Here is a 54808-nt window from a genome sequence, read left to right on the forward strand (position 1 = left end):
GTAATCACCCCGCTGGAACAGGATGTCGGCGATCTTGCCCCAGGCGGTCGCCGCTGACCGGGTGTCGCCGAGCCGTTCGTAAACCGGCAGCTGAACCTCACGTCGGATGCGCAGGGCCTCATCGTAAACACCCCGCAGGAACAGGATGTCGGCGATGTTACCCCAGGTGACCGCCGCTGACCGGGTGTCGCCGAGCCGTTCGTAAACCGGCAGCTGAACCTCACGTCGGATGCGCAGGGCCTCATCGTAAACACCACGCTGGAACAGGATGTCGGCGATGTCGCCCCAGGTGACCGCCGCTGACCGGGTGTCGCCGAGCCGTTCGTAAACCGGCAGCTCAACCTCACGTCGGATGCGCAGGGCCTCATCGTAATCACCGCGCTGGAACAGGATGTCGGCGAGGGTGCCTTGGCAGGAGGCGGCTTCGCCGTCGGAGCCGGCCGCGGTGAACGTTTGGTGGGTTTGGTGCAGCAACCGTTCGGCATGGTCAAGGTCGCCACGCTGTATGAGGTAGGTGGCGTATTCGGCCATTACCCGGGCGTGTTCGAGCGGGTCGGTCTGTCGGTCATCAGTGTGAATCAGGCGACTGGCGCGGTCGAACAGGCTCACGGCGCTGTCGCCGTCTCCGCTGACCTGTGCGGCATCAGCAGCATGGCGCAGAAGTTTGATTGGGACGGGGTGACGGTGTCGGTCGAGGAGCGCGATCGCGGTCTGGCCGAGTTGGAAGGCCGTGTCGGCCGGCCCTCCCGCCAGCGCTAGCACGGCGCCGGCGGCGCAGGCAGCGGTGACCTGGGGGTTGTCGGCGCGTAAGGCGAGCCGGGTCAACTCCGCATTCACCACCGGACTTCGGGCGTTCCCGCCCCAGGCGAGGAACAGCGGGGTAACTGCAAGCTTGGCCAGGGCGGTGATCTCGTCGTCGTGCAGCGGGTCGACGCGTCCCGCCGCCAGCATATTGACCGCGGTAGCCGTCTGCTGCGGCTGGTGCGGGTCGGGGAAGGTGTCGAGCAGGCCGAGGCCACGCAACCGATCAGCCGACCCTGCGCTGCGCTGGGCCACCGCGGCGACGACCTGGCCGGGGACCGGCAGGTCGAACACCGTGAGGTCGCGTAGCAGATCGCGGTGCGCCGGGCCGGCCAGTTCGAGCAGGGTGTCCAGGGCCAGATTTTCGAGGAACGCGCGAATCGCCGTCTCTGCGGGCAGATCGCCCTTGCGGAGGTAGGCCTCCATGTCGGCGATGGCTGCCGTGGCCCGATCGGTGGTGACCTGATCGCTGAGGACCAGCCGCAATCCGATGAGGTCCTGCAGTCCGGGGTTGCCGCGGCTGACCTCGGCCGCACGCTCGGCGAGCGCCGACCTCTCGATCCGCAGATCGGGGCTGGCCTGGGCCTGCTGCCGGCTGAGTAGCTTGAGCCGGGCGACCAGCGACAGCGGCCGCAACGGGATCTGCTCCAACCGGTTCGGCAGCCCGTCGAGGGTGAACTGGTAGCGGCTGGTCAACAGCAGGCGGCTGTCGGTCACGGCCGGGTCGAAAGCCCGCAGCAGCGCCGCCAGAACGGGCGCGATCTCGGGCTCGACCCGGTGCAAGCCCTCCCGATCCGCGACGAGGACCTGCTCCAAGTCGTCGATGATCAGCAGGAGGGCCCGTTGTCCCTTATCGGCTCGGGCCAGCGGTCCGGCGAGGAGGTCGGTCACCAGCGGCTCGAAGGCCGCCGGCCGATCACGGACCTCACCGCGGCGCTGCGCGATCAGGTCGCGGGCCGCTGGGATTGTTCGTACCGCCTGCTCGATCACGTCCAGGATCGCGGTCGCCGTGTAGTCGCCGAAGACAACCGCGGGGATCAACTGCGGGGTGCGGTCGGCGAGCCGGGCCGCGAGGCTCGACTTGCCGAGCCGGCCCTGCCCGTACAGCAGCACGCCGGCCCGGTCCGGTGACCGTAAAGCTCGTAGCGCTTGTTGCAGTTCCGGCCGACGGCCGACGAACATGGACGGTGCCGCGACCGGCACGTGCTCCTTGAGGTCCAGGAACACCTTGGTGCCGTGCACCGCCGACACCAGTGAGCGTCGCTGCGCTCCGCCGACGAGCGGCCCACCGCCGGACGGACCGACCCACAACCGGGCGAGATGCCAATCCGCCCGGATCCGCTGATCGTCGGCGCCGAGCACGTGGCGGCGGGCCTCGCCGACGGCCACCGCGAGATCGGCGTGGAGGCTCAGCTGCTGGTACAGCTGCTCGGCGAACAGCGTCGCCGCCCGGTCGCCGACCGATCCGTCCCAGCCCAGCACCGCCGGGATCCCGGCCGAGATCAACGCCGTCGCCATCGAATGGGCCACCGACCCGACGGCGTCGGCGACCGCCGTTGGCCCCGAGCGATGGTCCGGTCCGGGCGGCAGGTGATCGTTCGCGTCCGCGGCCGTCGCGGTCAGGCAGGCCGATACGAACACGAGGCGCGGCGGCTTCGTCATCACCCTGATCAGGTCGGCCGCCGTGGTCGGCAGGCCGTCACCGACCTCGTCCTCCATCATCAGCGCCGGTTCACTCGGCCCGCCGGGCTGCGCCGGCCACCGGTTCACCCCGTGACAGGACAGGTGCACCACCGGCATCCCGCCCAAATCGGCCAGGCGGCGACCCAGTTGGACGGGATTTCCGGTGTCCTCGACGACCAAGTCAACCCGGGTCTCGTCGACCGCCGCCAGGATCGCTGCCTCTTCGGCCTCGAAGTCCAGTTCACGCTGCCCCCGCGGCGCCGACGCCATGAAGGCCAGCCCCAGCCGATGCTGGTCCGGGTCGGGCACCGCAGCGGGCGCACCCAACCGGCGTACGACACAGAATCGCTTGTACGCATCCAGGGCCAGGAACTCTTCACCGGGGCGGGCCAGCAACTCCCACGGTGCCCGCAACACCGCCCAGGCCACACCGGAGGGTGACTTCGGCCCGCGCACTTCGAAGACCGTCGGCGTCGAGGCGGCCTCGAGCAACCCCGTCAACTGGCCGTGGTCGCCCTCCAGCCAGGACCACAGCTGCCGGCCCAGCTCGACGAAGACGTCGTCGGCCGCGTGCGCCTGGATTCCCCGTACGTATTTGGAATTGATCTCCGTCAGCAGCGCCTGGTCCTGCGCGCTCACCAGGCGCCGGGGGCCGATCCGGTCCGCGCCGGCCACGACCTCGAAGCCCGTGCCGTCGAGCACCAGACCAGTGAACACTCCCGCCCCCTTGCCTCGGTGAGAACGGGACGGTAGCCGCCGTTTCTTGATCGATACAAGCTCACCCGCCCGCTGTCGACCCTGTGTCCGCAAGGTACAACCGAAAAGTGCACCCGTTCCGGTGTGCCGGTGATGATAGTGGAGACCACGCCGCATCGGGTGGTCCGGCGGGCAGGGAGGTCGGGATGGAGCCGTTCGACGAGGTCGACTCGCTCGTCGATGCCGTGGCACGGGTGTGGTCGCATCTGCGCCACCCGGAGGAGTCGCTCGAACGTACCGTCCTGCTCCATCTGCGCCGAGTGGAGGCGGCCCGAGCCGAAGGCGCCACCGGCGACGCCGAGGCCGTCGACCTGCTGTCGGCCCTCCAAGCCCACCCGGCCATCGCGGCGACAGTCATGGGGGAGCTCGAGGGCACGGTCACCCGCGAATTCTCGCTGCCGCCAATCCCAGGCGCCGAGAAGCACGAGCGGTACCTCGAGATTCCGATCCTGTACGCGACCGACCGCGCTCCCGCCGAACCCGGCGCGCGCGACCCGTTCACCGGTGCTCGCGGAACCCCCAGCTACGGCGTGGCCCGCGTCAGCGTCCCCGACGACCATCGCATGGGCGCCCTGGAAAAGCCCCGGCTGTGGAAACTCCAGTTCCGACCTGACCCGGCCAAACACGTCGCGCTTCTCGGCACCGACCAGCTCACCCAGGACGCCTTCACGCAGCGGGGGTCCGAGGCGGTGAGGGTCTCCGCCGCCCCGGAGGCACTGCTGTTTGTGCACGGCTACAACGTCACCTTCGCCGACGCCGCCCGGCGAGCCGCGCAGATCGCCTACGACCTGCAGTTCGACGGCCTGCCGATGCTCTACAGCTGGCCGTCGGAGGGCACCACCCTGCGCTACCCGACCGACGAGGAAAACAGCCTCTGGACCCGCCCGCACTTCGCCGACTTCCTGCGGTTGGCGCTCGGCCGGCTCGGAACCCGGCGGCTGCACCTGCTCGCGCACAGCATGGGCAACCGCGTCGTCACTCAAGGCCTCGCCGACCTCACCCCGGCCGAGTCAGCCGGCCTCGGCCACGTCGTCTTCGCCGCCCCCGACGTCGACGCCGCGATCTTCACCCAACTGGCCGCCCAGTTTCTCAAGCGCGCCAACCGCTACACCCTCTACGCCTCGTCGAATGACCTCGCCCTCAAGGCGTCCCAGAGGCTCGCACGCTACCCACGAGCCGGCCAATCGGGACCAGCCATCGTCGTCATCGACGGCCTCGACACCATCGACGCCAGCAGACTCGACACCGGCCTGATGAGCCATTCCTACTTCGGCGACCGCACCTCGATCCTGTCCGACCTGTTCTCCCTGATCCGCAACGACCTCGAACCCGCCAAACGCTTCGGCCTCACCGCCCACGAGAACGGCTACTGGGCATTCCTCCCCACCGCCAGCTAACCACTCCCGCCAACGGCCGCCCCGCCGCTCTTCACGAACTGGCCAAAGTCAGCACAGCCCTCAAGCTTTCCGCGGCCCCCGGATAGCCGAGCAATTTCCCCTTTCCTCGCGGCCGGAATGGGAATCAGGTAATCCCGTCGCCTTCTTGAAGCGCATCGTCGAATTCACCGCGCAAGTCCACGGGGACGACTTCAGCGATTGCCTGCTGAAACTCACTGTCTGACAAGTGCGACCGTTCCTGCCGGAGCAGGTCGAGGGTGTTGGTGGGCCAGGCGCCGGTGCTCGCATGCCAGGCCGCTGCCGCGTGTAGCAAGGCGGTGCAGGCAGGGTGGTGTTGATTAAGTTCGGCTAGCAATGCACCGAGCTGGTTGTAGGTGTTAGCCGCGCCGTGCCGGTCGCCGAACTCCAGCTTGATGTCAAGGGCTTGCCGGTAGTGCTGTTCAGCCTGCTCGAAGCGTCGCTGCTCGTGCGCGACCATGCCGAGCTGGTGATACGTGCGGGCCGCGCCGTGCCGGTCGCCGAACTCCAACAGGATGTCGAGGGCCTGCCGGTAATGCTGTTCAGCCTGCTCGAAGCGTCGCTGCTCGTGCGCGACCGCGCCGAGCTGGTGATACGTGCGGGCCGCGCCGTGCCGGTCGCCGAACTCCAACGAGATGTCGAGGGCCTGCCGGCAATGCTGTTCAGCCTGCTCGAAGCGTCGCCGCTCGTGCGCGACCGCGCCGAGCTGGTGATACGTGCGGGCCGCGCCGTGCCGGTCGCCGAACTCCAACAGGATGTCGAGGGCCTGCCGGTAATGCTGTTCAGCCTGCTCGAAGCGTCGCCGCTCGTGCGCGACCGCGCCGAGCTGGTGATAGGTACTGGCCGCGCCGTGCCGGTCGCCGAACTCCAACAGGATGTCGAGGGCCTGCCGGCAATGCTGTTCAGCCTGCTCAAAGAGTCGCCGCTCGTATGCGACCGCGCCGAGTTGGTGGTAGGTGTTGGCGGCGCTGTGCCGGTCGCCGAACTCCAACAGGATGTCGAGGGCCTGCCGGCAATGCTGTTCAGCCTGCTCAAAGAGTCGCCGCTCATGCGCGACGAGGCCGAGCTGGTGGTAGGTCCTGGCCGCGCCATGCCGGTCCCCGAACTCCAACAGGATGTCGAGGGCCTGCCGGTAGTGCTCTTCAGCCTGCTCAAAGAGTCGCCGCTCCTCCGCGACTCTGCCGAGTTGGTGGTAAGTGACGGCTTCCGAGCTGCGCTTGCCGAGGGCCTGTTTCATGGCGAGTTCGCTGGTGTAATGACGCGCTGCGTCGTCGAGTCGGTGTTGAATGATGGCGGTGTGGCCGGCCATGTTGTGCAGGTCCAGCAGTTCCCACTTCTCGTCAGGAGTCTCCGCAGCGGGATGGCGGGCGATGGCAATTTCGAGCAGACTCCGGCGGGTGTCATGCTGTTGAGTTTGATCCAGATACTTGTTCACGGCTCGTATGAGACGCAGGACAGGTTGTCGGGTGTGCTGGGCGTATTCGATGGCGGCGGTGAGGTTGGCGTACTCCGCCTTGACAGCGGCCTGGCCGGTCGCCCGTTGGCGCGGATCATTGTCGGTGAGCATCGCCTCGAAGGCGCCAGCAAGGCTGGTGTACAGCGCGTAGTGCCCACGATCACAGGTTTGCTCGACTGCCGGGTTGTCCCTCAGTCGAGCTCGCAGGAAGTACGGCAGGATCGGCACGATCTGCACGAAGCCGGCCATTGTCGAGTGCTCGGCGGCCAAGCCGACACGGCGCAGCTCGGCGACCGCAGCCGGCAGATCCACCCCGTCAAGATCGACTCCAGCCGGGTCAGTGCGTAGCGCCTCGACGTAGGTCTCGAGCACCGGGACCGGGATGCTGGTGGTGAACGGGGCCAGCAGCAGAATCGACGATTGCAGGGCGGGGTCGAGCTTGCCGTGGCTGTATTCGATCGCTCGTCGCGCGACCATTGTCGGGTCGGCGCTGTCGCGCCCCACCCGAAGGTCGGCCAGCACTTGCGCTGGTGGAGTGGTGGCCAGTTGTGGCATGACCACGGTCATCGGCAGCGGGTAGCCGTCCAGCAACCGGATCAGCTCGGTCAGCGCCTCCCGCTGCGCCTGGTCGGTGGCCTCGCTCAGCCATTGTGTGCCACCGTGCCGATCAAGGATGCGCTCGAGCAGGTCGGCGGCGGCCTGGGGGTCCAGGCCCGGCAGGTCATATACCCGGCCGGCGAACGTGGAGCGGGCCAGCCAGGTTTCGGCCTCCCGCGATCCGACCAGCACCAACGTGCGTCCACCCTGCAGCCCGGCCAGCAGCCGCGCCAGCCGGTCACGTTCGGCATCGGGGAGTGCATGCGGGATCGCCGCGGGGCTGGCCGTGATCGACTCGGCGTTGTCGATGATGATCAGGTGTCGTCCGGCGCGCAGCCGCTCGGTGATTAATCCCGTCTTTGCCGCCGGGGTCAGCGCCTCCCACTCGGCGAACTCGACCGCCGTCAACAGGTGCCGGGCGATCTGCCGGACGATCTGCTCCGCGGTCCACGCCCGTTCCTCGTAGGAGAACAGGAAAACCTCGTTCACCAGCCCGGTCCGCTGCCACCACCAGCCGGCGTGCGCCAGCAGCGTGGACTTGCCTGCGCCGGCCATGCCCCGCACCAGCGCCTGGCCGGCGTGCGGGTCGATCAGCAGGAGTCGCTCCAGGGCGTGCAGGTCCAAGTCACGGCCGACGAACCCGTACTCCACCGCCGGCGCCACACTCACCTGTTCGCGCCGCTGGTAGAACGCGTTCGACTCGGGCGAGGTCATCGGTCGCAGACTCAGCCGGGACTCGCGCTGGGCGAACACCACCGGGAGGATCCAGTCCTCCAGATCGAAATCCTGCTCGAAGTGCCCCCGCCGGGCCTTCGTGTCGTGCAGGGCCCGACGCGCCTCGAACGCGGCCGCTACCGGATCGTCCCCGGCCGCAAGCCTGCCGTAGAACACCGGCATCGCCTGCTTCGCGGCGCTGACCGTGACCGAATACGCCATGCCGATCGCGACCGGTGCGCCCGCCGCGACCAGATCCTGGGCCAGGCTGGCCTCGTTGCCGTGCTGCATCGCCGATTGGCAGGCGTTCAACACCGCCACCGCCACGCGATGCTCGGCCAGCAACCGCGCGACCTCCGCCGACGGCACCGGCCGGGCCACACCCGCCTCGCCGGTCTCGAAGAACAAGAAGCCCTGGCGGCCCTGTCCAGGGGCGCTCGCCGGATCGAACAGATACCGGCCGGACACCGCCCCGGCGGCGAACTCGTCCGGCGCACCGAAGCCACCATGCAGGTCGAAGTGGATCACCTGATACCAGCCCTGGCCGCGGTCCCGGGCCGCCGCGCGCAGTGTGTCGCGGAGCGCCTCCCAGGTGCCCGGCCGGACCAGATCCACCGTCACCGGCATGGTCGTCCGCCCGATCGCCTCCAGCAGCGGCTGCGAGATCAGCCGATACCCCACATCCCGGGAACCGAAGGGTCGCGCCGTCACCACCAGAATGTTCAACGTAGCGGCCGGATCCGGCAGCCGGTAATGCAACGGAACCCGTGAGTCCTGGCGGACGATGGGCATCCGCAGCGCCAGCCGCTCACCCCGGTCGTGATCACACAGCGTCTCCCAGTGCAGCCGCTGGAAACCGGCCGAGCCCCGCACCACCAGCCGATAGCCCTCGAACCCCACGTCGAACGCCCGCCGATAGCCGAACGCCGCCTCGCCCGTGAACACCTGCCGGAAGAGCGTCCGGCCGTATTCGGCAACCGCAGCGGCGGCCTGCCGTTCGAGATCCTTGTCGAGGAACGGATATCGCAGGTGCTCCTCGAAATACCAGGTCAGCAGCTTCTCGGTCGCGTCGTCGGCCACCGCCGACACGGTCACGTCGGCACCGCCCCCGTCACCGAAGTCGACCCGGACCCCGAACGACCCGTCCTCGGCCGCCGACACCTCCCGGACCTCGATGTCGATCACGACACCTCCCGCCGGGCCCGCGCCACCATGCGATCCATCGCTCCACTGTGACAGCGGGAATCCACCGCACAAAGCCACGATTCCCGGGACCCGGAAAAGCACGATTATCGGCCGCCACAAACACCCGAACGAGCGCTTGACATAGCCACAAAGCATTCTCGAATTGTGCCGATCATCGCGCCCCAAGGGGATCAGATCATCTCGAGTTACGGCGGGACATCGCGGCGTCGAGGACCACAACCTCGACTCAAGCCCCCGCGCGCGGACTCCGCTTTCGCCAGAGGGGCTCGGTGAGATCCTTGCCGCGCAGGAAGGTCACGACCGCGGGCGACGGCTTCTTGATGGTGTCGGGTGGTGGCGCGGTGAGCGGCTGCACTTTTCCGTACTCGGAGAGGTTGATCACCCAGGTGTCGGGCGAACCGGGGGTGGTGAGGGAGAATGTGGCTACCCGGTCCTGGATGTCTAGCAGGACCCGGAACGGCATCGCAGTGCCGGTGCGCGGCGGGTATTGGCGAGCCAGCATGCCGATCATGGTCTGGTCCTTGGCGATTCGGGACGTGTCCAATGTGCCGGTGATGGCGCGGTTGTCGCCCTCGACGGTCTTGATCCGGCCCAGTAGGCGCTTCACGCCGACGACGTCGGGGGCGTTCAGGTCGAGTTGAGGGGTCATCGAAGCCGGCAGCGATCCGGGTGGCATCCAGGACGTGCCGTCGAGGAACTCGCGGAGGTCACGGTAGGTCGCGGCGTCCTTGCGGATGTTGGCGTCGGGTGAGCGCGCCATCATGTCCACCACGCGGTCGAGGTCGTCCCATTGCCCGCCGGACACCGACCACTGCGAATAGGTGCCGCCCGCGGTGACTCGGGCCCGGGTCATCACGCTGACGTTTTTCTGTTTGGTCATCGACAGAGTTTCCGCGCTGCCCGTTGGGGTGTGCACGGCACCGCTCATCTCGAAGGCCGGCCCCACCACGCTGAAGGTGTAGCCGCCGGTGTCGATGCCGGTGGTCGACGCGGCCAACGCCGCCCTGGGGTCGAACGGCGTGACGCTGGCCGATGCCGAGGCCGTGGTCGTAGGTGTTGCGGCCGGCGCGGTGCAGGCGCCGGCCGGCAGACAGACGGCAACGGCAGAAGCGGCCAGGGCCAGGCGGCGTCGAATCACCGGGAGATCGTAGTGGCGTCGAGCACCGCAACCTCGATTGAGGTCGATCTTTACCATCTACGCGTGCGATTCCTTGTTGTGGTGGCGCCGCTGCTCAGTGCGGTGCAGTCGGTGGCGCCGCTCGGGCGGGCCCTGGTGGACGCGGGTCACGACGTGCTGGTAGCGACGGCCGGGGAGGCAGCGTCGGTGGAGATCGGGCTGCCGGTGACCGACGTCGCGCCGCGGTTCAGCTATCTGTCGACCGGGGTGCGGATCGCGGTGCGGCACCCGCTGATCACGCGAGCCGAGCGGAACGGAACCGCGGGCACAAGGGCCGCGGCGATCACCTTCGGCTCGGTGAACGATCAGCTCGCCGACAGCGTGGTGGCCCTCGCTGAAAGCCATCGGCCGGACGTGGTCGTGCACGATCCGCTGGCTGTCGCCGGCGCTCTGGCCGCCGCTGCGATCGCTGTGCCCGCCGTGCTGCACAACGGCTTGCTGGGCGACGGGCCGGAGTTGGTCGCGGCCACGGCCGCGCGGCTGAGCCGGGCTTTGCGCCGTCACGGGGTGGCGGCCCTGCCGCCCGCCGCGGCGACGATCGGCGTCGCGCCGCCGAGCCTGGTGGGTCCGCGGGACGCACTGCCCATGCGGTTCGTTCCGCACCACGAGGATGCCGATTTGCCCGAGTGGCTGACCCGGCCGCCGAGCCGGGCCCGCATCGCGGTGTGTCTCGGCCGCGCCGGCGGGCCCGCGATGAACCAGGTGATCGCCGCCTGCGCGACCGTCGAGGCCGACCTCGTCATGATCGAGCCCGCGGCACCGATGAGCAAGCCGGGGCCGGCCGCCGCGGTGCTGCGCCACTGCGCCGCTGTCGTCCACCCGGCCGACGCGAGCGCCGTGCTCACCGCCCTGCACGCCGGTGTGCCCCAACTGGCGTTGAACGGCAATTCCCCCCAGCGGCACAATGCCGCCCTCGTCGCCGAGCGTGGTGTCGGCCTCGCCGCCGACGACTACGCCGTTACCGCCGACCTGATCATTCGCCTGATCACCGATGCGGCCCTGTCGTCGAACGCGGCCGCCGTACGGGCCGAGATGGCCGGCATGCCCAGTCCGACGCAGCTGGTAGGACACCTTGCGAGCCTTGCCCGGAGCAAGGCTTGAGGCATGCTTGTCAACGCGGCCCGCACCGCCGAGCGGGTGCCGGCCGGTAGGCGCCTCTTCGACGCCGACGTCCGGGCGGCGGCCAAGGACGCCAACCTGAGCCACCGCACGGCGGCCGAGCTCCCGCTGACGCAGACCCGCGAGACGCTTACTGCGCCACTTTGAACAGGTCGTTCAGCTGGTCGTTGACGGTGGTCAGGGAGGACACCGGCGACTCTCCGATGTAGACGGCGTCCATGCGGGGCTGGAGCAGTGCGGTGATGTCGGCGGCGTTGGTGGTGACCGGGAACAGGAATGTGGTCTTGTCTTTGACCTGGTCGGTGAACGGGGTGACGTCGAGCTGGCGTTTGTCCTTGTTGAACGCGATCGCCTTCTCGGTGCCGGAGGGGCGGGCCGGGAAGACGATGCCGGATTCGCCGATGATGTTTTGGCATTCCTCGCCGCTCATGAACTTGACCCACTTGGCGGCGTTGTCGGGTTGCTTGGACAGCGAGGTGACCGAGTCGGCCAGGCCGTTGAACATGGACGCCCGCTTGCCGGACGGGCCGATCGGCGTGGGGGCGATGCCGACCTTGAGCTTCTGGCCCGAGGTGTCGGTCAGGTTTTGGAACGTCGAGATCTTCCAGGAGCCGTCGAGGGCGATCGCGGCCAGGCCGGATTGGATCTGCTTGTCGGGGCCGACCGGGTTGTTGCCGCCGATCTCGGCGAAGCTCGGCATGTAACCCTTGCGGGCCAGGCCGAAATACCACGTGAGCGTGTCTTGGAAGGCGGGCTGGTCGAGGTTGAAGCGGGTGCCCCACGGGTTGCGGTCGGTGACCTGCCAGCCCGCGCTGCCGGCGAACGCCGACCACTGCGTCTGGCCCCACCCGCCCCCGCCGGCGCCGTCGGAGCCCAGGCCGTACTGGGAGACGTTGTTCTTGTCGAAGCCGGGCTCGTCGCCGCGGACGCCGTTCTTGTCGACGGTCAGGTGGGCGATCATCTTCTCGAACGTGCCGCCGTCGCGCGGGTTCCATGATAGATCGGATAAATCATCAGGAGAGAACCCCGCGGCGCGCAACGCCCCGGGGTTGTAGAACATCGCGATCGTGTCCCAGTCCTTCGGCGACCCGTACCGCTTGCCGTCCTGGCCCTTCCACAGCTCGGCCAGCCCCTCCTGATAGTCCCCGTCGTTGATGTCGGCGGTCGGGGCCAGCTCGTCGAGCGGGCGCAGCACCCCCAAATCGACGAACTGGGCGAACTTGGCCAGGTGGTCGGTGAACACGTCGGGGGCGGTGTCGGCAATGAACCCGGCGGTCAGCTTCGACCAGTAGACGTCCCAGCCGTACTGGGAGATGTGGACGTTCAGCCCCGGGTTTTGCTTTGCGAACGAGTCGGCGCACTTCTGATATCCGGGTTGCTGACCCGAGTCCCACAGCCAGTATTCGATGGTGCCGCCGCCCGATTCGGTGGTGGCGTCGGCGCCGCTCCAGCCGCAGCCCGCGGCGAGCACGGCCGACATGAGGAATGCCAGTTTGAGTCTCATTTGATCCCACTGAAGCCGATGGAGTTGACGATCCGCTTGGCGAAGAAGAAGAACAGGACGAGCATCGGCAGCGCGGCCACGAGGGTCGCCGCCATCAGGCCCGACCAGTCCGGGCCGGTCTGCGGGGTCTGCGACTTGAAGACGCCGAGGGCCACGGTCAGCACCCGCGAGCGGTCGGTGTAGCTGACCATCAGCGGCCAGAAGTAGTCGTTCCACGAGGTGATGTAGGTCAGGATGGCCAGGGTGGCCAGCGGCGCCGACGACATCGGCAGGATCAGCCGGAAGAACACCCGCACCTTGGAAGCCCCTTCGACCAAAGCCGCCTCCTCGACCTCGCGCGAGATGCCGAGGAAGAACTGGCGCAGGAAGAACACCGCGAACGGCGTCATCAGCATCGTCGGCAGCGAGATGCCGAGCAGCGTGTCGACCAGCCCGAGCTGCTTGATCAGCACGAAGTTGGGCAGCAGCGTGAAGATCGCCGGGATCATCAGGCCGGCCAGGAAGAACGCGAAGACCTTCTCGCGGTGCCGCCACTGCAGGCGGGCGAAGGCGTACGCGGCCATCGCGCTGAAGAAGACCTGCCCGGCGGTGACCAGGCACGAGACGATCACCGAGTTGGCGAGGTAGTGCCAGAAGTTGATCGGCTGGCCCGCGCCGCCGGCGTCGATCGCCTCCTGACCGGTCTGCAGGCCGAAGACGCGCTCGAAGCCGCCCCACGAGGTGTCCACCGGCAGCAGGCTGTCGGAGCCCGCGTACAGGGCGTTGTTGCTACTCAAAGCCGTGCGCAGCATCCAGTAGAACGGGAACAGCGAGGCCAGGATGACCAGGATCATGAAGATCCAGGCCAGCGCGCGGCCGAAGTTGAATGAAGTGCGGGGTGATTTGTCCGATATATCAGCGGCGACAGGGACGGCAACGGGTTCGGTAGCAGTGGCCATGACATGCTCCTAGGCCAGGTCGGATTGCTCGGCACGAGTCAGGCGGTACTGCAGGAATGTGATCACGACGAGGACCACCAGGAGCGCGACCGACATGGCCGAGGCGTAGCCGAACTGGAAGCGGCCGAACGCCATGTCGTAGATGTAGTACTGCAGGACGCGGGACGAGTCGATCGGCCCGCCGCGGGTGGTGACGGCGACCGTGTCGAAGACTTGGAACGACCCGACCACGGTGATGATCAGCACGAGGGCCAGGATCGGGCGCAGCAGCGGGAGCGTGATCCGCCGGAACATGGTCAGCTCGGACGCGCCGTCGGTGCGCCCCGCCTCGTACAGGGTCTCGGGAATGGTCTGCAGACCCGCGAAGATCAGCAGGGCCGTGTAGCCGACGTGCCGCCAGACGTTGATCAGCGCGACGGTCGGAATGACCCAGTTGCTGTCGGCCAGGAACGCTATCCGGTCCATGCCGATCAGCTCGAGCACGCGGTTGCCGATGCCCAGCTGGTAGTCGAGGATCCACAGGAAGATCAGCGCGGCGACTACATTGGACACCAAGTACGGCGTCAGCACGATGCCGCGCAGCCAGGTGCGTTTGGTCAGCCGCTGCATCATCACCGCGATGGCCAGCGCGAGCGCCGTCTGGATGACGATGTTGACGATCACGTAGTAGACGGTGACGCGCAGCGAGTTCCAGAAGACCGGGTCCTGCACCATGCGGACGTAGTTGTCCAGGCCGTTGAACTCGGGCGGGGTGAGCAGGTTGAACTTGGTGAAGCTGAGGTAGATGCCGCGCAGCGTCGGCCACAGCAGAAAGACCAGGAAGCCGATCAGCGCGGGCAGGATGAACAGAATCGCTAGCTGGGTGTCGTCCTTACGTTTCCTCCGAGGTGCGTCAGCAATGGTGGCCATCGTGTCCCCTTCAAAGGGCGTCGGCGCGATAGAGCACGACTTGGTCGGGAACGACCCGGGGTGCGGCGACGCCCGCGTGCTCGAGCGCGGCGCCACTGAGAACGGCCTCGCTGCCCCACCACGGGGGCGGATGCGACACCGGGCGCAACGGCCGCAGGCGGTACGGCCGTCGCGGATCGAGGCCGCGGAAACGCAGCCGGGCCGGCGGGTCCGGATAGGGGCTCGCCATCGTCACCATCGCGATCAGCGCGACCGACCGGTCGGGCGCGACCACGCCGTGCACCAGCACGTCGTCGCCGTATCCGTCCATCCGCACCAGATCGCCCGCGAGCAGCAGCCCGCGGTTCTGTTTGAAGAACGCGATCCACTCCCCCAGCTCGGCGAGCTGCTCGTCGGTGGCCTCGGTCAGGTTCCACTCGATGCCGAGGTGCCCGAAGATCGCGGTGCCGGCCCGGAACGCCAGGTCGTGCCGGCGCCCGGTGACGTGGCTGTCGTCCGAGGCGATGTGCGAGCCCAGGAACTCGGGCGGCACGAGTTGGCCCGTCCAGCGCAGCATGTGCTGCCGGTCGTGGGGGTCGATGTTGTCGCTGACCCAGACGCGGTCGGTGCGCTCGAGGACCTCGAGGTCGACCCGGCCGCCGCCGGACGAGCACGACTCGATCTCGAGCGCCGGGTGGGCGGCGCGCAGCTCCTCGAGCAGCCGATAGAACGCGCGGGTCTGGTCGTGCACGCCCGGTACGCCGGTGGGCTGGGTGCCCGCGTCGATCAGGTCGCGGTTGTGGTCCCACTTGATGTAGTCGATGTCGTATTCGTCGAGGATCGCCAGCATCTGCGTCTTGACGTGGTCGTAGGCGCCCGGGATGCCCAGGTTGAGCACCTGCTGCCGGCGCGACTCGACCGGCCAGTCGGCCCGCGCCGCCATGATCCACTCGGGGTGCTCGCGGGCCAGGTCGGAGTCGGGGTTGACCATCTCGGGCTCGAACCACAGCCCGAACTGCAGGCCCAGCTCCTTGACCCGGTTGATCAGCGGGTGCAGCCCGCCGGGCCAGACGTCGGGCGACACCACCCAGTCGCCCAGCCCCGAGGTGTCGTCGCGGCGCGAGCCGAACCAGCCGTCGTCCAGCACGTAACGCTCGGCGCCGGCTTGCGCGGCCCGTTCGGCCAGGTCGAGCAGCTTGCCGAGCCGGTGGTCGAAATAGACGGCCTCCCACACGTTGAGCGACACCGGCCGCTCGCTGCCCACGGGCCGCTCGCGGGCGCGCAGGTGACGGTGGAAGCGCCGGGCCACCTCGTCCAGCCCGTCGCCGTGCGAGCCATAGACCCAGGGGCTCCCGTACGATTCCCCGCGCGCGAGCCGCACCTCACCCGCCAGCAGCAACTCGCCGCCGCCGAGGCGCTGCTCCCCCGACCAGACCCGCTCGGCGTAGTGGGTGTGGTTGCCGCTCCACGCGGTGTGCACCGCCCACAGCCGGCCCCGCTCGAAGCCGAAGCCGGGCTCGCCGACGTGCAGCACGTAGGCGCTGTCGGCCCCCGTCCGCCCGCGCCTGTTCTCGCGCAGGTGCAGGCCGACACCCAGCGGCGAGCGCTGCGGCACCCGCTCGAGGTTGTGCCGGCCGGCGAAGTCGAGCACCTCGGTCGCCGCCGCGGGCAGCGGGAAGGACAAGACCAGATCCTCCAGCCCGTACGGCTCCTCGCGCTGGTTGGTGACCGTCGCGCGCGCCCGCAGCAGGCCGCTGGGCAGCAGCTCGATCTCGATGAGCAGCGCGAGCCGGCCGTCCACGTCGGCCGCGTCGACCTCGAGCCGGCCGGGGCCACCACCCCCGTACGGGCGGAAGGTCTGGATCTGGAACGACGGTGACCACCCCACGCCGCCGGCCGAACCGCGCAGGCCGGGGCGGCCGGTCCAGCCGCCGCTGTGCTCGGGGATGATCGCGACCGGGGGTGGCAGATCCTGGGCGTTGCTGCCGGTGACGCCCTCGCCGACCTGCAGCAGCGTGGCGGCCTGGGTGGCGTCGAGGCCGGGCAGCTCGGGACCCCAGTATTCGATCACCGGGAGGCCGGGCCCACCGGCGTCGATCACCACCGTGACCCCGGCGGCCGACATCGTGACTACAGCGTCTCGCACGCGAGTCCCCCCAACGCCGGGGCTAAATCGATAAATCGAGATTGCTGCTGCGTTACCGGCATGTCAACCCCATCCGTTCATCGGCCTACACCCATACAGACGCCTTGAGCGAGGCGATCCGCTTACCGGATTTCGGGTGGATCATGGGGAGATGAGCGAACCGCAGCTTCTCTCGGCGTGGGCCGGCCACTGGACCGGCGACGGCACCGGGGTGACGGTGATCCTGCCGCCACCCGGCACGGTCGGTTCGGGCGAGGTGCGCGGCGGTGCGCCGGCCTTGCGCGAGTTCGAGTTGCTTGATCCCGTACGCCTCGTGGACCGGGTCGATGCCGTCGTGCTGTCCGGCGGTTCCGCGTACGGGCTGGCCGCGGGCGACGGCGTGATGCGGCTCCTGCGCGAGCGCGGGCTCGGCCTGCCCACCCCGGCCGGCGTGGTGCCGATCGTCGTGGGCCTGTCCCTGTTCGACGCCGCGGTTGTCAATCCGCCCCCGTACGCCGAAGCTGGTCGCTCGGCGGCCGAGGCGGCGCTCTCGGGCGAGCCGTTCACCGCGGGCCGGGTCGGCGCCGGCACGGGCGCGACCACCGGCAAATGGCGTGGCGAGCTCGTGCCGAGCGGTCTCGGGGTGGCCCGCGGGCAGGCCGGCGCGGCGTCGGTCGTGGCCGTGATCGCGGTCAACGCCTGGGGCGACGTCATCGGCCCCGGCGCCGAACCGGTCACCGGCGTGACCCCCGCGCCGCCGCCGTTCCCCTCGGCCAACACCACGATCGGGGTGGTGCTGACCGACGCCAAGCTCGGCAAGAAGGACTGCAACCTGCTGGCCCAGAGCGCCCACACCGGCTACGCGCGCGCCCTCGACCCGGCCCACACCAGCTACGACGGGGACGCGGTGGTCGCCCTGGCCACCGGCGAGGTGGAGGCCGACCTCGAACACCTGCGCATGGTCACGGCCCACGTCGTGGCCGAGGCGATCCGGTCGGCTAGCGCTCCGGCGTGAGACCGGTGGCCAGCAGCACCATCGCGAGGGGCAGGCGGCCGCAAAGCTCGATGATCTCGTCGACGAGCCGGCTGCCCTGAGGCTCGTCGGGCAGGGCGGCGAGGCGACGGGCGAGCAGGGCGCGGGCGGCCGCCAGATCGGGCACGTCGACCCGCATCAGGTGCGCGCCGTCGCGTACGGCCAGCTCGGACAGGCGGGAACGGCCGGTCAGCAGCACCAGGCTGCGCGCCGAGCTCGGCAGCAGCGGCCGGACCTGGGCGGCGTCGGTCACGTTGTCGAGCACGAGCAGGAGGCGCCGGCCGGCGGTCAAGCTGCGGTACAAACCGGCCTGCGCGGGCTCGGCCTCAATCGAGCGCGCGCCGAGACCGTACAGGAGGGTCTGGACGGCCTCGGCGGGTTGCTTGCCGTGCAGGTCGAGGTAGAGCTGGCCGTCGGGGAAGTCGCGGGCGACGGCGTGGGCGAAGTGCAGGGCCAACGTCGACTTGCCGACGCCGCCGGGGCCGTCGAGGGCGATCACCAGGGGGCCGGTTCGCGGGGTGGCCGCGAGACGATGCAGGGCGGCCAATTCGCCCGTACGACCGGCGAACAGCGCCAAGTCAGGCGGGAGCTGGGCCGGGACGACCCTGGTGAGGGCGCCCTCCAACGCGTTGCGCATGTCCTGCCCGGGCTCGACGCCCAGCTCGTCGGCGAGCCGGCCGCGCAGGGACCGGTAGGTGGCCATCGCCTCGGCCTGGTGCCCGGCGGCGGCCAGCGTCGTGACCAGGCTGGCGTGGACGTGCTCGTTGAGCGGGTCGAGCTGGGCCGCCCGGCGCAGCGGGGTCAGCAGCCGGGACGGGCGGTTCAGCCGGACCCCGAGGTCGGCCGCGGCCAGCACCGCGTCGACGACCTCGCCGTCGACCTCGGCGAAGATGCTGCGGGCGGTCAGGGTGTCGGCCAGTTCCGCGCCGGCTGGGCCGTGGACCAGCCGCAACGCCTCGGCGTACAGGTCGAACGCCACACCCGGCTCGTCGCGGCCGGCCTGCGATTTGGCCTCGGCGACCAGCCGGCGGAAACGGGTCAGGTCGACGGTCTCCTCGTCGGCGGTGAGGTAGTAGCCGTGGCCGTGCCTGCGCAGGTAGGACCCGGTCGCCCGCGGGGGCAGGCCGGGTTCGAGCAGCCGGCGGAGCAGCCCGACGTACTTGTGCACGATGTTGACCGCGCTCGGCGGCGGCTCGCTGTCCCAGAGCGCCTCGATCAGCTCGGTCATCCCGACCGGACGCCCCTCGCGGGCCAGCAGCAGCGCCAGCAGGCAGCGCTGCTGGTTCGGCCCGGCGTCGACCTCGACGTCGCCCCGCCACACCCGCAACGGTCCGAGGATCCGCAGGTGGATCGGCGTCGCTCCCATGCCGCCGACGGTAGACGGCGGCCGGGCCGCTCAGACTACGTCGGATGACGTAATACGACCGGTTGCTCTTCCTCCGCCACCACGGCTATCGGGTGATCGCCCACGACCGGCGCGGGCACGGCCGCTCGGCCCAGGTCAGCGAGGGCCACGACATGGACCGTTACGCGGACGACCTGGCCGCGCTGACGGCACACCTCGATCTGCGCGACGCCGTCCACGTCGGGCACTCCGCGGGCGGCGGGGAGGTGGCCCGCTATCTCGGCCGGCACGGGGAGGACCGGGTGGCCAAGGCGGTGCTGATCAGCTCGGTCACCCCGTCGCTGCGGGAGGTCCCGCGCAGTGTTCGACGGGATGCAGGCCGGGTTGGCCGCGAACCGGTCGGAGTTCTTCCGCGAGGTGGCGGCGGGGCCGTTCTACGGTTTCAACCGGCTGGGGGCCACGCCGTCCGAGGCGGTCATTCAGAACTGGTGGCGGCAGGGTATGAGTGGGGGCGCCAAGGCCCAGTACGACTGTGTCGACGCGTTCGCTCAGGAGGACTACAGCGCCGACCTGGCCAAGGTAAGCGTGCCGGTGCTGGTCATGCACGGGGACGACGACCAGATCGTGCCCTACGAGCTGAGCGCGCCGCGGGCCGTTTCCCTGCTGAAGAACGGGACCCTCAAGACGTACGCGGGGTTGCCGCACGGCATGCCCACCACCGACGCGGAGACGATCAACGCCGATCTGCTCGCCTTCATCCAGTCATGAGTACGCCGATCGTCTTTTTCGCGTGAGGGCGTGGACGGTCAGCGGATTCGGCGCAGGGTGCGGCGGCCTGCCAGTACGGCCACGCCGGCCAGCAATAGCAGGGCGGCTGCGGCCGTCAGGGCGATCGTCAGCGCCCGGGGCCAGCCTGCTAGCGGGATCGTGGGTGGAGTCAGGCCGGCCAGCGGTAGTGCCCAGCCGGTCAGCCACCAGCCCAGCATCGAGACGCCTATGCCGGCCAGCAGGGCGACCACGATCAGCACGGGATAGGTCAACAGCGTTGCCTGGCGCAGGGCCGAGCGGGTCAAGCCTTGGGCGCGCAGGGCCGACAGGTCTTCGACCCGGCGGTTGCGGTCTACGGCGGCGGCCAGAATCAGGGCGCCCGCGGCCAGGGCCGTGGCCAGGGCCGCGACGATGACGTAGAACCACAGGGCCACGGCGGGGCCCTGGGTGTCCAGTCGGGCGCGGACCTGGGCGGCCTTCTCGTCGGTGGTGATGGTCAGGCCGTGGGTGGCCAGTTGGGCTGCTACGTCGGCGGGGGCCTTGTCGGTCAGCCAGACCATGCCGCCGCTGGTGGCTGCGCCGTCGGTGGAGACGTGGTCGGCGTTGGTGAGGTCGGTCAGGACTGCTGGGGAGCCCGCGCCGGGGATGGCGGGGAGCGTCGTGGTCACGGTGACGGGGACGGGGCGGGCGTCCAGGCCCTTGACGGTGGGGAGCGCGCCCAGGCCGGAGGTGGCTACCGGCAGGGGGTAGGCGGCTGCGGTGGGCAGCAGGAACAGGCCCGCGGGCAGGCCGTTGAGCGACGTCACCTCGATGTTCAAGCCGTCGGCGGAGGCCGGGCCGATTCGGCCGCCCTCGGTGGCGCGCCAGAGCGAGGAGTCGGAGGCGGCCAGTTTGTGGATGGTGAGGTGGCCGGCCACGTCGAGGGTGTTCTGGCCGCCGTAGACGCGTAGTGAGTTCAGTGTGCAGCCCTTGGCGCAGGCGGGGACGGTTTGCCCGTACGTGTGGCGGCCGGGGCGGAGGACGCCGAGTTCCATGATTTCGTCGTTGCCGCCGTTGCGGGGGGGACAGCACCGCGCTCACGCCGACCGCTTTGCCGGGCTTGAAGTCGTGGGAGGTGATGTCGAACTCAACTTCGGCGCCGGCGATCTCGACAGGTGCGCCGGCTTTGCCACGCAGGGAGTCTGCCACCGAGGTGGGCGTGGGGGCGTTGGCGGGCCAGGCGGCCACCGTGGCCAGGCGCGAGGTGTCCACGGCGACGACGGAGGGCTGGCCGGGGTCGCGGGGCAGGCGCATCGCGGCCATGGCGAACGTGCCGGACGGGTCGACGGCGCGGACGGCGGCCAGCAGGTTTTGGCGGCCGGTGGGGCCGACCTCGAGGACCCGGGCGGCGCCGGTGCCGATCGTCGACTCGGCGACCCGGCCGCGGGCCGCCACGTCGACCGCGGAGGCCGCGTAGCCGACCACGGCGACCGCGGCCGTGATCAGGGCGAACAGGCGGACGGCGCCGGGGCGGCGGGAGATCTGCAGGGCGGCCAGGGCCAGGCCGACCCGGCCGCGGCGCAGCGAGCGGCGGCCCAGCACCGTGGCCAGCGGCACCAGCAGTCTCGCGGCGACCAGCGAACCGGCCACCAGCACGAGGGCGGCCGCCGCGGTGCCGACACCGCGCAACTCCGTGCTCAGTTGCAGCACCGCGACCACGGCCAGGATCACCACGACGACCTCGACGGCGATCGCGCGGGCGCTGTTCGGCACCGACGGGGCGCGGCGCAACAGCTCGGCGACGGGGGTGGCGATCTGGCGGCGCTCGGCCAGCAGGGCCGTGAGCACGGCCGCGGCCGCGGCGACGGGGGCCCAGCGCAGCGAGCCCAGGCCGGGGTCGGCCCCGACGCCGGGGAAGCGGTAGGCGCTGAACGCGTTGACCAGCAGCTGGCCGGCCAGGCAGCCGAGGATGGCGCCGAGCAGGATGGAGACGATGTTCTCGCCGGAGGCCAGCCACCAGCGCTGACCCCAGCGGGCACCCCTGAGGGCGACGACGGCGAGCTCGGGGCGACGCCCCTCGGTGCCGTAGCCGACGGCCAGGAAGATCGTCAGGCAGGCGAGCAGCACGAGGGCGACGGCGAGCACGGGCACGATGCGGTGGCCGGCCTCGCGCCCCTCCTCGATGCGGGTGAGCAGGGCGGGCAGCTCGCTGCGGAACTCGACGCCGCCGCCCAGCGAGGTCGCGCCGGCCTGCATCGCGGCCAAGCCCTCCCGTACGGCGGGAAGGTTGTCGACCTCGAGGGCGCCAGGACGGGGGAACGCGTCGAGACCGGCCTCGACGGCGCCCCGGTCCATCGCGTGCACCGTGGCCGACGTGACGAAGGCGGGCTGGTTGGCCCCGGCGGGCAGGCCGGACGTGGGGGCGAAGTAGTTGTGCTCGCCCCAGAAGATGTCTTGCTGGTCGGGCACCGTGTAGAGACCGGCGACCAGGAAGCGTTTCGGCGTGCCGTTGGGCGCGTAGTACGACGGCTGCCCGCGCGGCGTGACCCGGATCGCGGCCATCAGCTCGATCGAGTCGCCGGGGGCCAGCTTCAGCCGTTCGCCGGTCGCCTCGGGCAGGATCACGTCGGCCTCACCGATCAGGCACCGGCCGGCCGTGACGACCAGGTGGTCGCACACGTCCTGGCGGTAGGCGAACCTGGTCGCGTACGCGACGGACGGCTCGATGCCGATGGACGGATAGTCCACCGAATACACGTAGTCGTAGCCCGGCATGCCCAGCAGCACCGAGCCGTTCTGCTCCAGATCCGGGCCGACCCGGTCGGTGTTCGGCTTGGCCTGGCGCTGGTCGGTCTGGAAGGCGCGCACGGCGACGGTCAGCTCGTCGGGAGCCGCCGTCTCGACCTGGCCCGCGGCCACCGCCCGGTCGGCCGCGCGCAGATAGGCCGGGGCGGCCACCGCGGCCGCGACCCCGAACATGGCCAGCAGCGCCACCACGGCGGCCTGCCCGCGGCGGGCCCACACCATGGCCAGCACCAGGGCGATCATGAGAGCTCCCCGCGCAGGCGGCGGACCGACAGCCAGGCCGTCGCGCCGAACACGACCAGGCCGGCCAGCGCGGCCGCGGTCAGCGCCCACGGGCCGAGCGCGCCCGGCGGCGGAACGACCCGCCAGCCGTCCGGGAAGACCGGGGCGGTGACCGCGGCCAGCGGACGGGCGGCCAGGGCGGCGGCGAGCCCGCCGAGGAGCCCGGCCAGCGCCACCGAACCCGCTCCCGCGTACGCCGTGCCGAGTGCGACGCGGCGGGTCAGGCCCTGGGTGCGCAGCGCGCGCAGGTGCTCGAGCTGCGGTTCGCGGTCGACGGCGGCGGCCAGGCCGAGCAGGGCGGCGGCGATCAGCGCGACCACGGCCGCCGTGAACAGGCCGAACGGGGTGGTGACGACCGAGGCGTCCGCGGCCAGGTCGGCGGCGCGGGCCACGGCCGTGCGGTCGGCCAGCACGGGCAGCCCGATGGCGTCGACCACGGAGTCGGGGGCGTCGGCGGTCAGCCACACCTGCAGGATGCCGCCCTGGTCGCTGTCGCCGGCCACGCGCCGGGCCGCGTCGAGGTCGGTCAGCACCCCGTCGCGGCCGAGCACCGGCAGCACTGTCGCGGCGGCGGCGACCCGGACCGGGGTGGCCGGATCGCCGAACCGGCCCACCGCGGAGTCGTCGAAGACCCAGGTGCTCGGGGGCCGCCCGGCCAGCACGACCGGCTGCGGCAGCGGCGAGTCGGCCGCCGCGACCTTGATCGAGCCGGCCGGCACGGTCTGCAGGGTCAGGCCGCCGTCGCCCGCGGCGATGTGCACGGCCGGGGTGCTGAAGTCGCCCCGCCAGTTCCGCACGTCGGCCAGCTGGGCGGCGGTGAGCACGGTGGCCGCCGGGCCCTGCTGGGTCAGCGAGCGCACGGTGACCGAGCCGTCGTCGGAGCCCTGGGGCGTGAACAGCTCCCAGCCGACCAGCCGGCACCCGGGCGCGGTGGCACAGCGCGGCACCAAGGCCGAGGCCGTGCCCGCGCCGAGCCGGATGCCCTTGAACTCGACCCGGACCGGCTCGCCGGTGCCCTCGTGCTGCAGGATCGCGCCGAGCAGGGTCGTGGTGCTGCGGCGGCTGGTCACGGCCACGGTGAGCCGGTCACCGGTGATCAGGGGCAGCGCGGCCGGGGCGGGCGTGGCGGTCAGCGCGGTCACCGGGCCGTACTCGGGGCGCCAGGTGGCTACGGCGGCCAGCCGGTTGCTGTCCACGGCCAGCACGGGTGGGGTGCCGCCGGTGTCGACCACGGCGGCCATGGCGTAGCGGCCCTCGGGATCGGCGCGGCGCACCGCGTACAGGAGCTCTGTTCTGCTGGTGGCGGAGACCGTGAGCACCCGGGGCGCGCCCAGCTCGACGCCGGCGCGATCGGCCCGCTCGGCCCGGCCCGCCGCGAACGTGCCCAGCGTCAGCGCCATCAGCGCGACCGAGACGACCACCAGGGCGAACACGCGGTCGGTGCCGGGCTGGCGGGACACCCGTACGGCGGTCAGCCCGAGCCGGATCCGGCCCGCCCGCAGCGCCACCGCGCCCACCCGGTCGGCCGCCCGCCGCAGCAGCCGGGCCAGCAGCAGGCCCACGGCCAGCGCGACCAGGGCGGGCGCCACGATGCCGAGCCCGCTCCCACTCGTACGGGCTTGATAGACCGCGCCCGCGGCCAGCGCGATCAAGGCCAGATCGATCACCCCGGACCGCCAGTCGCGCCGGGCCGACGGCACCCGCCGCAGCAGCGCCGCGACCGGAGCCCGCTGCTGCAGGGCGTCGACCGCGAGCAGCACAAGCAGGGCAATGCCGAGCACGACGACGACCAGGCCCAGCGAGAGCAGCAGGGCCGCCCACAGCTCGACGGTCACCGGCAACGCCCCGGCCAGCGGCCAGGCGACCAGGAAGCCGGCCACCCAGCCGGCCAGGCCGCCGGCGGTCAGCGGCAGCAGATGCTGGCTGAGGGCGAGGCGCAGGATGCCGCGGGACGTGCTGCCCCGCAGCTTGAGCAGCCCGGCGTCGGCGCGGCGCTCGCGGCCGGTGTAGCGACCGGCCAGCCCGATCGCGAACCAGGCGAGCACGGCCAGCTGGCCCAGCCCGATCGCCACGCCCCGGGCCACGGCCAGGCGCTCCTCGCGAACCCGGTCGACCAGCTTGCCGGTCGGCGTGGCCAGTTGCAGCCGGGCGCCGGCAAAGCTCGGGGCCGACTCGTTGACGAGCCCGTTCAGGTCGTACGCGCCGTCGCCGCGGAGCAGGGGCAGCGGCACGTCGAGATCCCACGCGTACGTCTGGCGGATCAGCAACGGATCCCGGAACGTGTCGAGCGACGTGAACAGCGGGTCGAGCGAGCCCTGGGCGCGGAACAGCTTGTCGCTCCAATACGCGCTGCCCGGCTCGACGTGCTCGTAGACGCCGGTGACGCGGAATTCGATCGGGACGGAGCGCGAGGTGGCCGCGCGCACCCGGAACGTGTCGCCCGTCTTCAGCCCGAGCCGGCGAGCGGTGTCGGCGCTGATCACGGCGTCGTCGGCGGCGGCCGGGCACGCACCGGTCAGCCGTACGTGGTCGCAGAACCCGTCCCGGTACGCGATCGGCAGCCCGGTGGACGCCCCGGACCGGCCCGGATAGATGTACGTCGCCTCGGCCACCACGCCCAGCACCGGCGTTCCCGACGGCACAGGCAACATTCCCCGTACGGTCGTGGCGAACTTGTCGAGGGCGGCGCGCGGATCGCTGGTGCTCTCCCCCGCCTGCCGGACGAGGATCACGCGCTCCTCGACGGGCGACCGCACGACCTCGGCCCCCGCCGACTGCGAGGCCACGCTCAGCCCGTACCACGCGGCGCAGCTCGCCCCGGTCGCCAGCAGGGCGGCGAGCAGGGCCAACAGCAGCGCCGGCCCGGAACGCCGGCGGACGGCGCCCAGAGCTATGTAGTACATCCGTTCCCGCTTCCCCCGTGATGCGCGATCACTCGACACTCTGGTCCTGCGGGCGGATTTTGCCAAGCGTCGATTAGGTTGAGGCGATGAGCGTACGTTTCGGGGTGTTCGTGCCGCAGGGCTGGAAGATGGACCTGGTCGAGATCGCCGACCCGGTCGAGCAGTACGAGGCGATGACCGAGGTCGCGCGGGTCGCCGACGCCGGCCCGTGGGACGCGATCTGGCTTTACGACCACTTCCACACCGTGCCCGAGCCCACGTTGAACAGCGTCTTCGAGTGCTGGACGGCGACCTCCACGCTGGCCCGCGACACCAGCCGGGTGCGCATCGGCCAGATGGTCGGCTGCAACGGCTACCGCCAACCTTCCCTGTACGCCAAGATCGCGTCCACGGTCGACGTCGCGTCGCACGGCCGGCTGATCGCGGGGCTGGGCGCCGGCTGGTACGAGCACGAGTGGAAGGCGTACGGCTACGAGTGGAAGGACGTGCCGCAGCGGATGGGCGAGTTCCGCGAGGCCGTCGAGATCATTCACAAGATGTGGACCGAGGACCGGCCGGTCTTCCAGGGCAAGCACTACTCGATCGACGAGCCGATCAACCAGCCGCGCCGCAAGCCCGACTTCTGGCTCGGCGGTGGCGGCGAGAAGGTGACGTTGAAGCTGGTCGCACAGTACGCCGACGGCTGCAACGTGGGCGGTGGCGACCCCGAGGTCGTACGGCACAAGCTGGGCGTGCTGCGCGAGCACTGCGACCGGCTGGGCCGCGACTACGACACGATCACCAAGTCGACGACGATCGAGTTGGACCTCGAGGAGTCCACGGCCGACACCATCGCCCGGGTCGAGCGCGCGGCCGAGGCGGGCGCGGACTACGTGCTCTTCTACATCCCGCGCGTCGCCTACGACCACGCCCCGCTGCTGCGCCTGGCCGAGGAGCTGGTCCCGCAGTTCCGCTGAGTCTTCTGGAGGAAAACGATGAACTCCGAAGTGCGCCGCATTCTTGACGGTACGTCCATCGCCCACCTCGCCACCGTGCTGCCGGACGGGTCGCCGCACTGCGTGCCCGTCTGGGTCGGCACCCGCGGCGACCACGTCGCGTTCCTCACCGGCCCCGGCTCGCGCAAGGCCCGCAATCTGCACCGCGACCCCCGGGTGGCGCTGTCGATCGCGCCCGACAGCAACCCGTTCGAGCCGGTGGTCATCCGCGGCCGGGTGGTCGAATGGCTCGACGGCGACGCCGGCTGGGCCGCGGCCGACGAGATCTCGACCAAATACACCGGCGGCCCGTATCCGCGCGAGCAGGAGCGCGTGGTGGCCCTGATCGCGCCCGACGTCGAGAAGATCGGCATCGGTTGAGCGAACCTGTATAGACAAGTTAGGGTCGGCGTATGGAATCGCTGGCCCACTACGCCCGCTGGGACGGGGCCGGTCGCCCGTTCACCGTCGCGACCACGCCCCTGCCCTGGGAGCTGAACCCCGGCGAACTGCTCGTCGCGATCGACTTGGCCACAGTGTGCGGCAGCGACGTGCACACGATGAGCGGTCGGCGGCCCGGTCCGGCCCCGAGCGTGCTCGGGCACGAGCAGGTGGGCACGGTCGTCGCCGCCGGCTCCGGGGCACGGGTCGAACCCGGGCGGCGAATCATCTGGTCGGTCACCGAGTCGTGCGGGCAGTGCGACCGCTGCCGCCGCGACCTGCCGCAGAAGTGCCGGCACCTGCGCAAATTCGGGCACGAGCCGCTCGATGAGCTGCGGCCGTTGTTCGGCGGCTTCGCGACGCACGCGCTGATCGGGCCGGGCTCCGCGATCGCGGTGGTGCCGGACTCTGTGCCGGACGAAGTTGCCGCCCCGGCCGCCTGCGCCACGGCGACGGTCATGGCCACGGTCGCCGCCTCGGGCTCCGCGGGGCGGGCCCTGATCACCGGGGCCGGGATGCTCGGGTTGACCGCGACGGCCGTGCTGGCCTCGCGCGGCGCCACGGTCACCGTTGTCGACCCTGATCCCGTACGGGCGGAACAGGCTCGCCGGTTCGGAGCCGCGGAGGTATTGACAAGTGCGGCGGGCGTACGCGACATCGACGTGGCGATCGAGTTGTCGGGGGCGGCGGTGGCTGTGGAGGGGGCGCTGGCTTCGCTGGGCGTAGGCGGGACGTTGGTGCTGGCCGGGTCGGTCACGCCGGGGCCGGCCGTGGGGATCGATCCTGAACGGGTGGTCCGTAAACTGCTTACGGTCACGGGGGTGCACAATTACCGGCCGGCTGACCTGCAGGCGGGGGTGGACTTTCTGGCCGGGGCGCACGAGCGGTTTCCGTTCGCGGAGCTGGTCGAGGGGCGGCATCCGTTGGGACGGCTCGAGGAGGCCTTCCGGCCCGGCAAGGCACCCCGGCAGGCCGTCAAGCCATGATCCTCGCCCCACCCAAGATCAACCCCACTCGGGGGCCCACCCGACCGGGGGTTCCCCCACCCAGCACGATTTTAGTGGGCAAAGCTGATCATTGCGGGCCGGCGGCGGTTCGCCTGTGGACAACGCCGCGCCTGTGGACAACCCGTGGCGGTGGGCCGAAATGTGCTACGCGGCGGCAGAGCGCCGGGTGAGAGCGCCGGGTGAGAGCGCCGGGTGAGAGCGCTGGGCCAACGCTTAGGACGAGCTCGGAGGCGACGAGCACGGGCGCAGTGGGCACGGACGCGGCGCGGTGGGCACGGACGCGGCGCGGTGGGCACGGACGCGGCGCAGTGGGCACGGACGCGGCGCAGTGGGCACGGACGCGGCGCAGTGGGCACGGACGCGGCGCAGTGGGCACGGACGCGGCGCGGTGGGCACGAGCCCGGGGGCCGACAGACTCGGTCGGACGCGGCGAGCGGGCACAGCAGGCGTGGGAGCGGTGGGCAAGCACGGCGGGCGGCAAGCGTCGACGCGGTGAGTGAGCGCGGCAGGCGGACACAGCGGACGCGAGCACGATGTGCGCGGACCTGACAGGCGCGGGCGCGGCCCCCACGGTGGTAAACGAGGAGAGCGAGCCCTGCCCGCTGGCCCCGCGCGGCGTTAAGCGACCGCCGCCCGGGCGGCCTTGGAGCTGCGGGTGTTGGTCATGGTGACGGTGGCGATGTCGGGCCGGTAGCGGTCGTCGGACCATTCGATCGGGGTGCCTGTGGAGTCGGTGGTCAGGCGGCGTTCGCGCAGGAGGGGGGAGCCGACCGGGACGCCCAGCAGGCGGGAGTCGGTGGCGTCGGCCGCGATCGCGTCGAAGGTGTGGCGGGCGGCGTGCAGGTCGACGCCGCGGTCGATCAGGTAGGCGTAGATCGAGCCGGCGTCGAGGTCGGCGTCGAGCAGGGGGCGGCCGACGGATTCGACGTATGTCATGCGTTCGAGCATGGCCGGCTTGCCGTCGAGCAGGCGTAGGCGCAGCAGTTGGACCGCGAGCTGGTCGGGTTCGAGTTGCAGGGCGGCGGCCACGGGCGGTTCGGGGCGGCGCAGCGCGATCTCCTGCAGGCGCTGGCCGGGGGCGTACCCGGTGATCTCGGCGCGCAGCGTGAAGGACAGGAACGACTCGAACGGCTGGGCCGGCACGGCGTCGAGCACCACGGGGCGTTTGCCTTGCCCGCCGCCGATCAGGCCTTCCTCGCGCAGCGTGGCCAGGGCCTGGCGCACCGGGCCGCGGGACGCGTCGAACTCGCGGCACAGCTCGGCCTCGGACGGCAGCGACGCGCCGATCGGCAGGTCCCCGCCGCGGATCCGCTCGCGCAGTTTCGCGGCCAGCGTCCGGTGCAGCGGTTCCGTCACGAGATCGGACTATACAAGCCGGCTCCCGAGCCTTGAACGCGCCGGTCTGGCCAGGTGAATAGCCGATGACTTGTCAATACAAGTCTTGCTCAGCCAAAAACGTGAATGCCACCGTGACACCCGTGAATGCCACCCCAGTGGACCTGGCAATTGTCGGCGCCGGCATCGTCGGTCTGGCCCACGCCGTCGAGGCCGTGAGCCGTGGCCTGTCGGTCGTCGTGATCGAGCGGGACGAGCGGGCTGTCGGCGCCTCCGTCCGCAATTTCGGGCACGCCTGCATCACCGCCCAGGCCGGCGAGGCCCTGACGCTCGCACTGGAAGCACGCGGCACCTGGCTGCGAATGGGCCGGACGGCGGGCTTCGACGTGGCCGAGTGCGGCACGGTCGTCGCCACACGCTCGAAAGAGGAGCGGCAGGCCGTGGAAGAGCTGGCGGCCGAGCGCGGCACCGACGAAGTTGTGCTGCTCAGCGCCCAAAAACTGAAACAAGTAGCGCCGATCGCAGCAGAAAGCGGCGCCTTCTTTCCCCGTGATCTCCGCGTCGATCAACGGCGTGCGGCGGGTGCCCTCGCCGCGTGGTTGCAGAACCAGCCCGGCGTACGGGTGCAGTGGTCGAACCCCGTGCTCGGCGTCGAGCCGGGCCTCGTGCGTACGGGCCGGGGCGAGATCCGGGCCGAGCGCATCGTCGTCTGCGCCGGGCACAACCTGGACCGCCTGCTGCCCGGGATCGCCGACGAGGCCGGGCTGCAGCGCTGTGTCCTGCAGATGCTCCAGTTGCGCGCGCCCGGCCTGCGGATCGAACCGGCCGTGCTGACCGGCAGCTCGATGCTGCGCTACCCCGCCCTGGCCGCCACCGCCGGCGCCAAGGCTTTGCGCGAGCGCTGGTCGCGGGAGCGGCCCGAGATGCTCGGCGCGGTCGTCAACCACATGCTCACCCAGCTGCCGGACGGCGACCTCGTCGTCGGCGACACCCACGCGTACGCCCGCACCCACGAGCCCTTCAGCGACGAGGCGCTCGACGACCTGATGCTCGCCGAGACCCGCGACCTGCTCAAGACCGACCTCACCGTCGTACGCCGCTGGCGGGGTGTCTATGCCGGCGCCGACGGCGAGTTCCTGCGCGCACCCGTCGCGCCCGGGGTCATGGCGGTCGCCGTCACCTCGGGCATCGGCATGACCACCGCCTTCGGCCTCGCCCCCACCGTGCTCGACCTGATGGAGAACTCATGAAGATCCGCGCCATTGCCACCGTCCTTGTCGCCGCGCTCGCCCTGACCGCTTGCGGCGGCACCGGGGACGACTCCGCGAGCGACTCCCCCACCTGCCCCGGCGGCGAGATCCGGTTCGGCGTCGAGCCGTTCGAGGATCCGGCCAAGCTCACCCCGGCCGCCGAGGCGCTCGGCGCGGCCCTGCAGACCAAGCTCAACTGCCCGGTCAAGGTGCAGGTCACCGAGGACTACTCGGCCGAGGTGCTGGCCATGCAGAACGGCAAGCTCGACATCGCCATGTTCGGGCCGCTCGGCTACGTCTTCGCCAGCAAGCGGGCCAAGGCCGAGGCGATGGCGTCGTTCGCGGGCGCCGACGGCAAGCTGTCCACCTACACGGCCGGGATCTGGGTGCCCAAGGACTCCGACATCACCGGCCTCGAGCAGTTGCGCGGCCGCTCGCTGGCGCTGTCGTCGATCGGCTCGACCTCGGGCGACGCGCTGCCCCGCAAGGCCCTCAAGGACGCCGGCATCGACCAGAAGGACCTCAAGCTCAACTACGCCGGCGGGCACCCGGAGGCGCTGCTCGCGCTGACCAAGGGCGCGGTCGACGCCGCCGAGATCAATTCGCAGCAGCTGGCCACGGCGACCGAGTCGGGCACCTTCGACCAGGCCAAGTTCCGTCAGGTGTGGACCTCGGCGCCCATTCCCAACGACCCCATCACCGTACGGGGTGACATGGCCCCGGAATTCAAGAGCGCGATGAAGGACGCCCTGCTCAACCTGGACCCGGCCGCGGTCAAGGAGATCGGCGCCCTGCTCGACGTGGACCCGGCGGGCCCGCTGGTGGCGGTCGACCAGTCGACGTACCAGCCGCTGTTCGACCTGGCCGACACGCTGGGCCTGACCGAGAAGGACGTCTGATGCTCCGGCTGGCCGACATCGTCGTGCACTACGGCGACCGCGAGATCCTGCACGGTGTCGACGTCGCCGTCGGCCGGGGTGAGCTGCTGGCCGTGCTCGGTGCCAACGGCTCGGGCAAGTCGACGCTGCTCAAGGCGGCCGCGGGGCTGACCCCGGCCGCGCGCGGCAGCGTCACCGTCGACGAGAAGCCGCGCGGCATCCGGGACACCGCCCTCGTCTTCCAGAAGATCCACCTGGTCGGCCGGCGGTCGGCGCTCGACAACGTCTGCGCGGGTGCGCTGGCGCGGCTGCCGCTGCACAAGTCGCTGACCCCGGCGCTGTTCCCGCGCGACGTCCGCGAGGAGGCGATGGGCTGCCTGGAGCGGGTCGGCCTGGCCAACCGGGCCCACGACCGGGCCGGGAGCCTCTCCGGCGGGCAGCAGCAGCGGGTCGCGATCGCCCGCGCCCTGTGTCAGCGGGCGCCAGTGGTGCTGGCCGACGAGCCGGTGTCGGCGCTCGACCCGGCCGCCGCCGAGCAGGTGCTGGCGCTGCTGGCCCAACTCGCGCATGCCGAGGGGCTGGCCGTGCTGGCTGTGCTGCACCAGCCCGACCTGGCCCGGCGGCACGCCGACCGGATCGTCGGCCTGCGCGACGGCGTGGTCGTCCTCGAGGGCGACCCGAACCAGCCCGTGGACGTTCTGTATGAGAATCGGGAGCCGGAGGTGGCGACACCGTGAGCGTGCTCGAAGCGCCCCGCGCCAAGGTCCCACCCAAACCCCGCAACCCCCGTACGGTGGTCGTGGGCTGGATCATCGCGGCCGTCGTGGTCGCCGTGCACGTCATCGCCTGGCGGGCCACCGACATCTCCTTCGCCGCGCTGGCCGAGGGCTGGGCGGGGATGGCCGACTTCCTGGCCGAGGCGATCCCGCCCGACCTCTCCCCCGACCTGCTGCTCGAGAGCGCCGAGGCCTCGCTGGTCACCCTCTGGATCGGCCTGCTCGGCACCACCCTGTCGGTCCCGCTGTCGCTGATTCTGGCGCTGCTGGCCGCCCGCACGATCAGCCCGGCCGGCTGGGTCTATCAGGTCACCCGGGCGATCCTGTCGTTCCTGCGCGCCGTGCCCGACGTCGTGTTCGCGCTGATCTTCGTCACGGCCGTCGGCCTCGGCCCCTTCCCGGGCGTGCTCGCGCTGGTCGCGCACAACGTCGGGGTGATGGGCAAGCTGTGGGCGGAGACGCTCGAGGAGGCCGATCCGGGCCCGGCCACGGCGTTGCGCTCGGCCGGCGCGGGTCGCATCCAGGTCGCCGCGCACGCGCTGCTGCCCTCGGTGCTGCCGCAGCTGGTCGGGCTGCTGCTCTACCGGTTCGACGTCAACGTGCGCTCGTCGCTGGTGCTCGGCCTGGTCGGCGCGGGCGGCATCGGCTTCCTGATCAACCAGTCGATCCAGCTGTTCCAGTTCGACCAGATGCTCACGCACATCCTGGTCGTGCTGGTGCTGATCATCGCCGTGGACCGGCTGTCCGCCGTGGTCCGCCGCCGTCTCACCCCGGAGGCCGCATGATCACCCTGGCCGTTCTCGACATCGCCGGCACCACTGTCGAGGAGGGCGGCACGGTCTATCGCGTGCTGGCCGACGTCGTCGCCGAGCACGGCCCGGCCGCCCCCGACCACGAGCTGCGGCGCTGGATGGGGGCCGACAAGCGGGCCGCGCTGGCCGCGCTGACCGGTGACCCGGCGGCGACCGAGGAGCTGCACGCCCGCTTCGTGGAACGGCTCAACGCCGCGTACGCCGCGCTGCCGCCGGTGCCCGTGGCGGGGGTGCCGCAGGCGCTCGCACAGCTGCGGTCAAACGGCGTACGGGTGGCTCTGACGACCGGTTTTGATCACGCCGTGACCGATCCACTGCTGGCCGCGGTGGGCTGGCGGACCGGCGAGCACCTGGACGCGGTGGTCTGCGCCGAGGACGTCGACGCGGGCCGGCCGAGCCCCGACATGATCCGCCGGGCCATGCGGCTGACCGGTGTCACCGACCCGCTGTCGGTGGTCACCGCGGGCGACACCGTGCTCGACATCCAGGCCGGTCACGCCGCGGGCGCGGGCCTCGTGACGGGCGTGCTCAGCGGCGCGCAGACCCGTGCCGAGCTGGAGCGGGAGAAGCCGGCCGAGATCCTGGAGAGCGTGGCCGGGCTGCCCGCGCTCATTTTGTCGTACCGGAACGGAGCTGGCGGCTCAGCTCGCCCGAGCTGACCTGCAGCGCCCAGCCCTTCGACGTCGCCGTGAGCTTGGCCTTCGTGACCTTGCTCTTGGCGTCGTCGGGGCACGGCTGACCGGGCGCCGGGCCCACGGTCGTGCCCGAGATGCCGAAGCGGGGGCCGGTCACCCAGAAGCCGGTCACCTTGGCCGCGTAACCCTGGGCGTCGCGCGCCTTCTTACCGGTGACGGCCGCGTCGAACAGCTCGTAGCGGCCGAACTCGCGGTGGTGCACCAGCGCGAACGTCCGCTTGCCGCAGGTCACCGAGTAGGTGTCGTCGGTCCAGAAGTCGTGGTTGAAGACGATCCCGGCCGCCTTGGCGTTGAGCGTGGCCTCGGTCCAGCCGAACGCCTTGAGCAGGTCGGTCTTGCCGACGTAGCCCTTCTTGGTCTCCGGGTCGTACGTCACCGCCGCGTTCGCGGGCCCGCCCATCGCGATCCCGGCGGCCACGACCGCCCCAGCGACTACGACCCGCACCAGCGCACGCATGTTTCCGACCCCCTCGTGTGATCTTCCGTGACTCCTAACGATCATTACCGCTCCGACGACCCGCCCGTCGCAAAACAAGCAGGTAGGCATGGGTGCCGGGGCAGCGGGTACTGATGGGGCGCATGAAGTGGAACATCCCCACCTGGGCGTGGGTCGCCGGCATCTCCATCGGCATAGCCATCGCCATTCCGATGTTCAGCGACAACCTCATCGTGGCGCTGATGTTCGGCGTCTCCATCGGATTCGCGTTCGCGATCGCGTTCAGCGGCAGCAACAAGAAGATCGCGTCCAGCGGCAGCAGCAAGGAGAGGTCAGTCGCCGGCGACGGGCAGGGTGACCGCGAAGACGCTCCCGCCCGCGGGGACGGGAGTGGCCGACACTGAGCCCCCGTGGGCGTCGACGATGGCCTTGGTGATCGCCAGGCCGAGGCCGGTGCCCTTGGTGCCGTTGCGCACGGCGTTGCTGGCCCGGAAGAACCGGTCGAACAGCCGGTCGTACTCCTCGGCGGGCACCCCGATGCCGGTGTCGGCGACCTCGATGACCGCGTCGCCCTCCTCGCCCGCGGTCAGGTGCGCGGTCACCGAGACCGTGCCGCCGCCGGGTGTGTACTTGACCGCGTTGGCCACCAGGTTGTCGAGAACCTGACGCAGCCGTACGGGGTCGGCGTGCACCGGCAGGTGGCGCGGCACCTCGAGCCGCAGCGTCAGGCCCTTGGCGTCCGCGGCCGGCTGCTGGGCCTGCACCGCCTCGCGCACCAGCCGGGCGGCCGAGATGGGCTGCGGGTCGATGTGCAGCTGGCCGGCCTCGAGCCGGGCCAGGTCGAGCAGGTCGTCCACCAGGTGCTGCATGTGGGCCGAGCGCCGGTCGATCACCTCGGCCAGGTGCCGCTGCTCGTCGCTGAGGTGCGGGTCGTCGAGCAGGGTCTCGCTGTAGCTGCGGATCGCCCCGAGCGGGTTGCGCAGCTCGTGGCTGACCATGCCGACCATCTCCTCGCGGTTCGCGGCCAGCCGGGCCTGGGTCGCGGCCAGGCTCAGCGCGAGCTCCTCGGCCCGGCGCCGCTCCATGTGCCGGCCCAGATGCGCGCACACGCCGTCGAGCAGGTCGAGGATCTCGGGGTCGGGCTCCAGCGGCACGGCCGTGAGGAACAGCAGCACGCCGAGGATCTTCTGGTCCGAGCGCACGGGCACGCCGATCGCGCTGTGCAGCCCGGCCGCCCGCACCTGGGCCGCTTTCAGCACCGTACGGGGGTCGTCGAGCACCTCGGGGATCCACAGCTCGGTGCCGCTGTCCCAGACCCGCCCGGCGATCCCCACCCCGCGCCGCACGAGCGGGGGCCGGTCGACGACGCCGTGACCCGGCGCCGCCCAGTTGCCGACCCGCACGATCGTGCCGGACAGGTCGTCGGCCTGCCAGAACTCGCCCAGCGCCCAGCCCAGCCCGGCGCCGACCGCGGCCACCGTACGGTCGGCCGCCTCGCCCGCGCTGTGCGAGTCGGCCAGCCCCCGCGCGACGGCCAGGCGCAGCTCGCGGAACGTCTCGACGCGCCGCTGCTCGGTGATGTCGTGCATGGCGACCACCGCGCCGAGGCGGCGGCCGTCCGGGGTCTCCAGCGGGCGCGCGTTGACGTGGAAGCGGCGGGCCGGCGCCCCCTCCGGCGCGATCACCATCTCGGCCCCGTCGACCCGCTCCCCCGCGTGCGCCTTGATCAGCGGAATCTCGTCGGCGCGCAACGGCGTACGCCCGTCCGGGCCGTACATGTCGTAGGCGCGGGACCAGTCCGCGGCGGGCAGCTCCTCGCGCACCCCACGCCCGTGGATGTCGCGCAGCGCCTGGTTGAACAGGGTCAGCCGGCCGTCCTCGTCGCACGCGCCGACCCCGGTGTCGAGGCTGTCCAGCAGCGCCTGCAGAAACGCCCGCTCGTGCTCGAGCTGGCGGCGCTCGGCCTGGCGGGCGGTGATGTCGTGCAGGAACGCGTGGAACCCGCCGTCCGCCTGCATCAGGCTCATCTCGACCGGGAACTCGGCCCCGTCGCGGTTGCGGGCGACCAGCTCGACGCGCCGGCCCATGATCGTGGACGGGCCGCCGCTGTGCATCCGGGCCAGCCCGGCCGAGTGCGCCGCCACGAACCGGTCCGGGATGATCAGATCGGCCACCGGACGGGCCACCGCCTCGGCCGCGGACCAGCCGAAGATCTGCTCGGCGGCGGCGTTCCAGCCGGTCACCACCCCGTACGCGTCGATCGCGATGTGCGCGTCGGGGGCGTTGGTGAGCATCCCGCGCAGCCGGTCCGCGGTCAGGGCCAGCTCGCGCTCGCCGGTCCGCAGCGCGATCTCGGTCTCGGCCGCGGCCGCCAGGTCCTCGATGAGCAGCAGCTCGCGCGGCTCCCAGTCGCGGGGGCGGTCGTCCAGCACGCCGAACGCGCCGAGCGGGTAGCCGTCGGGACTGCGGATCGGGAAGCCCGCGTACGCGATGACGCCGTCGGCCAGCGCCGGATGCCCGCTCACCCGGTCGTCGATGCGGGCGTCGCAGATCATCAGCGGGGCGTCCGTGTCCACCACGAGCAGGCAGAACGTGCGGTTAGGCGGGGTGCCCGAGTGCCCCACGACCCGGCGCCGCTCCGAGCCGACCAGCGACACCAGGGCCCGTGACGCGCGCAGCTGGTGGGCCGCGGCCCGGGCCAGGCGGTCGAGCGAGGGATAGGTGCGGCCGTCGAGCATGCCGGTGCCGCGCAGGCGTTGCAGCCGGGCGGCGTCGGTCAGCCGGCCGTCCGCACCGGTCGCGCCCGCTGTCGGCCCCACTCTTCCCGCTTCGGCCGGGCTCCGCGGGAGCTGAGGCCGAACTCTTGTCTGCTACGGAATCAGTGGCAGGATGGCTGCCAAACATCAGTATCCTGCGTCTGGAGATCGTGTGACCGCGAAGACCGTGCTGCACAACTTCATCGGCGGCGAGGCGGCCGCGCCCGCCGACGGCCGCTACGAGGACCTGATCGACCCGGCCACCGGCGAGGTCTTCGCCTCGGCCCCGGTGTCGGGCGAGGCCGACGTCGACAAGGCGATGGGCGCCGCCTCGGCCGCGTTCGAGAAGTGGCGCAACACCACGCCCAGCGAGCGGCAGCAGGCGCTGCTCAAGTTCGCCGACGCCATCGAGGCGCGGGCCGGCGAGCTGGTCAAGGCGGAGTCGCAGAACACGGGCAAGCCGCTGGGCCTGACCGCCAGCGAGGAGCTGCCGCCGGCGGTCGACCAGATCCGGTTCTTCGCGGGCGCGGCCCGGCTGCTCGAGGGCCGGTCGGCGGGGCAATACATGCAGGGCTTCGAGAGCTACGTACGGCGTGAGCCGATCGGCGTGTGCGCGCAGGTCACGCCGTGGAACTACCCGCTGATGATGGCGGTCTGGAAGCTGGCGCCGGCGATCGCGGCCGGCAACACGGTCGTGCTCAAGCCGTCCGACACCACCCCGGTCACCACGGTGATGCTGGCCGAGATCGCCGCCGAGTTCCTGCCGCCGGGCGTGCTCAACGTCGTCGTCGGCGACCGCGACACCGGCCGGGCGCTGGTCACCCACAAGACGCCGCAGCAAGTGTCGATCACCGGTTCGGTCCGCGCGGGCATGGAGGTCGCCTCGGCCGCCTCCGCCGACCTCAAGCGCACCCACCTGGAGCTGGGCGGCAAGGCCCCGGTCGTGGTCTTCGACGACGCCGACATCGCGGCCGCGGCCGCCGCCATCGCCGAGGCGGGCTACTTCAACGCGGGCCAGGACTGCACGGCGGCCACCCGGGTCCTCGCGTCACCGCGGGTCTACTCCGACTTCGTGGCGGCGCTGAGCGAGGCCGCGAAGGGCACGAAGACCGGCGCGGCCGACGACGAGGACGTGCTCTACGGCCCCCTCAACAACGCCCGCCAGTTCGAGCGGGTGGCGGGCTTCGTCGACCGGCTGCCCGACCACGCGGTGCTCGGGGCGGGCGGCGCTCGCGTCGGCGACCGGGGTTACTTCTACTCCCCCACCGTCGTCTCCGGACTCAAGCAGACCGACGAGGTGATCCAGGACGAGATCTTCGGCCCGGTCATCACGGTCCAGCAGTTCAGCGACGAGGACGAGGCGGTGGCCTGGGCCAACGGCGTCGAATACGGCCTGGCCTCCTCGGTGTGGACCAAGGACCACGGCCGCGCGATGCGGATGACGCAGCGGCTCGACTTCGGCTGCGTGTGGGTCAACTGCCACATCCCGCTGGTGGCCGAGATGCCGCACGGCGGGTTCAAGCACTCCGGCCACGGCAAAGACCTTTCCGTGTACGGCCTGGAGGACTACACCCGCATCAAGCACGTGATGCACGCTGTTTAATGGCATCGCTCCGCTCCGCGTGGCGATTGCCTTGTAACCGGTGAGGAGGCACTCGCCGGGTTAGGGCAGTTAGCAGACGCAAGTAGAACGTGGGGGCCGCTGGCGGGCGGCCCCCGCTTCACTAACGTTCCTGCAGCTCCCAGGGCGAGCCGTATTCGACCAGCTTGTCCAGGAAGGGCACCGGGTCAAAAGCCTCGGGACCCAGTACGCCGGAGCCGGTCCACGTGCCGGTGGCGAGCAGTTCGAGGGCCACGATCGGGTTGACGGCGGTCTGCCAGACGACGGCCTGGGCGCCGTACTCGCGCATCGACCACTCGTTGTCGACCAGGTGATACAGGTAGACCTCGCGCGGGTTGCCGTCCTTGCCGGTGCCGGTCACCCACGTACCGGCGCAGGTCTTGCCCGTCATCCGGTCACCCAGCGTGGCCGGGTCGGGCAGCACGGCCGCGACGACATCACGCGGCGAAACGTCAACACCTTTTACCCGTACGGGATCCGTCTTGTCCAAACCCAGCTTGCGCAGTGTCTTGAGGACGTCGATGAACTCGGTGCCCAGCCCGTACTTGAACGTGACCTTGCGAGCCTCGACCCAGCGCGGGATCAGCAAGACCTCCTCGTGCTCGACGTGCACGCACTCGACCGGCCCGATGCCGCCCGGGAAGTCGAACACCTCGGGCTCGGCGAACGGCTCGGTCGTGTACCAGCCGCGGTCGCGCTCATAGATGACCGGCGGGTTCAGACACTCCTCGATGGTCGTCCACACCGAGAACGACGGCGCGAAGTCATAACCCTCGACGACCAGATTCGCCCCGTCCCGTACGCCGATCTCGTCGATCCGAGAGAACAGGTGCTCGGCGGCGTACTTGGCGAAGATGTCGGACAGGCCGGGCTCGACGCCGATGCCGACCAGGGCCAACCGGTCCGCCGCTTCCCACTGCCCGGCCACCGCGAACTGCTCGTCACCCAGTTTCACGCCGGTTTCCTCGTACGGGGAAACCGGGTGTGGTTTTGACAGCGACATCGCCATGTCGAGGTAGTGGGCGCCGGCGGCCGCGGCACCGTCGAAGACCGGCATGACGAAGCGCGGGTCGACGGCGTTGAAGACGTGGGTGATCTCGTGCTCGCGGCAGAGTGCGGCTACCGCTTCGGCGCTGGAGGCGTCGATCTTCGCTGCGACAAATCGGTCATCGCTCGTTTTCGCCGCCGCCGTCTCCGCCCGGCCGAGGTCGTAGTCGGCGATCACGAACAGGTCGAAGAAGTCGCGGCGGGCCGCGATCAGCGCGGCGGCGGATCCGACACCGCCCGCTCCGACGGCGAGGATGCGCATGGGGTAAGCCTCTCGTTCGAGCACTGAAACCGTGTCCCACGAGCCTTGACGGCACGGAAAAGCTTGTCAAGAGCGATCAACTCTGCGATAAACGCAGTGGTTGACGAACAGTGAGGGGGACGTTCCGGTGCGGATTCCATCGACGGCCGCAAACCGGACGAGTGATTCGATTGCCGTCGACCTGCCCGGCGGGAAGAATCGCGGCGTGACGGCGGACGTGGCACTCGACGACATCAACAAGCAGATCATCGAGCACCTGCAGCGCGACGGGCGAATGTCCTACGCGACGCTGGCGAAGACGATCGGCCTCTCCGAGGCGGCGGTCCGGCAGCGGGTGCAGCGCCTGCTCGACGGCGACCTGATGCAGATCGTGGCGGTGACCGACCCGCTCACGCTCGGCTTCGCGCGGCAGGCGATGGTCGGCCTCAAGGTGAACGGCGACCTGCGTGCCATCGCCGACGAGATCGCCCAGATCCCCGAGGTCGACTACGTGGTGATCTGCGCCGGCGGCTTCGACCTGCTCGTCGAGCTGGTCTGCACCGACGACGAGCACCTGCTCGACCTGCTCAACGAGAAGGTCCGGTCGATCAAGGGCGTGATCGCCTGCGAGACCTTCATGTATCTCAAGTTGGCCAAACAGACGTACGCGTGGGGAACTCGATGATTCCGTCCTTCTGGCTGAGCACCCTCGACCCGATCACGCCGCGGCCGCCGCTGCCGGGCGACCGGTCGTACGACGTGGCGATCGCCGGGGGCGGCTACACCGGATTGTGGACGGCCTACTACCTGTCGCAGCTCGCGCCGTCGCTGTCGATCGCGGTGCTCGAGGCGTCGTACTGCGGGTTCGGGGCATCGGGGCGCAACGGCGGGTGGGCCTCGGGGCTGTTCCCGGTAAGCGAGGCCAAACTCGCGCGCCGGTACGGCCCCTCCCAGGCGGCGGCGATGCATGCTGCACTGGCCGATGCGGTCGATGAGGTCGGGCGGGTGGGGATCGATTGCGACTACGCCAAGGGCGGGACCATCTCGCTGGCCCGCTCCCCCGCGCAGCTGCGGCGGGCTCGGCGCTCCCCCGGCTTCCTGTCCCGCTCGTCGGCTGCCGCTATCTGCAACGCCACCGACGTGCTGGGCGGGGTTTACAGCCCCGATTGCGCCGCGTTGCATCCTGCTCGCCTGGTGCGCGGCCTCTTGGCTGCGGTTTTGCAGCGCGGAGTTGCAGTTTATGAGGGCACACGCGTTTTGTCCCTTTCGCGCGGGTCGGTGGTCACCGATCACGGCACGGTCACCGCGGGCACGGTGGTGCGGGCGCTCGAGGGTTACACGGCCCAGCTCTCCGGGCATCGGCGCGCGCTGGCCCCGGTCTACTCGCTGATGATCGCGACCGAGCCGCTGCCCGCCGCCGACTGGGAACGGATCGGGCTGGCCCGGCGCGAGACGTTCACCGACGAGCGCCACATGATCATCTATGGCCAGCGTACGGCCGACGACCGGCTCGCGTTCGGCGGCCGCGGCGCGCCCTATCACTTCGGGTCACGCGTCGAGCCCTCGTACGACCAGGTGCCGTCGGTCTTCGACAGCTTGCAGGAGACCCTGGCCGACATGTTCCGGATCCGGCCCGAGATCGCGTACCGGTGGGGCGGCCCGCTCGGCATCCCGCGCGACTGGATGCCCAGCGTCGGGTTGCAGGATGGCGTCGCCTGGGCCGGCGGCTACGTGGGCGACGGGGTGGCGGCGGCCAACCTGGCCGGACGCACGCTGGCCGACCTGATCGCGGGGCGCGAGACCGAACGGACCGGGCTGCCCTGGGTGGGCCACCGCTCCCGGCGCTGGGAACCGGAGCCGATCCGCTGGCTCGGCATCAACGCGGCACTGCGAGCCACCAATCTGAGGGACACCTGGGAGAAGCATCCGGCGCCCGCCCGCTGATACGTTTCGGACACAGTCACTTCCGTTCCCGGGCAGAAGGAGCGCGATGTGGACAACCGAGTCGACTTCGCCACCGACGATCCCGAACGGGCACACGAGGTGCTCAGCCGGATCTACACCGGTTACCGGTTCCGGATGCACCACGTCCAGCGCCGGTTCAGCTATCGGCAGCAGTCCGTGCGGGCCGGGCCGATCACGCTGAGCCGGGTCCGCTACACGATGGACGTGACCGTGCAGTTCCGCACCACTGACAGTTTCATCTTCGTGGTGCTGGCCGACGGACTGCTCGAAACCCGGGACGGCCGCGACACGGCGGTCACCCGTCCCGGTGACGTGCTGCTGCACCGCCCCGGCCGCGCGCTGACCAACCTGTGCAGCGACTTCGACATGCACGGGCTGACACTCGACGCCGCCGTGGTCGCCGAGACGGCCGCCGCCCGTACGGGCACCGACCGGGCCGGCTTCCGGTTCGACGCCATGACCCCGGTGTCGCGGGACCAGGCCCTGTATTGGCGGCACACCATGGCCTACCTGTACAACCTGTTCACCGCCGACGCCGAGCCGCTGCACAACCCCCTGGCCGTCAGCGCCGCCACCGACCTGGCCGCCACGGCGGCGCTGGTCACCTTCCCCAACACGGCCATGGCCGCCCCCCACCGCCCGGCCACCGGCCCGGCCCCGCCCGCCGCGGTCCGCCGCGCGGTGTCGTTCATCGAGACCCACCTGGCCGAGCCCCTCACCGCCACCCGCATAGCCGACGCGGCCCGCATCACCCCGCGCGCGTTGCAGGCCGCCTTCCGCCGCCACCTCGACACGACGCCGATGGCCTACCTGCGCCGCACCCGCCTGGACCGCGCCCACCACGACCTGCTGGCCGCCGACCCCACCGACGGCGCCACCGTAACCGCGATCGCCCACCGCTGGGGCTACCTCGACCTAAGCCGCTTCGCCGCCGACTACCGCTCCGCCTACGGCCACTCCCCCCGCACGACACTGCTCCACTGAAAAACCACGCCGCCCCGGCCCACGCCGCCCCGCCCTCGACACCCCGGACCTCGGGCCCAACCTTCACGGCCCCAGCCCACAGGGCTCCACCCCTCGATACCCCGCCCCTCAGCGCCCCCGCCCACAGCGCCCCAGCCCCTCAGCCCCGAGCGCCCCGGCCCCAGCGCTACACCCCCAATGTCCAGCGCCGCAGCTCGCAGCCGCTACGCCCCGGCGCCCAAGCCCTTCCCCCACGACGCGCCGGACCAGGCCCACCAAGACACCGGTGTCACCCTGACAATGTCCGGCCGGCCGTCTCTCTCAGCCTGCGAAAGGACAAACACCCATGTCATCCGGGTCCATCGCCCGTGATGGAACGCCCTTCCGCCGGCAGAAGGAAACTACGGTTGCCGGCTGGGCTGGGGCTTTCGTTCGGCTGAGGTGGCGCTGGGGCTGTCTCATTGGGTGGGGGTGGCGCTGGGGCTGTCGTTCGGCCGGGTGGCGCCGGGGCTGTCGTTCGGCGTGGACCGTCTATTAGCTGGGGTGGCTCTGGGACTGTCGTCCGGCCAGGTGACGCTGGAGCTGCCGCCCGGCCAGGTGACGCTGGAGCTGCCGCCCGGCCAGGTGGCGCGGGGGCTGCCGTTCGGCGTGGACGCTCGTTCGGCTGGGGTGGCGCTGGACCTGCCGTTCGGCGTGAACCCCTCGTTCAACTGGGGCGGCGCTGGAGCTCGTCCGGCCGGGTTGCGCCCGGGCTGCCGTTCGGCGTGGAACCCGTTCAGCTGGGGGTGGCGCTAGGGCCGAGCCGGCTGCTGCGGCGACGGGTGGTGGCGAGGACGGCTCGGCGTCAGGGGACGGTGGTGTGGGTCAGGTTGATCAGGTTGCCGTCGGGGTCGTGGACGTGGGCTACGCGTTGGCCCCACGGCATGTCGGTCGGGGGGCCGAGCACCTGGCCGCCCGCTGCTTCGACCTTGGGGAGCAGGGCGTCGACGTCGTCGACTTCGATGCTCAGGGCGAAGCGGGGGGATGAAGGGGTGCCGGGCTCGTTGACCAGGCCGAAGCCGGAGTCGCCGAGGGTCAGGCCGATGTAGAAGGGGGCGCCCTCCGCCGGGTGGCGCATGGTTTCGACGGCGCCTAGCAGGCCCTCGTAGAAGGCGCGTTGGCGGTCGAGGTCGGCGGTGCTGAGGATGGCTTGGACGGTGGGCATGGGGTCTCCCGCGGTCTCGTGGAACGGACACGTCCCGGGTAGGACCGGGCGGGCGGCTCCAACTCATCGCTCGATCGGCAGCCACAGTTCCGTGACGGCGGTGCTGAAGTCGGCGGCGCGCTCGACGAAGGCGACCATCGACGGGCCCGGGCGCAGGCGCCACGGGTTGGAGGGGAACCAGTCCGTCGCGGTGGCGGCCCACGTCGACTGCAGCGACTCGGGGTAGGCGCCGCTGCTGCGGAACACCGCCCACTGGCCCGCCGGCACCTCGATCGTGTCGAGGCCGGGCGGGATGATCGTGGTCTGGGTGACGGCCACGCCGTGCAGGTATGTCAGCTCGGTGCCCTCGGCGGCGTCGGGGCGGACCTCGTCGGTGACGGCGAGCAGGCCCGCGGGGTCGGTGTTGCCCAGGGCCTTGAGCCGGGCGTGTTCCTCGGCGGGCAGCGCGGCGACGTGCCGCTGGATGTGCGGGTTGATTCCGGCGTGGAGGAGCGGGACCCGTACGGCGTGGCCGGTCAGCCGGAAGGCGGGGCGGTCGGCGATCCGGGTGTCCATGGGGCGGCCGCCCTCGACGGTCAGGCGAAACCTGAGCTGGGGCTGGGCGCGCAGGGGCCCACCGTCGCGGCGGACGTCGCCGGGGCTCACGCCGTGCACGGCCTTGAACGCGCGGCCGAACGCCTCGGACGAGCCGTACCCGTGCCGGACGGCGATGGTGAGCAGGTCGTCCTCGCCGCGGACGACGTCGGCCGCGGCCACTGTCATGCGGCGCCGGCGCACGTACTCCGACAACGACATCCCGGCCAGCGACGAGAACATGCGCCGCAGGTGGTATTCGGTCGTGCCGAGCTTGCGGGCCGCCGCGGCGATGTCGACCTCGCGGTCCTCGACGAGCTCGGTCAGGTGGTTCAGAGCGGCGATCATCGGTGGCCGCCGATCAGAACAGGGTGGTCGGCTGCGGCTCGGGCAGCGGCTCGAGACCGGGGACGAGCGCGGCCACCTCGGCGTGGAAGCGGCGGGCCAGGGCCGGGGCCTCGGCGTTGTCGGGCGTGTGCACGAAGACCGTCGGCGAGCGGCCCTCCCGCAGCCAGCGGGCGATCACCGGGAGCCAGCGTTGCCAGCCCTCGACCGTACGGGCGGGGTCGTCGCGGCCGAGATAGCGGATGATCGGGGAATCGGTGACGGCGTGGGGACGTACGGGCAGGCGGGGTTTCTTGGACCACGCGTCGCGCTCGGCGTCGCTGGTGGGCGGGCTCGCGAACATGACGCTCGTGTCGAACGGCACCAACTCGGCGTCGGCGGCGCTGAGAACCTGGTGGAGGGGGCCGGGGTCGTCGGCGAAAGCGGGATGGCGGACCTCGACCGCGTAGCGGAACCCGGACGGCTGGCGCCGGAGGAAATCGCCCAGCGCGGGCAGATCGGACGGCCCGAAACTCGCCGGCAGCTGGATCCACAGGGCGTGGATCCTCGGCCCGAGCGGCTCGATCGCCTCCAGGAAGATCCGCCGCGCCTCGTCCCCGCTGCTTCGGAGCCGCTCGTCGTGAGTCACCTTGCGGGGGAATTTCAGGACGAATCGGAAGTCGTCAGTGGTCTGCTCGGCCCAGGCGGTGACGGTCTCGCGGGTGGGCGTGGCGTAGAACGTCGTGTTGCCCTCGACGGCGTTGCACCATTCGGCATACGACCGCAGCTTCTCCGTGCCCGCCACCGGCCACGCCTTGTGCGTCCACTGCGCACAACCCACGTGCAGCCTCATGCCGAAAACGTACCGTTGCGTTTGGCACGATCACCGAGTGGGTGAACTCATTCTCGTCAACGGCCTGCCGGGCTCGGGCAAGACGACCCTGGCGACCGGGCTGGCCTCACTCCTCGACGCCCCACTGATCTCCAAGGACGCGCTCAAGGAGGCCGTCGCGGGGGTCGTGCCTTCGGTTCCGGGCTCCGCACTGGGGGCCGCGGCCGGCGACATGATGTGGTCCCTGGCGGCGGCCTTGCCGGGGCGCGTGGTGCTGGAGTCCTGGTGGTTCAAGCCGCGGGATCTGGCTTTCGTCGAGGCCGGCCTGCGCCTCTGCCGCCCGGACAGCGCGGTCGAGATCTGGTGCGACGTCCCGGCCGACGTCGCCCAGACCCGGTACGCGGCCCGCCGGCGCCACCAGATCCACGATGACCAGCGCCGCCTCGCCGAAGATTGGCCCCGGTGGGCGGCAGAGGCACAACCACTCGACCTGACACCGGTGGTACGCGTCAACACGCACGATCCAGTGGACCTACGCGACCTGGCAGCCCGAATCGCGGCGCTACAAGAGAGCAGTCCCGGACGGCAGCTACGGTCGAGACAAAGCAGCGGGGTTTTATCGGTCGCGGGCTTCGGTGGCGCGCCGTCATGATGTTGGGGTGAGTAGTAGGTTGCGGGCCATCGCCCGCGAGAGTGTGGAGATCGCGGAGCGCGGTGGCTACGCCGGGGTGAGTCTGGGCGATCAGGTGAGCAAGGCGGTGGCCGGCACTCGGCTTTACGGCCCGGATGACGAGATCGCCGTACCGCCGCCGGTCGATGGTGGGCCGGTCGTTGAGGTGACTAACGAGTCGACGCTGGCGGCTACCCGGCGGCTGGGTGGGGATCTTGCCTGTCTGGTCTTCGCCTCGGCGCGTAACCCGGGTGGCGGGTTCCTCAACGGGGCCAAGGCTCAGGAGGAGAGCGTGGCCCGCAGTTCGGCGCTCTACCCGGCCCTGCTCGCGGCGGGCGACTTCTACGCCTATCACCGCGCCCGGCCCGAGCTGACCTACAGCGACCGGGTGATCTATTCGCCGCGCGTGCCGGTCTTTCGCGACGATCGGGGCGAGCTCCTTCCGGCCGCCTATCCGGTTTCCTTCCTGACCGCGGCGGCCCCCAACCGCTCGGCGATCGCCCGCAATCAGCCCGAGCGGCTGCCCGAGGTTCGCGCGATCCTGGGCCGGCGGGCCCGGCGCGTGCTGCAGGTGGCCGCGGCGAACGGGCACCGGCGGCTGGTGCTGGGCGCGTGGGGGTGCGGCGTGTTCGGCAATGACCCGGTCGAGGTGGCGGACGCCTTCGCGGGGGCGTTAAGCGCTGGTCCGTGGTTCGAGCACGTGACGTTCGCTGTCCTCGACCGGGGTCCGATCTATGCGGCCTTTGCCGAGCGCTTCACCGCGTAACGCGCGTGGGTGGCGAGCGGTGAGCGGGGTTGGTGCCGCCCCACGCGCCGGCGGCGTCGTACATGCCGCGGCCGACGACGCCGGACCCGATCGTCGCGACCATCTCGTCGTAGAACTGCTTGTCGGGGCCGTGCATGGCGAAGTCGTGGCCACCCTCGTACGTCCACGGGCCGCCCATCACCCAGTAGTGCAGGCGCTCGCCGCCTCGGCCCAGCCCGTATTGCGGGCCGTCGTCGGGGCCGGTGACATAGCCGTCGACCGACGTCGTGATTGACGCGATGATCTTGCTCATGATTACTCCTTCGTCAGGCGCCAGCGCAACGACGCCGGGGGTGTAGCCGCAGTGACGCCGGGGGTGCAGCCGGAACGACGCCGGGGCCGCAGCCGGAACGGTGTCACCAGAACAGACCGGGCTCGAGGTCCGAACTCATCGCTGCCGGGTCAGTCGGTTGAGGCTCGCGCAACGATGTGCCAGGAGTCCTCGAGCGACGGCGCCGCCTCCCCCAGGGCGGCCGCCGCGCAGGCCGCCCCCTGCGCCCGTAACGACTGCGCGACGGTGGTCAGCCCGGCCGACGAAGCCAGCGCCGAGTCGTCCCACCCCGCCACCCGCGCCGACGGCAGCGCGATCTGGGCCGCGTGGGCCATCGGATCGTTCATGGCGGCCACCGCGTCGATGTCGGGCGCCTCGGCCAGCAGCTGTTCCATCATCCGCCGGGCCTCCGCCGAGTCGTTGGTGCGGCACACGCCGACCGGCACCGCGGACCAGTCGAGACCGAGCTCCACCACCGCCTCCCGGTAGCCCTCCAGCCGGTCGCGCGTCACCGGATATGCAGCCTTCATGAGCCCGGAAGCCACGAACGTGTCCCGCGCCCGGTCGACCGGGAAGCTGAGCACCGCGGGCCGCCGCGCGCCGGCGAACACGACCAGCCCCACGGCCCGCGCCGCGGCCCGGTTGTCGATGGCGAACGACCCGCCGTGGACGATCACCGGTCGCCCCGAGCCGCGCGCCGCCGTCAGCACCGGGTCGTCGTCGGTGGTGGTCCACATGACGTAACCGTCGACGGCCGCGGCCGCCACCCGATCGGGGTCGTCGGGCCCGGCCCCGGTCGGGACGATCAGCATGCCGTAGCCCCGGTCGGCGCACACCTCGGCTATCCCGGCCAGGAACTCCACCGCCTGCGGGTTGTCGAACGCGTACGTCAGGTGCTCACCCAGCACGACCCCGAGCGTGCGCGTCGCCCCGTAACGCAGGGAGCGCGCGCTCGGGTCGGGTCCGCCGTAGCCGAGCCGGGCCGCCGCCGCGAGCACGGCCTCCCGGGTCTCGGACGACACCCGCTGCGGGCGGTTGTACGTATACGAAACGGTCATCGGCGACACTCCGGCCGCGCGGGCCACGTCGGCCATGGTCACCCGTCGCCGCTGTTGCATGGCCGGATCCTATCTGTGTAGCGTTACACAATGTCCGCGTACACAGCCTTCATCGCCTTCGGCGCCTTCTGGGGAACGTGGGGCGCGGCCATCCCCCGCATCCGGGAGCAGGCCGCCCTCGACGACGCCCAGCTCGGCACGGCCCTGCTCTTCATCAGCGCCGGCGCCCTGCCCGCCATGCTGCTGACCGGCCGCGCCCTCGACCGCTGGGGCCTGCGCTGCTCGTCATACCTGCTGGTCGCGCTGGGCCTGGCCGGCGTGATCACCGCCGCCACCGGTCACGGCCTGCTCAGCCTGGCCGCCGGGCTGATCCTCGTCGGCATGACCAGCGGCGCCGCCGACGTCGCGGCCAACTCCATCGCGGGCCGGGCCGAGCAGCTCAGCGGCCGCCCGATCATCACCCGGGCCGGCGCCACCTTCTCCGTCGCCGTCGTCGGGTCCAGCCTCGGCACCGGCGCCGCCTACGCCCTCGACGCCCCGACCTGGGTCCCGTTCGCCGCCGTCCTCCTGGTCACCCTGGCCGCCGGCGCCGCGGTCCGCCTCCGCCTCCCATCCGGCGCCGTCACCTCGTTCCAGAGCGGCAACCCTTCCCCCCGTACGGCGTTGGGCCCGCTCCTGCTCCTCGGCGCGCTCGGCGCCCTGGCCTTCGCGAGCGAGAACGCGCACCAGAGCTGGAGCGCGGTCTTCATGGAGGACGTGCTCGCGGCCGCGGCCGGGCTGAGCGCGATCGCCCCGGCCGCGTTCGCCGCCGTCGTGGCGGTCACCCGCTTCGCGGTCAGCACGCTGAGCCCGGCCCACGCCCGTACGGTGGTGGTCGCCGGCTCGATCGTGGCCGCCGCCGGAGCCACGGTGCTGGCCTGGGCGCCGTCGATGCCCGTGGCCCTGGCCGGGCTGGTGCTGGCCGCCGCCGGCACCGCCGCCCTGTTCCCGACCCTGCTCAGCATCGTCTCGCGCAACGTCGACGAGTCCTCGCGCGGCCGCGCCACCTCAATCGTCACCGTCGTGTCATATCTCGGGTTCCTGCTCGGCCCGGTCTACGTGGGCTACTGGTCATCCGCCACCGGCCTGCGCGGCGCGATGCTGGCCGTCGGCGCCCTCGGCCTCACCCTGGCCGTCCTCGCCCTACCCCTGATCAAACTGAGCCGCCTGCGGGTCACGGCAGGCTGAGTGCCTCTCACGGCCGGCTGAGGGTCACGACCGGCTGAGCGCCTCTCACGGCCGGCTGAGGGTCACGACCGGCTGAGCGCTCGCCCGGCCGCCGCCACCACGACCGAGGCGAACACCCAGCCGCACACGATCAGGGCCACCGCCACCACCTTGTCCGCGCCGACCGGGTCCCAGGTCTTCTCGTGGCCCAATCGATCAGCGGGACGAGCAGGTCGAGCGAGTAGAGGAACGCGTCCCAGGACGGGTGCTCGTCCGCCTTGATCGGGCACAGCCCGGCGGCCCCGGCGCAGGACGCAGCGACGGCGAACCAGCCAGTCCCGGCCAGCAGCAGGACGGCGAAGATGGCCGCGGCCCGGCCGGGCTGATACCCGTACCCGATGGAGAGGTCTTGCACGATGCCCCAGAGCCGCCCGGGCAGCCCGCCGGTGCGGGACTCGCGGCGCAGCTTCTCGCGCAGCACCCGGCGCGCGTCACGTTCCCGGCCCGCGGCGCGATAGGCCAAAGCCAATTGCTCGTACGGCTGAGGCTCCACCGACGGCGTGGCCCGGCGCAGCACCTCCAGCCGTTCGCCGACCGGAACGTCGCGCCGCAGCTGCCGGTATGTGAAATCGGTCAGCACCGGCCGCGCGGGCCAGGCCGTCGCCGCATCGGCCAGCACCTCGACGGTCGCGTGCCGCAGGTCGACGTCGCCGGGCGGGGTCGGGCACTCCAGCAGCAGCTCGAAAGCGACGAGCCCGTCCGCCTTGAGCGACACTCCCCCGTCCTGCCCGAGCTCGGTGTCGCGCAGGACGACGGTGCCGCCGACCTTCGTGCCGCGCATCGTGACCAGGCCGTCGAAGCGGGCCCGGCCCAGCACGCAGTCGCCTCGGATCTCGGCCCGGTTGGCCTGCAGACGACCCGCCACCAGGCCCGACGCGTGGAAGCCGGCCCGCAGCTCGGCGCCCTGCAGGTTGACGGACCCGGTCACGCGGGCGTCGGCCAGCACCACGGAACCGGCAACGGTCAGGCCCCACGCGCCCAGCTCGCCGAGCTCGGCCCCGGGCAGTTCGAGCGGGCCGTCCACCGTGGCCGCGGGCAGGTTGAGCGTGCCGAAGACGCCGTCGGTGGCGTACAGGCCCTTCGTGGTCAGGCTGAACGCATGCACCAGCTCGCCGGTTGCCCGCGAGAGCACCAGCATGCCGTCGATCCGGGCCAGCCCCAGCAGCAGCGCGCCCTTCCAGGTCAGCCCGGCCGCGGTCAGGTCGCCGCCGACTCGGGCGCCGCGGGCGTCGACGGCCAGGTATTCGGGCGGGATCGAGTCGCCCGGGGTCAGGCCGAGGGGCTGGTAGCCGTCCGGGGTGACCCGGACGCCGTCGCGATCATTGTGGAGGACGCCCGCCTCGTGATAGACCGACACCAATGTAATCAGGTCGTAAGGAAGCCGAAACAAGGGAGTCCCCATGACCACGCCGATCAGTCGCCGCACCGTTCTGGCCGTGGGCGCGGGTGCCGCCGCCGGCCTCGCCCTTCCCGTCGCCGCCCACGCCCACCAGGCCGTACGGGCTCGGTTCACGCTCGACGCCGAGGTGCTCGACGGCGGCGAGCAGGTCACCTCGATCACCCTGCACACGGCCCGCCTCGGCCGTGTCGACCCGGCCAGCCTGACGACCGGCACGTTCACCGTGCACGCCAAGGCCACCAGCCCGATCCCGATCGCGCCCGGCGATCAGATCTTCAGCGAGTACGACCTGGACCGCGCGGTCACCGCGGCCCGCGTCGACCGGCACGGCGACGTCGTGCTCGACCTGGCGTACGCGGAAGGCGTCACCGGCGGCGGCACGCTCGGCTACATCGCGAGCAAGGGCCGCAACGTACGGCTGAACCTGGTTTACACGATCACTCAGCAGGCCCCGCTCGTGCTGCGCGGCGGCCGTCCCCTGACGATCACGGAGTTCCGGCAGGGCCGGCTGTCCAACCCGGAGGTCGACGCGTTCGGCTACGGCATCGCGCGCTCGGGCATGAAGTATCGCCTCTTCAAGCCGCATGCCAGGGGAAGACGGCCCTTGGTGGTCTGGCTGCACGGTGGCGGCGAGGGCGCGTCCCTGCCCGACAACTACTACGACAACGAGACCCAGTTGCGGGCCAACCGCGGGGCGATCGGTTTCGTCACGGATGAGGCGCAACGCATCTTCGGCGGCGCCTACGTCGTGGCCCCGCAGAGCCAGTCCTTCTGGATGGAGGACGGCCCCCGCTTCGCGCCGCAGATTCGCGAGATCATCCGGGACGTCGTACGGCGTCATGATGTGGACCCGTCGCGCGTCTACGTCGTCGGCTGCTCCAACGGCGGGTACATGTCGATGGAGATGACGGTCACCTACCCCGAGCTCTTCGCGGCCTCGGTCCCCATCTGCGGCGTCGTGCAGTCCCTGCAGCCCGGCGGCCCCCGCCTGATCACCGACGCCGAGCTGGCCGCCATCTCGACCCCGACCTGGCTGGTGGCCTCGCGCGACGACACGACGGTGCCGCCCGAGCCCAACACGATCCACGCCCACGATCTGATCCCGGGCTCCCTGCTGACCCTGTACGACCACGTCGTCTGGAACGGCCACCAGTTCGCGGGCCACTGGTCCTGGATCTATGTGGCCCGCAACGACCCCGCGCAGAACGGTCAGCACATCTGGCAGTGGATGGCCGCCAGGCGCCGCCGCGCGTAAAAATCAGGTGGCCGGGGAACAGCGGGCGCGTGACAACAGATGAACGTCCCGCGCCGCTGATCCGGCCGCCGAAACTGCGCACCGAACCGCAGCGCGGGGCCTCGCGGCTCGAGCTCTTCTTCGACCTGGCGTACGTGCTGGTCGTGGATCAGCTGGCCCAGTCGTTCGCGGGCAACCTCAGCGTCGGCGGCGCGTCGGTCTTCGCCGCCCTGCTCGTCGTCACCTGGTGGTCGTGGGTCACCACCACCCTGTACGCGAACCGGTTCGACACCAACGACGTCGTCTACCGGCTGGCCAAGCTGGGCGCGGCGGGCGCGGTGATCGGCATGGCCGCGGCCGCCCAGGGCGCGACCAGCAGCGAGGGCACCCAGTTCGCCCTGTGCTTCCTGGCCACCCGGGTCATCCTGCTGCTCCTGTACGCCCGGGCCTGGCGCCACGTGCCCGATGCGCGGCACACGATCGCCATCTACATCGCCGGCGCCGGCGCGTCCACGCTCTTCTGGGCGGCGTCGCTGCCCCTGCACGGCGCGCCGCGCTATGCCCTGTGGGCGGCCGGGATCCTGGTCGAGGCGGCCGCGCCGCTGGTGGCCACCCGGCTCGGCGACAAGACGCCGCTGCACCTCGACCACCTGCCCGAGCGCTTCGCCCTGTTCGTGATCCTGGTGCTGGGCGAGTCGGTGCGCTCGGTCGCCGTGGGCGTGCACGAGCAGCACTGGGCCGCCGCGTCGGTGGTGTCGGCCGTGGTCGCGTTCGCCGCGGTCGCGACCCTGTGGTGGATCTATTTCGACCTCGGCGGCGCGGCCGGCAAGAAGGAGCTGGTCGAGGACGGCGACGACGTGGAGAACGGCGTGGCCGACGCGTACATCTACGGTCACCTGCCCCTGATCGTCGGCCTGGCCATCGCCGCGGTCGGCATCGAGCAGTTCATCGTGCATCCCGCGGGCGCCCTCGACCCGTCCGGCCGCTGGGCCCTGCACGGCGGGGTCGCCCTCTATCTGGCCGGCCTGGCCGTGGTCATGTGGGGCACGTCGGGCCGCTGGCACGTGGCCTGGCCGTGGCCGACGGCGGTCATCCCGTTCGTGGCCGGGCTCGGCTTCGTCGAATCCCTCGAGCCGATTCTGGCCGTCGTCGCCGTCACTGTCCTGCTGGTCGCTACAGTGCTGGCGGGCATGTGGCAGCAACGCCACGGCGCTTTGCGAACAACCGAGGCCTGATCGGGGAACACGAATGCCCCGGCGCGGCAAGTAGGGGTATGAGATCGCCGACTGAGGCGGCCGCGGGGGCCGACGATCTGGCCGCGATGTTCGGCCGGCACGCCCGTGAGCTGCTGCGATATTGCACGAGACGGGTCGGGCCGCAGCTGGCCGAGGACGTGGTGGCTGAGACGTTCCTGGTCGCGCACGAGCGGCGGCACCGGTTCGATCCCAGTCGCGGCGAGCTGCTGCCCTGGCTGTACGGCATCGCCACGCGGCTGCTGCGACGACACGTACGGGAAGAAGTCCGTGCCCTGAAACAGGTCCCGCACGTGCCGGACGCGGGATACGACGACGCCGCCGCGCACCGGGTCGACGCGCAGCGTGACGTCGCGCGCCTGTCGGCCGTGCTGGCGAAGCTGCCGCGGCGGCAACGGGACGTGCTGATGCTCTACGCCGTGGCCGAGCTGGAGTACGCCGAGATCGCGGCCGCGCTGGAGATTCCGCTCGGGTCGGTGCAGTCGTCGCTGCACCGGGCGCGGGCCAAGGTCAAGGCGGCGATGAGCGAGGAGGACAACCGATGAGCCGTACGGATCCCGACCTGATCGCCGTCCGCGAGCTGCCGCCGGGCCTGGCCGAGCCGTCCGACGAGGCCGTCGCGCGGGTGTGGCACAAGATCGCCGCCCGGCCCGCGCCACGCCGCTCTTCCCGCCGCCTGTGGGTGCCGATCACCGCCGCGGCGGCCGTGCTGGCGCTGGTCGGGGCGGGAATCTTCTTCCTGAGACCCCGTACGGTGTCGCAGCCGGCCTTCACCACCGACCGCGAGACAGTGACCCGAGTGATCGGCGACCTGCGCGACCGCGCGGTGACGGCGGAGCCGGTTTCGGTCGGCCCGGGCCAGGTCATCTACCAGACGATCCACGTCGTCTGAGTTCCCCCCGGTTTGGCGGAGCTTCTCAAGCATGATCGACTGATCATGGGGAGGAATTATCCGTGGCCGCACCGAAGAAGTACCCCGACGAACTACGGGCGAGGGCTGTGCGCCTGTATCGCGAGTCGGATCCGAAGCCGACCATCCGGCGTCTGGCCGAGCAGTTGAACGTGCATCACGAAGCGCTCAGGAACTGGATCCGCCAGGCTGAGGCTGACGCGGGCGAACGTCATGACCGGCCGACCACCGATGTGGCCGAGGAGAACCGCCGGCTGCGTGAAGAGGTCGCTGAGCTGCGCCGGGTCAACGAGATCCTGCGTGCCGCCAGCAGTTATT

47 protein-coding genes and 2 pseudogenes are annotated in these 54808 nt (G+C 71.2%); 27 read left to right on the forward strand and 22 right to left on the reverse strand.

The window, feature by feature from the left end; genetic code table 11:
- A partial coding sequence (locus JKJ07_RS48760) for a CHAT domain-containing protein (RefSeq protein WP_203078736.1) occupies positions 1–3201 on the reverse strand: 3201 nt, incomplete at its 3' end.
- A 185-nt stretch (positions 3202–3386) separates the two neighbouring features.
- On the opposite strand from JKJ07_RS48760, the gene JKJ07_RS48765 reads away from it, so the two are divergent.
- Positions 3387–4637, forward strand: a complete 1251-nt coding sequence (locus JKJ07_RS48765; RefSeq protein WP_203078737.1) for an alpha/beta hydrolase — start codon at positions 3387–3389, stop codon at positions 4635–4637.
- A gap of 124 nt (positions 4638–4761) precedes the next feature.
- Here JKJ07_RS48765 and JKJ07_RS48770 read toward each other — a convergent pair whose 3' ends face one another.
- Both JKJ07_RS48770 and JKJ07_RS48775 read right to left on the reverse strand, forming a co-directional pair.
- A complete protein-coding gene (locus JKJ07_RS48770; RefSeq protein WP_203078738.1) occupies positions 4762–8607 on the reverse strand; it encodes a tetratricopeptide repeat protein in 3846 nt (1281 codons plus the stop codon).
- A gap of 247 nt (positions 8608–8854) precedes the next feature.
- On the reverse strand, positions 8855–9823 hold the full coding sequence (locus tag JKJ07_RS48775; protein WP_203078739.1) for a hypothetical protein: 969 nt from the start codon (positions 9821–9823) through the stop codon (positions 8855–8857).
- A 6-nt stretch (positions 9824–9829) separates the two neighbouring features.
- Here JKJ07_RS48775 and JKJ07_RS48780 point away from each other — a divergent pair, with 6 nt between their 5' ends.
- Both JKJ07_RS48780 and JKJ07_RS48785 read left to right on the forward strand, forming a co-directional pair.
- On the forward strand, positions 9830–10906 hold the full coding sequence (locus JKJ07_RS48780; RefSeq protein ID WP_203078740.1) for a glycosyltransferase: 1077 nt from the start codon (positions 9830–9832) through the stop codon (positions 10904–10906).
- Between the two features lie 3 nt (positions 10907–10909).
- Positions 10910–11071, forward strand: coding sequence for a hypothetical protein (locus tag JKJ07_RS48785; protein WP_203078741.1), 162 nt, complete (start codon positions 10910–10912; stop codon positions 11069–11071).
- Here JKJ07_RS48785 and JKJ07_RS48790 read toward each other — a convergent pair.
- From JKJ07_RS48790 to JKJ07_RS48805, 4 genes are read right to left on the reverse strand one after another with little or no spacing between them, the layout of a single operon-like run.
- Positions 11055–12428 (reverse strand): ABC transporter substrate-binding protein, encoded by a 1374-nt coding sequence (locus JKJ07_RS48790; RefSeq protein ID WP_203078742.1) that lies wholly within the window; start codon positions 12426–12428, stop codon positions 11055–11057. The two genes, JKJ07_RS48785 and JKJ07_RS48790, sit on opposite strands and share 17 nt — an antisense overlap.
- Positions 12425–13366, reverse strand: a complete 942-nt coding sequence (locus tag JKJ07_RS48795; protein ID WP_236202880.1) for a carbohydrate ABC transporter permease — start codon at positions 13364–13366, stop codon at positions 12425–12427. Before JKJ07_RS48795 ends, JKJ07_RS48790 begins: the two co-directional genes overlap by 4 nt.
- A gap of 9 nt (positions 13367–13375) precedes the next feature.
- Positions 13376–14275, reverse strand: a complete 900-nt coding sequence (locus JKJ07_RS48800; protein ID WP_203078743.1) for a carbohydrate ABC transporter permease — start codon at positions 14273–14275, stop codon at positions 13376–13378.
- A gap of 10 nt (positions 14276–14285) precedes the next feature.
- On the reverse strand, positions 14286–16400 hold the full coding sequence (locus tag JKJ07_RS48805) for an alpha-galactosidase (RefSeq protein ID WP_307834837.1): 2115 nt from the start codon (positions 16398–16400) through the stop codon (positions 14286–14288).
- Between the two features lie 151 nt (positions 16401–16551).
- Here JKJ07_RS48805 and JKJ07_RS48810 point away from each other — a divergent pair, with 151 nt between their 5' ends.
- On the forward strand, positions 16552–17394 hold the full coding sequence (locus JKJ07_RS48810; protein ID WP_203078744.1) for a P1 family peptidase: 843 nt from the start codon (positions 16552–16554) through the stop codon (positions 17392–17394).
- Here the strand turns inward: JKJ07_RS48810 and JKJ07_RS48815 are convergent.
- Complete coding sequence (locus JKJ07_RS48815; RefSeq protein WP_203078745.1) at positions 17378–18778, reverse strand: AfsR/SARP family transcriptional regulator; 1401 nt, start codon at positions 18776–18778, stop codon at positions 17378–17380. The genes JKJ07_RS48810 and JKJ07_RS48815 overlap by 17 nt on opposite strands.
- Positions 18779–18870: 92 nt before the next feature.
- On the opposite strand from JKJ07_RS48815, the pseudogene JKJ07_RS52395 reads away from it, so the two are divergent.
- Positions 18871–19041: pseudogene (locus JKJ07_RS52395) on the forward strand (alpha/beta fold hydrolase); the annotation flags it as partial.
- A gap of 76 nt (positions 19042–19117) precedes the next feature.
- Entirely contained in the window at positions 19118–19525 is a 408-nt protein-coding gene (locus tag JKJ07_RS48825) for an alpha/beta fold hydrolase (protein WP_307834839.1), read from the forward strand.
- Positions 19526–19563: 38 nt separating this feature from the next.
- Here JKJ07_RS48825 and JKJ07_RS52400 read toward each other — a convergent pair whose 3' ends face one another.
- From JKJ07_RS52400 to JKJ07_RS48835, 3 genes and pseudogenes are all read right to left on the reverse strand, one after another.
- A complete protein-coding gene (locus JKJ07_RS52400; protein ID WP_369077016.1) occupies positions 19564–20559 on the reverse strand; it encodes an FtsX-like permease family protein in 996 nt (331 codons plus the stop codon).
- Between the two features lie 916 nt (positions 20560–21475).
- Positions 21476–22552: pseudogene (locus JKJ07_RS52405) on the reverse strand (FtsX-like permease family protein); the annotation flags it as partial.
- Entirely contained in the window at positions 22549–25494 is a 2946-nt protein-coding gene (locus JKJ07_RS48835; RefSeq protein ID WP_203078746.1) for an FtsX-like permease family protein, read from the reverse strand. The pseudogene JKJ07_RS52405 and the gene JKJ07_RS48835, both read right to left, overlap by 4 nt.
- Positions 25495–25580: 86 nt before the next feature.
- Here JKJ07_RS48835 and JKJ07_RS48840 point away from each other — a divergent pair, with 86 nt between their 5' ends.
- From JKJ07_RS48840 to JKJ07_RS48850, 3 genes are read left to right on the forward strand one after another with little or no spacing between them, the layout of a single operon-like run.
- The gene (locus JKJ07_RS48840) at positions 25581–26450 is read left to right on the forward strand and encodes an LLM class F420-dependent oxidoreductase (RefSeq protein WP_203078747.1); all 870 of its coding nucleotides are present in this window, start codon (positions 25581–25583) and stop codon (positions 26448–26450) included.
- Positions 26451–26468: 18 nt separating this feature from the next.
- The gene (locus JKJ07_RS48845; protein WP_203078748.1) at positions 26469–26849 is read left to right on the forward strand and encodes a PPOX class F420-dependent oxidoreductase; all 381 of its coding nucleotides are present in this window, start codon (positions 26469–26471) and stop codon (positions 26847–26849) included.
- Positions 26850–26881: 32 nt separating this feature from the next.
- Positions 26882–27895: a zinc-binding dehydrogenase gene (locus JKJ07_RS48850; protein WP_203078749.1), complete on the forward strand. Its 1014-nt coding sequence runs from the start codon at positions 26882–26884 to the stop codon at positions 27893–27895.
- 639 nt (positions 27896–28534) lie between these two features.
- Here the strand turns inward: JKJ07_RS48850 and JKJ07_RS48855 are convergent.
- A complete protein-coding gene (locus JKJ07_RS48855; protein ID WP_203078750.1) occupies positions 28535–29272 on the reverse strand; it encodes a GntR family transcriptional regulator in 738 nt (245 codons plus the stop codon).
- Between the two features lie 122 nt (positions 29273–29394).
- Between JKJ07_RS48855 and JKJ07_RS48860 the strand changes: the two genes are divergently transcribed.
- The 5 genes from JKJ07_RS48860 to JKJ07_RS48880 are packed head-to-tail and all read left to right on the forward strand — an operon-like array spanning position 29395 to position 33626.
- Complete coding sequence (locus JKJ07_RS48860; protein WP_203078751.1) at positions 29395–30501, forward strand: TIGR03364 family FAD-dependent oxidoreductase; 1107 nt, start codon at positions 29395–29397, stop codon at positions 30499–30501.
- Positions 30498–31400, forward strand: a complete 903-nt coding sequence (locus JKJ07_RS48865) for a phosphate/phosphite/phosphonate ABC transporter substrate-binding protein (protein ID WP_203078752.1) — start codon at positions 30498–30500, stop codon at positions 31398–31400. Before JKJ07_RS48860 ends, JKJ07_RS48865 begins: the two co-directional genes overlap by 4 nt.
- A complete protein-coding gene (locus JKJ07_RS48870) occupies positions 31400–32116 on the forward strand; it encodes a phosphonate ABC transporter ATP-binding protein (RefSeq protein ID WP_203078753.1) in 717 nt (238 codons plus the stop codon). The genes JKJ07_RS48865 and JKJ07_RS48870 overlap by 1 nt, the downstream gene beginning before the upstream one ends.
- Positions 32113–32940, forward strand: coding sequence for a phosphonate ABC transporter, permease protein PhnE (gene phnE, locus JKJ07_RS48875; RefSeq protein ID WP_203078754.1), 828 nt, complete (start codon positions 32113–32115; stop codon positions 32938–32940). Before JKJ07_RS48870 ends, phnE begins: the two co-directional genes overlap by 4 nt.
- Complete coding sequence (locus JKJ07_RS48880) at positions 32937–33626, forward strand: phosphonatase-like hydrolase (protein WP_203078755.1); 690 nt, start codon at positions 32937–32939, stop codon at positions 33624–33626. Before phnE ends, JKJ07_RS48880 begins: the two co-directional genes overlap by 4 nt.
- On the opposite strand, the gene JKJ07_RS48885 is transcribed toward JKJ07_RS48880, so the two are convergent.
- The 3 genes from JKJ07_RS48885 to JKJ07_RS48895 are packed head-to-tail and all read right to left on the reverse strand — an operon-like array spanning position 33577 to position 36917.
- Positions 33577–34119, reverse strand: a complete 543-nt coding sequence (locus JKJ07_RS48885; protein WP_203078756.1) for a hypothetical protein — start codon at positions 34117–34119, stop codon at positions 33577–33579. The two genes, JKJ07_RS48880 and JKJ07_RS48885, sit on opposite strands and share 50 nt — an antisense overlap.
- Positions 34120–34153: 34 nt before the next feature.
- On the reverse strand, positions 34154–34423 hold the full coding sequence (locus tag JKJ07_RS48890; RefSeq protein WP_203078757.1) for a hypothetical protein: 270 nt from the start codon (positions 34421–34423) through the stop codon (positions 34154–34156).
- A gap of 7 nt (positions 34424–34430) precedes the next feature.
- On the reverse strand, positions 34431–36917 hold the full coding sequence (locus JKJ07_RS48895) for an ATP-binding protein (protein ID WP_203078758.1): 2487 nt from the start codon (positions 36915–36917) through the stop codon (positions 34431–34433).
- 109 nt (positions 36918–37026) lie between these two features.
- On the opposite strand from JKJ07_RS48895, the gene JKJ07_RS48900 reads away from it, so the two are divergent.
- Positions 37027–38457 carry a gamma-aminobutyraldehyde dehydrogenase gene (locus tag JKJ07_RS48900; RefSeq protein ID WP_203078759.1) on the forward strand — a complete coding sequence of 477 codons (1431 nt, stop codon included), beginning with the start codon at positions 37027–37029 and terminating at the stop codon, positions 38455–38457.
- 121 nt (positions 38458–38578) lie between these two features.
- Here JKJ07_RS48900 and JKJ07_RS48905 read toward each other — a convergent pair whose 3' ends face one another.
- A complete protein-coding gene (locus JKJ07_RS48905) occupies positions 38579–39784 on the reverse strand; it encodes a saccharopine dehydrogenase family protein (RefSeq protein ID WP_203078760.1) in 1206 nt (401 codons plus the stop codon).
- Between the two features lie 205 nt (positions 39785–39989).
- Here JKJ07_RS48905 and JKJ07_RS48910 point away from each other — a divergent pair, with 205 nt between their 5' ends.
- The 4 genes from JKJ07_RS48910 (at position 39990) to JKJ07_RS48925 (ending at position 43486) form a co-directional block, all read left to right on the forward strand.
- Positions 39990–40448 (forward strand): Lrp/AsnC family transcriptional regulator, encoded by a 459-nt coding sequence (locus JKJ07_RS48910; RefSeq protein ID WP_203078761.1) that lies wholly within the window; start codon positions 39990–39992, stop codon positions 40446–40448.
- Positions 40445–41707, forward strand: coding sequence for an NAD(P)/FAD-dependent oxidoreductase (locus JKJ07_RS48915; RefSeq protein ID WP_203078762.1), 1263 nt, complete (start codon positions 40445–40447; stop codon positions 41705–41707). The genes JKJ07_RS48910 and JKJ07_RS48915 overlap by 4 nt, the downstream gene beginning before the upstream one ends.
- Positions 41708–41755: 48 nt before the next feature.
- Positions 41756–42712, forward strand: a complete 957-nt coding sequence (locus tag JKJ07_RS52155; RefSeq protein WP_203078763.1) for a helix-turn-helix transcriptional regulator — start codon at positions 41756–41758, stop codon at positions 42710–42712.
- Between the two features lie 444 nt (positions 42713–43156).
- On the forward strand, positions 43157–43486 hold the full coding sequence (locus JKJ07_RS48925) for a hypothetical protein (protein WP_203078764.1): 330 nt from the start codon (positions 43157–43159) through the stop codon (positions 43484–43486).
- Positions 43487–43535: 49 nt separating this feature from the next.
- Here JKJ07_RS48925 and JKJ07_RS48930 read toward each other — a convergent pair whose 3' ends face one another.
- The 3 genes from JKJ07_RS48930 to JKJ07_RS48940 form a co-directional block, all read right to left on the reverse strand.
- Positions 43536–43895, reverse strand: a complete 360-nt coding sequence (locus JKJ07_RS48930) for a VOC family protein (protein ID WP_203078765.1) — start codon at positions 43893–43895, stop codon at positions 43536–43538.
- A gap of 63 nt (positions 43896–43958) precedes the next feature.
- Entirely contained in the window at positions 43959–44816 is an 858-nt protein-coding gene (locus JKJ07_RS48935; protein ID WP_203078766.1) for an AraC family transcriptional regulator, read from the reverse strand.
- Between the two features lie 13 nt (positions 44817–44829).
- Entirely contained in the window at positions 44830–45645 is an 816-nt protein-coding gene (locus JKJ07_RS48940) for a DUF72 domain-containing protein (protein ID WP_203078767.1), read from the reverse strand.
- 37 nt (positions 45646–45682) lie between these two features.
- Between JKJ07_RS48940 and JKJ07_RS48945 the strand changes: the two genes are divergently transcribed.
- Positions 45683–46276: a P-loop nucleotide/nucleoside kinase family protein gene (locus tag JKJ07_RS48945; RefSeq protein WP_203078768.1), complete on the forward strand. Its 594-nt coding sequence runs from the start codon at positions 45683–45685 to the stop codon at positions 46274–46276.
- A gap of 7 nt (positions 46277–46283) precedes the next feature.
- Complete coding sequence (locus JKJ07_RS48950) at positions 46284–47060, forward strand: TIGR02452 family protein (RefSeq protein ID WP_203078769.1); 777 nt, start codon at positions 46284–46286, stop codon at positions 47058–47060.
- Here JKJ07_RS48950 and JKJ07_RS48955 read toward each other — a convergent pair.
- Both JKJ07_RS48955 and JKJ07_RS48960 read right to left on the reverse strand, forming a co-directional pair.
- A complete protein-coding gene (locus JKJ07_RS48955; protein ID WP_203078770.1) occupies positions 47050–47352 on the reverse strand; it encodes a dihydrofolate reductase family protein in 303 nt (100 codons plus the stop codon). The genes JKJ07_RS48950 and JKJ07_RS48955 overlap by 11 nt on opposite strands.
- 149 nt (positions 47353–47501) lie before the next feature.
- Positions 47502–48488, reverse strand: a complete 987-nt coding sequence (locus JKJ07_RS48960) for a LacI family DNA-binding transcriptional regulator (RefSeq protein WP_203078771.1) — start codon at positions 48486–48488, stop codon at positions 47502–47504.
- Between the two features lie 30 nt (positions 48489–48518).
- Between JKJ07_RS48960 and JKJ07_RS48965 the strand changes: the two genes are divergently transcribed.
- Positions 48519–49655 (forward strand): MFS transporter, encoded by a 1137-nt coding sequence (locus JKJ07_RS48965; protein ID WP_203078772.1) that lies wholly within the window; start codon positions 48519–48521, stop codon positions 49653–49655.
- A gap of 130 nt (positions 49656–49785) precedes the next feature.
- On the opposite strand, the gene JKJ07_RS48970 is transcribed toward JKJ07_RS48965, so the two are convergent.
- Entirely contained in the window at positions 49786–51084 is a 1299-nt protein-coding gene (locus tag JKJ07_RS48970; protein ID WP_203078773.1) for a hypothetical protein, read from the reverse strand.
- A 10-nt stretch (positions 51085–51094) separates the two neighbouring features.
- Between JKJ07_RS48970 and JKJ07_RS48975 the strand changes: the two genes are divergently transcribed.
- The 5 genes from JKJ07_RS48975 to JKJ07_RS48995 form a co-directional block, all read left to right on the forward strand.
- On the forward strand, positions 51095–52348 hold the full coding sequence (locus JKJ07_RS48975; protein ID WP_203078774.1) for a prolyl oligopeptidase family serine peptidase: 1254 nt from the start codon (positions 51095–51097) through the stop codon (positions 52346–52348).
- Positions 52349–52377: 29 nt separating this feature from the next.
- Positions 52378–53562, forward strand: coding sequence for a low temperature requirement protein A (locus JKJ07_RS48980; RefSeq protein ID WP_203078775.1), 1185 nt, complete (start codon positions 52378–52380; stop codon positions 53560–53562).
- A 38-nt stretch (positions 53563–53600) separates the two neighbouring features.
- Positions 53601–54125, forward strand: a complete 525-nt coding sequence (locus JKJ07_RS48985; RefSeq protein WP_203078776.1) for an RNA polymerase sigma factor — start codon at positions 53601–53603, stop codon at positions 54123–54125.
- Complete coding sequence (locus JKJ07_RS48990) at positions 54122–54472, forward strand: hypothetical protein (RefSeq protein ID WP_203078777.1); 351 nt, start codon at positions 54122–54124, stop codon at positions 54470–54472. Before JKJ07_RS48985 ends, JKJ07_RS48990 begins: the two co-directional genes overlap by 4 nt.
- A gap of 62 nt (positions 54473–54534) precedes the next feature.
- On the forward strand, positions 54535–54808 hold a 274-nt coding region (locus tag JKJ07_RS48995), incomplete at its 3' end, for a transposase (RefSeq protein ID WP_203078778.1).

This window comes from Paractinoplanes lichenicola (genome assembly GCF_016785085.1).
Classification (GTDB): Bacteria; Actinomycetota; Actinomycetes; order Mycobacteriales; family Micromonosporaceae; genus Actinoplanes; species Actinoplanes lichenicola.

Excerpts from the sequence above, each read along its gene's own strand:
- JKJ07_RS48785 (WP_203078741.1), top strand. The coding sequence starts at position 10,910 with ATGCTTGTCAACGCGGCCCGCACCGCCGAGCGGGTGCCGGCCGGTAGG.
- JKJ07_RS48965 (WP_203078772.1), top strand. The coding sequence starts at position 48,519 with ATGTCCGCGTACACAGCCTTCATCGCCTTCGGCGCCTTCTGGGGAACG.
- JKJ07_RS48940 (WP_203078767.1), bottom strand. The coding sequence starts at position 45,645 with ATGAGGCTGCACGTGGGTTGTGCGCAGTGGACGCACAAGGCGTGGCCG.
- JKJ07_RS48815 (WP_203078745.1), bottom strand. The coding sequence starts at position 18,778 with ATGGGAGCGACGCCGATCCACCTGCGGATCCTCGGACCGTTGCGGGTG.
- JKJ07_RS48880 (WP_203078755.1), top strand. The coding sequence starts at position 32,937 with ATGATCACCCTGGCCGTTCTCGACATCGCCGGCACCACTGTCGAGGAG.
- JKJ07_RS48930 (WP_203078765.1), bottom strand. The coding sequence starts at position 43,895 with ATGCCCACCGTCCAAGCCATCCTCAGCACCGCCGACCTCGACCGCCAA.
- JKJ07_RS48990 (WP_203078777.1), top strand. The coding sequence starts at position 54,122 with ATGAGCCGTACGGATCCCGACCTGATCGCCGTCCGCGAGCTGCCGCCG.
- JKJ07_RS52400 (WP_369077016.1), bottom strand. The coding sequence starts at position 20,559 with ATGGAACTCGGCGTCCTCCGCCCCGGCCGCCACACGTACGGGCAAACC.
- JKJ07_RS48975 (WP_203078774.1), top strand. The coding sequence starts at position 51,095 with ATGACCACGCCGATCAGTCGCCGCACCGTTCTGGCCGTGGGCGCGGGT.
- JKJ07_RS48905 (WP_203078760.1), bottom strand. The coding sequence starts at position 39,784 with ATGCGCATCCTCGCCGTCGGAGCGGGCGGTGTCGGATCCGCCGCCGCG.
- JKJ07_RS48935 (WP_203078766.1), bottom strand. The coding sequence starts at position 44,816 with ATGATCGCCGCTCTGAACCACCTGACCGAGCTCGTCGAGGACCGCGAG.
- JKJ07_RS48800 (WP_203078743.1), bottom strand. The coding sequence starts at position 14,275 with ATGGCCACCATTGCTGACGCACCTCGGAGGAAACGTAAGGACGACACC.
- JKJ07_RS48795 (WP_236202880.1), bottom strand. The coding sequence starts at position 13,366 with ATGGCCACTGCTACCGAACCCGTTGCCGTCCCTGTCGCCGCTGATATA.
- JKJ07_RS48915 (WP_203078762.1), top strand. The coding sequence starts at position 40,445 with ATGATTCCGTCCTTCTGGCTGAGCACCCTCGACCCGATCACGCCGCGG.
- JKJ07_RS48765 (WP_203078737.1), top strand. The coding sequence starts at position 3,387 with ATGGAGCCGTTCGACGAGGTCGACTCGCTCGTCGATGCCGTGGCACGG.
- JKJ07_RS48955 (WP_203078770.1), bottom strand. The coding sequence starts at position 47,352 with ATGAGCAAGATCATCGCGTCAATCACGACGTCGGTCGACGGCTATGTC.
- JKJ07_RS48850 (WP_203078749.1), top strand. The coding sequence starts at position 26,882 with ATGGAATCGCTGGCCCACTACGCCCGCTGGGACGGGGCCGGTCGCCCG.
- JKJ07_RS48835 (WP_203078746.1), bottom strand. The coding sequence starts at position 25,494 with ATGTACTACATAGCTCTGGGCGCCGTCCGCCGGCGTTCCGGGCCGGCG.
- JKJ07_RS48810 (WP_203078744.1), top strand. The coding sequence starts at position 16,552 with ATGAGCGAACCGCAGCTTCTCTCGGCGTGGGCCGGCCACTGGACCGGC.
- JKJ07_RS48845 (WP_203078748.1), top strand. The coding sequence starts at position 26,469 with ATGAACTCCGAAGTGCGCCGCATTCTTGACGGTACGTCCATCGCCCAC.
- JKJ07_RS48960 (WP_203078771.1), bottom strand. The coding sequence starts at position 48,488 with ATGCAACAGCGGCGACGGGTGACCATGGCCGACGTGGCCCGCGCGGCC.
- JKJ07_RS48885 (WP_203078756.1), bottom strand. The coding sequence starts at position 34,119 with ATGCGTGCGCTGGTGCGGGTCGTAGTCGCTGGGGCGGTCGTGGCCGCC.
- JKJ07_RS48985 (WP_203078776.1), top strand. The coding sequence starts at position 53,601 with ATGAGATCGCCGACTGAGGCGGCCGCGGGGGCCGACGATCTGGCCGCG.
- JKJ07_RS48865 (WP_203078752.1), top strand. The coding sequence starts at position 30,498 with ATGAAGATCCGCGCCATTGCCACCGTCCTTGTCGCCGCGCTCGCCCTG.
- JKJ07_RS48870 (WP_203078753.1), top strand. The coding sequence starts at position 31,400 with ATGCTCCGGCTGGCCGACATCGTCGTGCACTACGGCGACCGCGAGATC.
- JKJ07_RS48840 (WP_203078747.1), top strand. The coding sequence starts at position 25,581 with ATGAGCGTACGTTTCGGGGTGTTCGTGCCGCAGGGCTGGAAGATGGAC.
- JKJ07_RS48775 (WP_203078739.1), bottom strand. The coding sequence starts at position 9,823 with ATGGTAAAGATCGACCTCAATCGAGGTTGCGGTGCTCGACGCCACTAC.
- JKJ07_RS48790 (WP_203078742.1), bottom strand. The coding sequence starts at position 12,428 with ATGAGACTCAAACTGGCATTCCTCATGTCGGCCGTGCTCGCCGCGGGC.